Source organism: Streptomyces sp. NPDC023481, from assembly GCF_055560195.1.
On record NZ_JBVHJE010000020.1, the window covers coordinates 1 to 54148 of the forward strand.

59 protein-coding genes and 2 pseudogenes are annotated in these 54148 nt (G+C 69.6%); 17 read left to right on the plus strand and 44 right to left on the minus strand.

The features are described 5' to 3' along the window. Nucleotides 1-104: 104 nt before the first annotated feature. Nucleotides 105-901, minus strand: a protein-coding gene (locus ACZ3ZD_RS31425) for an IS5 family transposase (RefSeq protein ID WP_467405269.1) whose coding sequence is annotated in 2 segments (ribosomal slippage) — nucleotides 105-571 and nucleotides 571-901 — 798 coding nt in all. Because the reading frame shifts where the segments join, the coding sequence is not laid out codon by codon here. A gap of 517 nt (nucleotides 902-1418) precedes the next feature. On the opposite strand from ACZ3ZD_RS31425, the gene ACZ3ZD_RS31430 reads away from it, so the two are divergent. Then, the gene (locus ACZ3ZD_RS31430; RefSeq protein ID WP_467404788.1) at nucleotides 1419-2054 is read left to right on the plus strand and encodes a hypothetical protein; all 636 of its coding nucleotides are present in this window, start codon (nucleotides 1419-1421) and stop codon (nucleotides 2052-2054) included. Here ACZ3ZD_RS31430 and ACZ3ZD_RS31435 read toward each other — a convergent pair. Next, nucleotides 2033-2194 carry a hypothetical protein gene (locus ACZ3ZD_RS31435; RefSeq protein WP_467405292.1) on the minus strand — a complete coding sequence of 54 codons (162 nt, stop codon included), beginning with the start codon at nucleotides 2192-2194 and terminating at the stop codon, nucleotides 2033-2035. The two genes, ACZ3ZD_RS31430 and ACZ3ZD_RS31435, sit on opposite strands and share 22 nt — an antisense overlap. Nucleotides 2195-2206: 12 nt before the next feature. On the opposite strand from ACZ3ZD_RS31435, the pseudogene ACZ3ZD_RS31440 reads away from it, so the two are divergent. Further along, nucleotides 2207-2701 (plus strand): annotated as a pseudogene (locus tag ACZ3ZD_RS31440) (sugar nucleotide-binding protein); the annotation flags it as partial. A gap of 513 nt (nucleotides 2702-3214) precedes the next feature. On the opposite strand, the gene ACZ3ZD_RS31445 reads toward ACZ3ZD_RS31440, so the two are convergent. Beyond that, nucleotides 3215-4642 carry a VCBS repeat-containing protein gene (locus tag ACZ3ZD_RS31445; protein ID WP_467404791.1) on the minus strand — a complete coding sequence of 476 codons (1428 nt, stop codon included), beginning with the start codon at nucleotides 4640-4642 and terminating at the stop codon, nucleotides 3215-3217. Nucleotides 4643-5477: 835 nt separating this feature from the next. On the opposite strand from ACZ3ZD_RS31445, the gene ACZ3ZD_RS31450 reads away from it, so the two are divergent. After that, entirely contained in the window at nucleotides 5478-7478 is a 2001-nt protein-coding gene (locus tag ACZ3ZD_RS31450; protein ID WP_467404793.1) for a hypothetical protein, read from the plus strand. Between the two features lie 86 nt (nucleotides 7479-7564). Beyond that, nucleotides 7565-8209, plus strand: coding sequence for a DUF6461 domain-containing protein (locus tag ACZ3ZD_RS31455; protein ID WP_467404796.1), 645 nt, complete (start codon nucleotides 7565-7567; stop codon nucleotides 8207-8209). 558 nt (nucleotides 8210-8767) lie between these two features. On the opposite strand, the gene ACZ3ZD_RS31460 is transcribed toward ACZ3ZD_RS31455, so the two are convergent. From ACZ3ZD_RS31460 to ACZ3ZD_RS31495, 8 genes and pseudogenes are all read right to left on the minus strand, one after another. After that, nucleotides 8768-8896, minus strand: coding sequence for a hypothetical protein (locus ACZ3ZD_RS31460; protein WP_467404801.1), 129 nt, complete (start codon nucleotides 8894-8896; stop codon nucleotides 8768-8770). A 241-nt stretch (nucleotides 8897-9137) separates the two neighbouring features. Beyond that, nucleotides 9138-9305, minus strand: coding sequence for a hypothetical protein (locus ACZ3ZD_RS31465; RefSeq protein WP_467404804.1), 168 nt, complete (start codon nucleotides 9303-9305; stop codon nucleotides 9138-9140). Nucleotides 9306-9427: 122 nt separating this feature from the next. Beyond that, on the minus strand, nucleotides 9428-9721 hold the full coding sequence (locus ACZ3ZD_RS31470; protein WP_467404807.1) for a hypothetical protein: 294 nt from the start codon (nucleotides 9719-9721) through the stop codon (nucleotides 9428-9430). Nucleotides 9722-9785: 64 nt separating this feature from the next. Beyond that, nucleotides 9786-9980 (minus strand): hypothetical protein, encoded by a 195-nt coding sequence (locus ACZ3ZD_RS31475; RefSeq protein WP_467404811.1) that lies wholly within the window; start codon nucleotides 9978-9980, stop codon nucleotides 9786-9788. 392 nt (nucleotides 9981-10372) lie between these two features. Further along, nucleotides 10373-10918 carry an SMI1/KNR4 family protein gene (locus tag ACZ3ZD_RS31480; protein ID WP_467404813.1) on the minus strand — a complete coding sequence of 182 codons (546 nt, stop codon included), beginning with the start codon at nucleotides 10916-10918 and terminating at the stop codon, nucleotides 10373-10375. Then, entirely contained in the window at nucleotides 10918-15618 is a 4701-nt protein-coding gene (locus ACZ3ZD_RS31485) for an RHS repeat-associated core domain-containing protein (protein WP_467404814.1), read from the minus strand. Before ACZ3ZD_RS31485 ends, ACZ3ZD_RS31480 begins: the two co-directional genes overlap by 1 nt. Before the next feature lie 442 nt (nucleotides 15619-16060). Beyond that, nucleotides 16061-16219: pseudogene (locus ACZ3ZD_RS31490) on the minus strand (IS982 family transposase); the annotation flags it as partial. A 72-nt stretch (nucleotides 16220-16291) separates the two neighbouring features. Next, nucleotides 16292-17002 carry a type II toxin-antitoxin system prevent-host-death family antitoxin gene (locus tag ACZ3ZD_RS31495; RefSeq protein WP_467404817.1) on the minus strand — a complete coding sequence of 237 codons (711 nt, stop codon included), beginning with the start codon at nucleotides 17000-17002 and terminating at the stop codon, nucleotides 16292-16294. Nucleotides 17003-17038: 36 nt separating this feature from the next. Between ACZ3ZD_RS31495 and ACZ3ZD_RS31500 the strand changes: the two genes are divergently transcribed. Then, nucleotides 17039-17257: a hypothetical protein gene (locus ACZ3ZD_RS31500; protein WP_467404820.1), complete on the plus strand. Its 219-nt coding sequence runs from the start codon at nucleotides 17039-17041 to the stop codon at nucleotides 17255-17257. 616 nt (nucleotides 17258-17873) lie between these two features. On the opposite strand, the gene ACZ3ZD_RS31505 is transcribed toward ACZ3ZD_RS31500, so the two are convergent. The 19 genes from ACZ3ZD_RS31505 to ACZ3ZD_RS31595 form a co-directional block, all read right to left on the minus strand. Next, nucleotides 17874-18995, minus strand: a complete 1122-nt coding sequence (locus ACZ3ZD_RS31505) for a ParB/RepB/Spo0J family partition protein (protein WP_467404823.1) — start codon at nucleotides 18993-18995, stop codon at nucleotides 17874-17876. Continuing rightward, nucleotides 18992-20257: a ParA family protein gene (locus tag ACZ3ZD_RS31510; RefSeq protein ID WP_467404827.1), complete on the minus strand. Its 1266-nt coding sequence runs from the start codon at nucleotides 20255-20257 to the stop codon at nucleotides 18992-18994. The genes ACZ3ZD_RS31505 and ACZ3ZD_RS31510 overlap by 4 nt, the downstream gene beginning before the upstream one ends. Nucleotides 20258-21069: 812 nt before the next feature. After that, nucleotides 21070-21594, minus strand: a complete 525-nt coding sequence (locus ACZ3ZD_RS31515) for a hypothetical protein (protein WP_467404830.1) — start codon at nucleotides 21592-21594, stop codon at nucleotides 21070-21072. After that, a complete protein-coding gene (locus tag ACZ3ZD_RS31520) occupies nucleotides 21591-22277 on the minus strand; it encodes a hypothetical protein (RefSeq protein ID WP_467404834.1) in 687 nt (228 codons plus the stop codon). Before ACZ3ZD_RS31520 ends, ACZ3ZD_RS31515 begins: the two co-directional genes overlap by 4 nt. Next, a complete protein-coding gene (locus ACZ3ZD_RS31525; protein ID WP_467404837.1) occupies nucleotides 22274-22711 on the minus strand; it encodes a RapZ C-terminal domain-containing protein in 438 nt (145 codons plus the stop codon). The genes ACZ3ZD_RS31520 and ACZ3ZD_RS31525 overlap by 4 nt, the downstream gene beginning before the upstream one ends. 156 nt (nucleotides 22712-22867) lie before the next feature. Next, nucleotides 22868-23050 carry a hypothetical protein gene (locus tag ACZ3ZD_RS31530; RefSeq protein ID WP_467404839.1) on the minus strand — a complete coding sequence of 61 codons (183 nt, stop codon included), beginning with the start codon at nucleotides 23048-23050 and terminating at the stop codon, nucleotides 22868-22870. Next, nucleotides 23050-23535: a hypothetical protein gene (locus ACZ3ZD_RS31535; RefSeq protein ID WP_467404843.1), complete on the minus strand. Its 486-nt coding sequence runs from the start codon at nucleotides 23533-23535 to the stop codon at nucleotides 23050-23052. Before ACZ3ZD_RS31535 ends, ACZ3ZD_RS31530 begins: the two co-directional genes overlap by 1 nt. Next, a complete protein-coding gene (locus ACZ3ZD_RS31540; RefSeq protein WP_467404848.1) occupies nucleotides 23535-23738 on the minus strand; it encodes a hypothetical protein in 204 nt (67 codons plus the stop codon). Before ACZ3ZD_RS31540 ends, ACZ3ZD_RS31535 begins: the two co-directional genes overlap by 1 nt. Before the next feature lie 19 nt (nucleotides 23739-23757). Next, nucleotides 23758-24048, minus strand: a complete 291-nt coding sequence (locus tag ACZ3ZD_RS31545) for a hypothetical protein (protein WP_467404853.1) — start codon at nucleotides 24046-24048, stop codon at nucleotides 23758-23760. Further along, entirely contained in the window at nucleotides 24045-24488 is a 444-nt protein-coding gene (locus ACZ3ZD_RS31550) for an ASCH domain-containing protein (protein ID WP_467404856.1), read from the minus strand. Before ACZ3ZD_RS31550 ends, ACZ3ZD_RS31545 begins: the two co-directional genes overlap by 4 nt. Next, nucleotides 24485-25162 carry a GGDEF domain-containing protein gene (locus ACZ3ZD_RS31555; protein ID WP_467404861.1) on the minus strand — a complete coding sequence of 226 codons (678 nt, stop codon included), beginning with the start codon at nucleotides 25160-25162 and terminating at the stop codon, nucleotides 24485-24487. The genes ACZ3ZD_RS31550 and ACZ3ZD_RS31555 overlap by 4 nt, the downstream gene beginning before the upstream one ends. 92 nt (nucleotides 25163-25254) lie before the next feature. Then, the gene (locus ACZ3ZD_RS31560; protein WP_467404863.1) at nucleotides 25255-25557 is read right to left on the minus strand and encodes a hypothetical protein; all 303 of its coding nucleotides are present in this window, start codon (nucleotides 25555-25557) and stop codon (nucleotides 25255-25257) included. A 98-nt stretch (nucleotides 25558-25655) separates the two neighbouring features. After that, complete coding sequence (locus ACZ3ZD_RS31565; protein WP_467404866.1) at nucleotides 25656-26615, minus strand: AAA family ATPase; 960 nt, start codon at nucleotides 26613-26615, stop codon at nucleotides 25656-25658. Continuing rightward, on the minus strand, nucleotides 26612-26953 hold the full coding sequence (locus tag ACZ3ZD_RS31570) for a hypothetical protein (protein WP_388636513.1): 342 nt from the start codon (nucleotides 26951-26953) through the stop codon (nucleotides 26612-26614). The genes ACZ3ZD_RS31565 and ACZ3ZD_RS31570 overlap by 4 nt, the downstream gene beginning before the upstream one ends. After that, complete coding sequence (locus tag ACZ3ZD_RS31575) at nucleotides 26950-27528, minus strand: hypothetical protein (RefSeq protein WP_467404871.1); 579 nt, start codon at nucleotides 27526-27528, stop codon at nucleotides 26950-26952. Before ACZ3ZD_RS31575 ends, ACZ3ZD_RS31570 begins: the two co-directional genes overlap by 4 nt. 113 nt (nucleotides 27529-27641) lie before the next feature. After that, the gene (locus ACZ3ZD_RS31580) at nucleotides 27642-27920 is read right to left on the minus strand and encodes a hypothetical protein (protein WP_467405271.1); all 279 of its coding nucleotides are present in this window, start codon (nucleotides 27918-27920) and stop codon (nucleotides 27642-27644) included. Then, nucleotides 27917-28465, minus strand: a complete 549-nt coding sequence (locus ACZ3ZD_RS31585) for a hypothetical protein (protein ID WP_467404874.1) — start codon at nucleotides 28463-28465, stop codon at nucleotides 27917-27919. Before ACZ3ZD_RS31585 ends, ACZ3ZD_RS31580 begins: the two co-directional genes overlap by 4 nt. A gap of 30 nt (nucleotides 28466-28495) precedes the next feature. Beyond that, nucleotides 28496-28957 (minus strand): RRQRL motif-containing zinc-binding protein, encoded by a 462-nt coding sequence (locus tag ACZ3ZD_RS31590; protein ID WP_467404878.1) that lies wholly within the window; start codon nucleotides 28955-28957, stop codon nucleotides 28496-28498. Nucleotides 28958-29213: 256 nt separating this feature from the next. Further along, nucleotides 29214-30032, minus strand: coding sequence for a hypothetical protein (locus ACZ3ZD_RS31595; RefSeq protein WP_467404882.1), 819 nt, complete (start codon nucleotides 30030-30032; stop codon nucleotides 29214-29216). A 115-nt stretch (nucleotides 30033-30147) separates the two neighbouring features. Here ACZ3ZD_RS31595 and ACZ3ZD_RS31600 point away from each other — a divergent pair, with 115 nt between their 5' ends. Beyond that, the gene (locus tag ACZ3ZD_RS31600) at nucleotides 30148-30342 is read left to right on the plus strand and encodes a hypothetical protein (protein WP_355399424.1); all 195 of its coding nucleotides are present in this window, start codon (nucleotides 30148-30150) and stop codon (nucleotides 30340-30342) included. A gap of 85 nt (nucleotides 30343-30427) precedes the next feature. Here the strand turns inward: ACZ3ZD_RS31600 and ACZ3ZD_RS31605 are convergent, their stop codons facing one another. The 14 genes from ACZ3ZD_RS31605 to ACZ3ZD_RS31670 form a co-directional block, all read right to left on the minus strand. Continuing rightward, entirely contained in the window at nucleotides 30428-30931 is a 504-nt protein-coding gene (locus ACZ3ZD_RS31605; protein WP_393902320.1) for a hypothetical protein, read from the minus strand. A gap of 80 nt (nucleotides 30932-31011) precedes the next feature. Next, nucleotides 31012-31203 carry a hypothetical protein gene (locus tag ACZ3ZD_RS31610; RefSeq protein WP_362578214.1) on the minus strand — a complete coding sequence of 64 codons (192 nt, stop codon included), beginning with the start codon at nucleotides 31201-31203 and terminating at the stop codon, nucleotides 31012-31014. Nucleotides 31204-31285: 82 nt separating this feature from the next. Continuing rightward, nucleotides 31286-32725: an ATP-binding protein gene (locus ACZ3ZD_RS31615; protein WP_467404891.1), complete on the minus strand. Its 1440-nt coding sequence runs from the start codon at nucleotides 32723-32725 to the stop codon at nucleotides 31286-31288. Beyond that, the gene (locus ACZ3ZD_RS31620) at nucleotides 32722-33564 is read right to left on the minus strand and encodes a hypothetical protein (protein ID WP_467404894.1); all 843 of its coding nucleotides are present in this window, start codon (nucleotides 33562-33564) and stop codon (nucleotides 32722-32724) included. Before ACZ3ZD_RS31620 ends, ACZ3ZD_RS31615 begins: the two co-directional genes overlap by 4 nt. Nucleotides 33565-33651: 87 nt before the next feature. Then, complete coding sequence (locus ACZ3ZD_RS31625; protein WP_467404897.1) at nucleotides 33652-34086, minus strand: hypothetical protein; 435 nt, start codon at nucleotides 34084-34086, stop codon at nucleotides 33652-33654. 11 nt (nucleotides 34087-34097) lie between these two features. After that, complete coding sequence (locus ACZ3ZD_RS31630) at nucleotides 34098-36362, minus strand: hypothetical protein (protein WP_467404899.1); 2265 nt, start codon at nucleotides 36360-36362, stop codon at nucleotides 34098-34100. A gap of 134 nt (nucleotides 36363-36496) precedes the next feature. After that, nucleotides 36497-36697 (minus strand): hypothetical protein, encoded by a 201-nt coding sequence (locus ACZ3ZD_RS31635; protein ID WP_467404902.1) that lies wholly within the window; start codon nucleotides 36695-36697, stop codon nucleotides 36497-36499. Nucleotides 36698-36700: 3 nt separating this feature from the next. Beyond that, nucleotides 36701-37216 (minus strand): hypothetical protein, encoded by a 516-nt coding sequence (locus tag ACZ3ZD_RS31640; protein WP_393902326.1) that lies wholly within the window; start codon nucleotides 37214-37216, stop codon nucleotides 36701-36703. Nucleotides 37217-37459: 243 nt separating this feature from the next. Continuing rightward, on the minus strand, nucleotides 37460-39637 hold the full coding sequence (locus ACZ3ZD_RS31645) for a DUF2637 domain-containing protein (RefSeq protein ID WP_467404905.1): 2178 nt from the start codon (nucleotides 39635-39637) through the stop codon (nucleotides 37460-37462). Between the two features lie 150 nt (nucleotides 39638-39787). Then, nucleotides 39788-40357, minus strand: a complete 570-nt coding sequence (locus ACZ3ZD_RS31650; protein ID WP_467404907.1) for a DUF6197 family protein — start codon at nucleotides 40355-40357, stop codon at nucleotides 39788-39790. Between the two features lie 112 nt (nucleotides 40358-40469). Then, nucleotides 40470-40661, minus strand: a complete 192-nt coding sequence (locus ACZ3ZD_RS31655; RefSeq protein ID WP_467405273.1) for a DUF5999 family protein — start codon at nucleotides 40659-40661, stop codon at nucleotides 40470-40472. Nucleotides 40662-40853: 192 nt separating this feature from the next. Next, nucleotides 40854-41159, minus strand: a complete 306-nt coding sequence (locus ACZ3ZD_RS31660) for a WhiB family transcriptional regulator (protein ID WP_467404910.1) — start codon at nucleotides 41157-41159, stop codon at nucleotides 40854-40856. Nucleotides 41160-41416: 257 nt separating this feature from the next. Continuing rightward, entirely contained in the window at nucleotides 41417-41578 is a 162-nt protein-coding gene (locus ACZ3ZD_RS31665; RefSeq protein ID WP_467404912.1) for a hypothetical protein, read from the minus strand. A gap of 174 nt (nucleotides 41579-41752) precedes the next feature. Next, nucleotides 41753-42598, minus strand: coding sequence for a hypothetical protein (locus tag ACZ3ZD_RS31670; protein ID WP_467404915.1), 846 nt, complete (start codon nucleotides 42596-42598; stop codon nucleotides 41753-41755). 346 nt (nucleotides 42599-42944) lie between these two features. Here ACZ3ZD_RS31670 and ACZ3ZD_RS31675 point away from each other — a divergent pair, with 346 nt between their 5' ends. From ACZ3ZD_RS31675 to dnaB, 11 genes are all read left to right on the plus strand, one after another. Continuing rightward, complete coding sequence (locus tag ACZ3ZD_RS31675; protein WP_467404917.1) at nucleotides 42945-43703, plus strand: GntR family transcriptional regulator; 759 nt, start codon at nucleotides 42945-42947, stop codon at nucleotides 43701-43703. Next, entirely contained in the window at nucleotides 43700-44398 is a 699-nt protein-coding gene (locus tag ACZ3ZD_RS31680; protein WP_467404920.1) for a P-loop nucleotide/nucleoside kinase family protein, read from the plus strand. The genes ACZ3ZD_RS31675 and ACZ3ZD_RS31680 overlap by 4 nt, the downstream gene beginning before the upstream one ends. A 207-nt stretch (nucleotides 44399-44605) precedes the next feature. Then, nucleotides 44606-45775 (plus strand): helix-turn-helix domain-containing protein, encoded by a 1170-nt coding sequence (locus ACZ3ZD_RS31685; RefSeq protein WP_467404923.1) that lies wholly within the window; start codon nucleotides 44606-44608, stop codon nucleotides 45773-45775. Beyond that, on the plus strand, nucleotides 45772-46362 hold the full coding sequence (locus ACZ3ZD_RS31690; protein ID WP_467404926.1) for a cysteine hydrolase family protein: 591 nt from the start codon (nucleotides 45772-45774) through the stop codon (nucleotides 46360-46362). The genes ACZ3ZD_RS31685 and ACZ3ZD_RS31690 overlap by 4 nt, the downstream gene beginning before the upstream one ends. Next, nucleotides 46359-47267: an NAD(P)/FAD-dependent oxidoreductase gene (locus tag ACZ3ZD_RS31695; protein WP_467404928.1), complete on the plus strand. Its 909-nt coding sequence runs from the start codon at nucleotides 46359-46361 to the stop codon at nucleotides 47265-47267. Before ACZ3ZD_RS31690 ends, ACZ3ZD_RS31695 begins: the two co-directional genes overlap by 4 nt. A 100-nt stretch (nucleotides 47268-47367) precedes the next feature. Then, a complete protein-coding gene (locus ACZ3ZD_RS31700) occupies nucleotides 47368-47664 on the plus strand; it encodes a helix-turn-helix transcriptional regulator (protein ID WP_164444066.1) in 297 nt (98 codons plus the stop codon). Between the two features lie 785 nt (nucleotides 47665-48449). Next, a complete protein-coding gene (locus ACZ3ZD_RS31705; RefSeq protein WP_467404931.1) occupies nucleotides 48450-50864 on the plus strand; it encodes a hypothetical protein in 2415 nt (804 codons plus the stop codon). A gap of 194 nt (nucleotides 50865-51058) precedes the next feature. Continuing rightward, a complete protein-coding gene (locus tag ACZ3ZD_RS31710) occupies nucleotides 51059-51394 on the plus strand; it encodes a DUF6083 domain-containing protein (protein ID WP_467404934.1) in 336 nt (111 codons plus the stop codon). A 52-nt stretch (nucleotides 51395-51446) separates the two neighbouring features. After that, a complete protein-coding gene (locus tag ACZ3ZD_RS31715; RefSeq protein ID WP_467404937.1) occupies nucleotides 51447-52022 on the plus strand; it encodes a hypothetical protein in 576 nt (191 codons plus the stop codon). A gap of 173 nt (nucleotides 52023-52195) precedes the next feature. Beyond that, entirely contained in the window at nucleotides 52196-52591 is a 396-nt protein-coding gene (locus ACZ3ZD_RS31720; protein ID WP_467404939.1) for a DciA family protein, read from the plus strand. A gap of 104 nt (nucleotides 52592-52695) precedes the next feature. Continuing rightward, complete coding sequence (gene dnaB / locus ACZ3ZD_RS31725; RefSeq protein WP_467404942.1) at nucleotides 52696-54045, plus strand: replicative DNA helicase; 1350 nt, start codon at nucleotides 52696-52698, stop codon at nucleotides 54043-54045. Nucleotides 54046-54148 lie beyond the last annotated feature (103 nt).

The window sequence follows — 54148 nt, forward strand, 5'->3', positions numbered from 1 at the left end:
GCGATCTCCCACAGCCCGTCCGGAACAATCCAACTCCACGTACCCCGCCCCATGCCCTGACCAACGACCGCCTCACCACGTAGGACACGGTCTAACAGGTCATTTCATTTGGGGAGTCTGCGGTAGCAGATGAGGGCAGCTGCCAGCGCGGTGAAGGCCAGGAAGTGGTCGGGCTTGCGCTCGTAGCGGCGGTGCAGGCGCCGGCAGCCGGTGAGCCAGGCGATGGTGCGTTCGACGACCCAGCGGTGTCGGCCCAGGTGTGTGGAGTTCTCGATGCCGCGTCGGGCGATGCGAGGGATGATGCCGCGCGTGCGTAACCATCGCCACAGGTGGGAGTAGTCGTAGCCCTTGTCCGCGTGCAGCTTGGTCGGGCGTCGGCGTCGTGGTCCGCGGCGTGAGCGGATCGGCGGGATGCCTTGCACGAGGGCCGGCAGGGCTTGGCTGTCGTGGGTGTTGGCTGCGGATATCCCCAGAGAGATGGGCAGGCCGCGGCGATCGACGATGAGGTGGATTTTCGATCCGCTCTTGCCGCGGTCGGTCGGATTCGGTCCGGTCAGGGGCCCCCTTTGACCGCCCGGACGCTCACCGAGTCGATGGCGCACCGCGACCAGTCCAGCTCACCCTGGCTGCCAAGTTCGTCGAGGATCAGCCGATGCAGCTTGGCCCACACACGAGCCTTCGACCACTCGGTGAACCGGCGGAACGCGGTCACGCCCGACGGGCCGAAGCCGGGCGGAAGCTGATTCCACGTACAGCCTGACGTGGCGACGAACACGATCGCCGCCAGGACCTCCCGGTCACCGTGCCGTCTACGACCGCCACCCTGCGGACGTACCGGAGCCGGTGGCACCACCCGCTGAAACAGCTCCCACAATCCGTCCGGCACCATCCGCTCGACCAACTCGCTCGACACGCAAACAGCATGCCGCAAGATCACACCAAACGAAATGAGCCGTAATCTGCCGCTCTTTTCCGAGGCCGACGGGCTGAGCGGCGCGGGGGAGGGTCACGCCGCTATGCGGCGGCGGCACGCTCTAGCTGGGACATGCCCCGGCGCCACAACCTACAGCCGGTGCCCCGGCACGCGGGGCGATGCGCCTCGCCCTGCTCGTTGCCTTGGTACCCGTCGGCCGTGCTGCACTGCGGATGGTCCTGGCCCAGCACGCACAGGGACCACCCGGCCTCCTCCAGTTCCTCAGCGAATGCGGAGTCCCAGTTCGCCCGGCCGTAGACCTGGTGCAGTGTCACCCCCGCCTTCTCCGCCGCCTCCGCAACGGGCGTCTGCGCCGCGACCAGGACCAGCACATGCCTGCGCTGCTCGGTGGTGAACGCCTCCTCCGCCAGGGCCCGCCGGCGCTCCTGGCTCGCGGCGCCCGGCTCGGGACACGTGCTCGTGTGGTTGAGCTATACAGTTCGGCATGAGCATCCTCGACACCTCCATAGCCGCGGTCTCGGCAGTGTTTACCGGCGCTGCCGCCTACGGCGCATGGAAGGCCTCCCGCCAGGCGAACATGGCAGCCCGCTACGCGAACGAGACAGCGACCGTCGTCGCGCAGATCGAGCAGGAGCGCTGGCACAGGGAGCTGACGCCCCAGCTCCGGATCAAACTCCAGGCGGAGCCTCATGAGGTGCTGTACGTGCGCTTCGATGGTCCGGCCAAGCTCGGCGAACTCCACATCGAACTGCGCATTCAGGATGACTTCTTGGGCTCCCGGACACACCACATGGCCGGTCTGACTCCCGAGCAGCGTGCTGAAGCCGACGAAGTCACCTGGGGGCCGTACCGCTTCAGGCCCGGAGTCGATTACGCGGATGCACTGGGCCGGGCGGTCCCTCCGTTCCCCCTCCTCCCCGGCGGCCGCACTCGGATCGCTGTAGACCCCTCCCCGCGGCCCTCTTGGTACGAAGGCTCCGACGGCGAGCAAGGCTGGCGCGACCGCTACCGCACCTCTCCCATTCGCCTCTGGGCGACCTGCACCGTCCCAGATCACAGGCCCTGGACGCTCGCCTTCGCGGTGCCGCAGGACGGCAGCTACGCCCTCGGCGGCGCCTGACCCGAGACGCGCCTCTGGGTTTCCTCGATCTTGTTCAGCGAGTCGTAGGTGCAGATCACCGTCAGTGCCCGGATCTGATCCTCCCCCTCCCCCACCACCGACATCAGCCTGCCCAGCGCATAGGGGTTGGCGGTCGACATGACCCGGGCCGCCACTACGACGAGTCGTGTCTCCCTGATCCTGTCACCCCGTACGGGGCGGCGAAGGCGGCGGCGGAGACCGGGATCCTCCTCGTGCATCCGCAGGCCGTCGTCGCCCGCACGTCACTGATCATCGGCGACGGGGATTCCGCGCACGAGCGCATCGTGCATGAACTGGCCGCCGGTACCCGCGACGGCGCCCTGTTCACCGACGACATCCGCTGCCCAGTGCACGTCACCGACCTGGCCGCCGCCCTCCTGGAACTGGCCTCCGGCGACGCCGCCGGCGTCCACCACCTTGCGGGGTCCGACGCTGTGAGCCGTCACGAGCTCGGCGTTCTGATCGCCAGGCGGGACGGTCTGGACGTCTCCCGGCTGCCCACGAGCCTGCGGACCCACAGCACGCTTCCGGGCGCCCTCGACGTACACCTCGACAGCCGGGCCACCCAGCGGAGACTACGCAGCACGCTGCGCGGTGCCCACCAGTTCTGCACCACACCAGCGTGACCCCCCAGCCCGACACTGCGGTGCCGGTCGCGTTGTGGGGCAGGCGCCAGTCAACGGTGATCGCGGTAAGCGCGTCCGCGCGGGCGCCCCGCCGCTCTATCACAGCTGGGGGATGTCACCCAGTTTCGGCGCCCCTCTAACGGCGCACCCGCGCCCGGCTGGAGGTCAATGCCGATGCCGCCGCACGTGCCAGAGCCGCCGAGCAGGCCCGCCGGTCAGCCGCCGCGCATGCCGCGGCCGCTGAACAGCGTCTGCAGGAGGCCCTGCTGCAAGCACGGGAACGGCAGGCGAAGCAGGAACGCCTGACCGTGTTCCTCGCGCACGCCGGCATAGACGCCCGGGTGTGGCCCGCCTTCACGCAGCTGGTCCGCACGGCGGCCAGAGCCCCGCTCACGGCAACGGGCTGCTCGTCTACAGCAGCCCCAGCCCGGGCGCGCCCCGCTCGCGGGACTTGATCAAGCGGCATACGGCTGTGTCCGGGCAGGGGCCTCGACGGGGCGGGTCGCTGCTCGTTCAGATAACGCCGAGTAGTCCGTTGCCGCCAAGGAGGGTGCTGTCTTTCTGCGGGAAGCCGACGGACGGGGCGGTGATCACGTTGCTGCCCTTGGCGGTGGGGCCGTTGGTGCCGCCCGGGAGGACCCAGACGGCGCCGGTGGCGTTGTTCTCCTCCGCGGCGCTGATGAAGAGTTCCGGTTTGCCGTCCTTGTTGATGTCGCCGACTGCCACGGTGGTACCGAAGGAGTCCTCGGCCTCGTCAGCTCCTGGGATACCGGAGGTGTTCTGGGTGAAGGAGTAGGCGCCGCTGCCCAGGGCCCCGGTGCGGCGGCCGGGGATGACCGTCACCTGCCCGGCGTTCGTCTTGCCCGTGTCCTCCAGCGGCGAGCCGACCACGATGTCCGCGAGCCCGTCACGGTTGAGGTCGGCCACCGTGAGGGCGCCGCCGAATCTGTCCTCCTTCTCGCTCGCGCCAGGGACACCGGGGGTGTCCTGGGTGAGCTGCACCGGTTTCGCAGCCCGTGCGATGCCGTGTGCCGAGCCGTACCAGAGGAGTACCCGGCCGCCGCGCGCACCGTCGGCTCCACCGTGGTCCGGCTCGTCCGGGTCGCCGACCACGAGATCGGCGTAGCCGTCGCCGTTGACGTCCCCGCTGGCCGCGATCAGGCCGTTGCCCATCTGCTGCTCACCGCCCGAAACGGGGTCGATGTACACCGCGCCGCCGCTGAGGTCGCCCAGCCGGACGGTGACGGCCACCTCGTCCGGGGATCCCCCGTGGTCGAAGTCGCCCAGCGTGACGCTTCCCACGGAAGCGGTGTCCCGGTTCTCCACGGCTTGGCCGTAGGTGCGGCGGCGACTGAAAGGGCCCGTGAAAGCCATCGATCCCTCATACCCGGCGACGAGCACCTCGGTCTTCGTACCCGGGCCGGTGCTGGCCGCTGCCACGTCGAGGCCGTAGTACTTGCCGGCAGTGGTCGCCGGCAGGTCGCTACCGGATGTCAGCCCGGACTTGCTGCCCCACAGAACCGTCACCGTGCCGGCGTCCCTGCCCCGCGTGGTGTCCTCGTATGGTGCGGAGACCACCAAGTCCGCGTAACCGTCCCGGTTCAAGTCGGCCGTCGCGGTGGCGGCACCGAACCCGTCGTGCGACTCGGCCGTGCCCGGCACACCCGCCGTGTTCTGCGTGATGGTCGCCCGCCGGGACGTCGACAGCCCCGCCTTCGATCCGTAGAGAACGACCACGGCACCGGCTCCCGCCTTACCGGAGATGTTCGCCCCCGGCGCGGGCAGCACGGCGTCGCGGTAACCATCACCGTTGAAGTCACCAGGCACCGCACCGTGCACGGCCGCCGCAGGCGCGGCCGACAGCAGCGGAGCGCCCATGACGGCCGCAACCAGGAACGCCCCTGTCCGCCAACCTCCCTGCAGGAGACTTCTGTTCCTCATGAGCTGGATCCCCTCCCCCTCGACGCACCCGGCGTGCGCCACAGTCATGCATCGTAAGCGGCGCCTCCGAAAGACTCGCCCGCGAGGGCGTCGCACTCGACAGCGTGCGACTGCTACGCCAGGGATCTCCTTCCACACCAACGACCTGCAAGGCGCACCGCGCTCGACTGCGGCCTGCGCGCACCCTCGCCCCGGTCGCGATGTACGGGCTGGCCGGGCTGATGAGGGCCGTGCTCTGGCGCAGCCCGCGCCCAAGCCGTCGACATCAAGTCCGACGGCGAGGAGCTGGTCGAAGTCGGCGGATGTCGTCACCCCGGCCACCCACTACCGCCAGGGACTGCCTGACTGGCACCGCCCTGTCTACGACCGGTCCGCGCACGTGCCCTTGCCGCTCGGGCTGCTGCCTGTGGCGTCGCCCGTGGCGCTGGTCTGGAACTCTGTCGTCACAAACGGACCAACGAGACCCTCGCTTCACGCACGTGGTTACTTCGGACTTACTCGTCTAGGGCGTGAAGTGCTGGTCACAGCCATTCGTTGATGGCTGCGACCAGCACGGTTGCTTCGTATTGAACTTGGCGGAGCGGGATGGCCGCCCCTGTGTGAGTTCGTCGTGAAGATCCCCAAAGGTGCCAAATGCAGTATTTCGCGGCTGCCTTGTTGCGTCTGACCCCGGGGCAACTGGCCAAGGATGAGTTGACAATCGGTCAATGAGCCGTGAGGAGCAGGCTGAGCTCTGCCCTCACCGTAGGATCTTCAACTTGGGCGCGACTCGCACAAACGTTTGAAGAATCCCACGGGAAGGACACGAGCCCTCGTGCAAAGCTCCAGACAGTGGATGACCAGTCGCCGCTTAACCCGCGCCGCACTCGGTGCGGCGCTGCTAGCCATCGCCCCATTTGCCGCAACAACGAATGCCGCTGCCACCTCCCCCGCGACAACCGCGAGTCCGGGGATCACCGCACCGCCGTCGGCGACTCCGGCCGCAGGGCCCGAGGCCAAAGCCACCGTGGCTGGCGGCAGCCGACCCGTGTCGGGCAAGAACCTCCAGGCCAGCCCCCCGTCCACCAAGGACTCCGGGGGCGTTTGGCAGGTCAATCGCACAACTGTCACCCTGCGCAACACGGTGACGGATGCGGACGGCGACAAAGCTGACCTCTCCTTCCAGGTCTACACCACGGATGCCAGCGGCAACCCGAAGGACCAGGTCCAGCTCACCGATCCCGACACCGGAAAGCCCGCCGCCTACGGCGTACTGGTGTCCGACTTCGTGACGTCCGGCGGATGGGCGAACGTCACCCTCCGGTACGGCGACCTGAAGCCGAACACCACCTACGCCTTCCGCACCAGTGCCTACGACGGCAGCCTGTACGAGACCACCTGGTCTTCCTGGGCGAAGTTCCACACCCGCGGCCGAAGCGTGGACCTCAAGCTGCCCGAGCCGAACAAGGACGCCGCAGCTCTCAATCAGGACGACTACCAGGAGCCCCAAAAGATCCCTCAGCCGAGCATCGCTGCGGTGCCGCCGACTACACCGCCCACCGGACTTCGTGCCCCCTCCGACTGGAACTGCGGCAAGGTCAACGCGAGGACCGGGATCCAGCCGTGCTCGCGGATCGTGCCCCGCGTCAGCAAGAGGGCCCGCCAGTCTCTGCTCAAGCAGGCGACTTCGGGCCTGCCCCACCTGGTCGCCTGGTGCGAGACGTACACCGACTCGCACATCAAGCGCTATGAGGCGTGCATCTCGGGCTTCACCTACGAGTACGAAGGCATCGTCGTGAAGGACGGCAAGCCCACCGGGGAAGTCTTGAACGCCTCATGGGCCGTCGGCCAGGAGGTGAGGCTCTCTGGGAACTCGGGAACGTTCACGCAGCAGCTCATCCTCGTGCCCGTGGAAGTCGACCCGAAGTTCGTCTCTGTGACGCTCAACGTGGAGTTTGACTGCCTCATGGCCGAGGACTGCTCAAACGGCCCGCAGTCCTGGAACGGCGCCCTGGAGTGGACAGGCGCCAACCCGTTTTCACACAACGCGATCGGCAAGCTCGACCACACGTGGACGCCGACGGACAACATGGACCTGCTGGACCTGTCCACGAAGATCACGGCCTACTCCCCTGTGGCGAATCCCTCCGCCTCCCGGTGGCAAGCCGACGGCGCGCAGATCCGCTGCGAGACGATCGCCTCGGCGACACCGGGCTGCACCTTCTACAAGTACGTGCCGACGTGGGTGATGAACTTCGCGAAGGCTCCGCCGGCAGTCGCTCATGCGTGGCTGATCCAGTCCAAGCTGTCCAACCACCCCGGCAGCAGGGCCGCCAACAAGCCGATGTTCTTCCTTCCCTCCAAGGACAAGAACGCCCCTGGCCGCGACCCCGACGACAACCGCAAGGTGATCTGCCCCGACGGCTGGGCAGCAACCTACGGCAACCCGGACGCCACGACCGTTCCCGAGATCAGCACCGGCGACAAGGCGTCCTGCGATGAGTTCTCCTATGCCTCCACCTACAACTCCGGCGGCATGCCCGGCGGCGCGATCGGAGGCCTGAACGAGGTCGATACCGGCAACGACTGCGTGCAGTCGTACGCCACCCGCGTCAAGCAGGGGGAATGGCACCTGTACGACGACATCCGCACAGCAGCCCCCACCTGGAAGGAAGTCTGTGGCCGCTCGGCCATGTCGGGCTGGATCAACTCCACCTCGATGGGCGGAGCGTTCAGCTCGGGCTTCTCGGGCAAGTACCGGCTGCTGGACAAGGACCCGTACTGGGTGGACTTCCCCCAGTTCGCACACTGTGACGCATCCAAGGCGACGGTGACCTGCACCGTACCCAAGCCCTGACCGGCCGCTGACAACAGGTGGGGCACAGCATGGGATCTACGCTGTGCCCCACCACCCTGGCTCCGCCAACAGAGGGGAGAGTACCCGTGCCCGAGAGCCTTGCCTGGATCGCCGACGCCTGGGGCGGCACCAACCTCAGCGCCAGCGACCTCTACATCACGTGCGCCCGCGGCCTGCGTCCTGAGCAACTCGCCGAACGCATGGCCGACCACCAGCCCATCGTGATCGGCGCCGCCCTCACCGGCCGGGAAGCGTCCGCCCTCGTCGACTTCGCACAGACCTACTGCGTAGGCCGCCTGGGCCGAAGCGGCGACTGGTCGTTCATCGTGGAATCCGGCGGCAGCGAAGGCTGGGCCCTCGACTCGGCAGTCTCCCGGGACGGCACCGATGTGCTGATCTTCGACCCACGGCCGGACGACCCGCCCGCCTTCTTCAGGTACCTCGCCGATGGTGAACTGCAACTGCACTTCGAGCTCGGCGCCGGCTACTACCCCAGCGGCGCCCAATCCGACCTCCTGCGCCCAGCGCTGGAAGCCGCACGAGCCATCCCGGCGGAAGACTCCCTCGACGACCTGCTCGGCGCCGACGAGGAACTGACGCCCCTCGAGACCAAGCGCAAGACACTGGAGGTTATCGGTGAGCATTTCGGACTGTCCCTCCCCCGCCATGTGATCGAGAACGAGCCCCTTCCGTCCGTGATCACCCGCACCTCACCGCCCTCATCCTGGTGATCGCGACCTGGCCGCAGTCGTCGTCCGTCCGGACGGTTTCACGGCCTGGCCGACGTGGTGGCGCAGGCGCCGACGTCCACAGCCGGGCTGGTGGAACGCGCGAAGGCGTCTCACAGGTGGGAGCGGCGTTTTTTGGCGTTGCCATCCATCGGTAGCCGGCGAGCACCTTGAACTTCGGGGCCATCTGGTCGTGACTCTTTGGGAGGACGTGGCCAGGCCGCGGGCGGGGCTGTGGCCAGTGAAGCAAACCTGCATAAGACCCGTTCGTTGGCACGGGTGACGAGGCCCCCCTCCCGGTCGGCGGGCAACTTCCATGCGAAGTGCGCAAGCTGCGGGTGCTCCTGGGCGTCCTGCTCTTCCTCGTCCCACTCGGGGAAGTACCAGCCGGAGTCGTAGGTGTGCAGCAGTACGCGCCGTTTCGCTGGCTCAGCAGAGAGCGAGACTCCCGGAACGTCACTGTCTGTCACTCCATCAGGCCATGAGCAAATCTCGGCTGACGAAGATGCGACACCGGGCCTACCAGTCCCGAGGCCGGGGTGCGGCAGCTGATCACGGAGTTCATGGCACGAGAGTGTCGCCGCACCGCAGTGCCAACGTGCCCTTCATGCATCCGATCACCAGGAGCTGCTCGGCGGCCGTCACGGACAGCACCTCTGAGTTGATCCACAGGTGGTCGAGGTGCACCAAGGAGGCGGAATCCTCGGGCGGTGCACGTCACGCCGTATGACCATCTGTCCCGTCTCACATCTGCGCACCCGCCTCGCGTCGGCCGGGGACCGGCGGATCTGCTGCGCTCCCCTGCTTGACGGTCCTCCCTGCTGCGCCTCCAGAACCGTTGGGCCGGCTAACGCGGGCCAGGCTGCCCACGAGAGTCTGGGGGGCTAGGGCAAGCCTGATGACGGGTTGTCATCAGGCCTGTCTCATGTAATCAGCGTCTGCGGGTCCAGCCGGAGCCGATCCCTGCCACGTGCAGCGCCAGAGCAGTTAGCCCCAGCAGCATCACGTTGGTTGAAGTGAACACATCATTGGTGCTGAGGTCCGCTGCGTTGATCAAAAAGGACACGAAGAACAGCACCGCCGCGACTATGCCGAGCATGAAGCGAGCTCCTCTCGAAGGGGGTGAAGCCCGTATGCCCGGCCACCGCCATCGCAGACGTGGGAGCGCTCTGCAGCCGGTGCCGCTCGGTGCGAGCTGGTCGGCTTACCGGCGGCGGAGCCTCAGGCGTGAGCGTGACGAGGGCTAGCTGTCTTATTCGAGGCAGCGTGATGCGCGGGCCGGCCCGTCTCGGGGAGTTTCAGACGTCGCAGGGACAAGGCGGCGGTGACGAGGAGCCCGGTGAAGAAGGCCAGGAGAAGGACAGACACCCACATCTGCCGACTCCCCGGCGCCTGCCAGCTGGTCCAGGTGGCGCAGACCGCCCACAGCAGGGCGCCCCCGGCGTAGAAAGAGCGGACCCGGTGCAGTTGCCGCACGGCCCGCAGAAACATGATGCGTTCGGTCTTCGGTGCCATGCGCAGCCGTATACCCCAGGGCACCTTGTTCAGCGGCCCGGGTTTTCTGCTCCTGCGGTACCGCTCACTGTTGCTCTTGCTGCTCGGCGCGCCTTTCGAAGTCGCGCCGCACCGCTGCACCTTCGTCTTCGACCAGTCCCGCACCATCCGGGAAGTCCAGAACGGCGCCGCAGTGGTCGCGCAGTTTCCCGTCTTCGGCCGGCGTGCCGCACGCCTTGCAGAACCGGTTTCCTTCGCTGCCATCAGGATTCTGCGTCATGACTCTCCCCAGCAAGTTGGGCTGTTCGTTCGGGCACTGATGAGTGCCGAGTACCCACGGCAGGTGCAGCGGCGTTCGCAGCCTGTTGGCAGACGTCGCTCAGCAGCTCCGCAGGGGGCCCGTCCCTGGGCTGTACTCGCTGTACTGTCTGCGGCGAACGCTAGCCGCTCCGCCGGCGGCCGTTCGCGTGCTCGGCGAAGGCGTCGCGGCGACGCGCCGCCATCATCCCGGCAAAAGGTGGGGCCGCCTCTGCACGAGGCGACCCACCGCGGACAGCCCGGCCGATGGGCCGGCGTGGCAGCCTGTACTGCACGAGTCGGGTCGTACCGGCGATCTCCTTGCCGCCCGAATTGGCGCCGTGTGACACCGGGACAATCACCCTCTTGTGCCGTCTACTGGTTGGCGAAGATCTCTTCGTTGGTTTCGAAGAGGTGCTCGTCCAGGGGCATGTCGGGGAAGTACTCGGAATCGATCTCTCCCGTCATCAGCCCCAGCAAGAAAGAGGTGCAGGGGCCGGCGTGCCGCTCCCATTCGGGGCCGCGACCTTCGTTGATCATGATAGGCCAGTTCTCGGGTTTCTGGTCGGGGGTGGACAAGAAGTAGAGGACTTCACCGCCCTCGTCCTCATAAGCCCATGGGATGAGACGGGCTCCTTCCTGGTCCAGTCCGGCGGGGCGGGGCTCACCACGGTCCCACAGAAGCTTCAGGGACTCGCGGCACTGAGCGTCCATGGCGATCAGGTCGTAGCGCGGGCGCTGGCAACCGGGCTCCAGCAGCCAGACGTTCTCGTCGAACAGACCGCCACCGTAGGTGTCGACGAGTTCCTTGTAGTCCTGCGGCAGCTCAGTGCCCAGTTGCTCCTCCACGGCAGCCCAGTCCTTGGGGGCTACTGCGGGGGGCGGCAGCAGCTCGGTCAGGCGGGTGAGGGCGGGGTTCATTAGCGTTCCTCGGGTCGGGGTTCGTTCAGGATAGTGACCGTATTGGTCGGGGAACTGGAGCCCAGCGGAGTGAACTGGAATCCGCGGTTGCCGTGTGCCTCGATGGTGACGCCGACGGGGACGACATCGGTCGGGTCGTTGGTGCGGTAGATCGGCGTGACGTTGTACGTGATCGTCTCGCCTCGGTCGACGGCTGCGCGAACGTCGTTTTCGACTTGCCGCATGACCGGGCTGTTGGCGTAGGCGTGCATGGCGACGAAGTTGCGCGGGTCCCGGTTCGATCCGCCGAGCTGGGCGCCGAGCAGATGGCCTTTGTTCCACGCACCGCCCTTTATATAACCGGGTACGTTGACACGCGGCCGGGTTTTTCCGCCCATCATGTCGGGTTCGAGCGTGGCACGGACGCCGGTGGCGCGGTTGCCGGGGCCCAGCGGACCGTACTGGACACGGCCGCCCCAGGTGACCTCGTTCTCGTCGCACCTGGCAAGTCCGAGTGGGTCGAGTTCGGACTGCGGGTTGGTTACGTAGGCGACCGGGTTCGGGCCCGGTCCGAGACCGAGTGGGTCGGGACTGGTGTAGCGGGCGGTTTCGGGGTCGTAGTGCCGGAAGTAGTTGTAGTGCAGGCCGGTTTCGGGGTCAGCGTACTGTCCGGGGAAGCGCAGCGGGGTGTAGGCCGTGGCATTGGTGTTCCATGCGGTGGTGCCCCATGCCGTGGTCCTGGTGCGCCAGGCCACTGCGCTGTCATCGACGAGTTCGGTGGGTGAGCCTGCCAGGTCGGTGACGATGGCGAAGAACCGGGCGTCGACGTCTTCCTGGGAAAGGATCTTGCGCTCATACTGGGCCAGTGGTCGGTAGCCGTCGTATTCCCACGTCAGCACCGTTTTGGTGGACGTGTCCGCCTGCTCCGCCAGCCGGGTGCCGTCCCAGCTGAAGAGGGTTTCCTCGGCGATGGTGCCGTCCTGGCCCCGGCGGTACTTCGCAGTGCGGCGCCCGAGGGCGTCGTAGCGGTAGTGCCAGACGGTGCCGTCAGGGGTGGTGCAGGACGTGAGCCGGTTCTCCGCGTCCCAGGAGTACCGCCAGGTGTCGGGCTTGCGGGAGAGTCGCTTGCGGGTCCGCTCGACGAGGCGGCCCGCACGGTCGTAGCGGTAGGTGACACGTCCTGCGGACACCAGCCGGGTTCCGGAAACGACGCGGTCCCCGGCGGCCTCGGGGGCGCCGGCTCCCTGTCTCCAGATGGCGTGCGTCTGGTTGCCCGCAGGATCGTAGCGGTAGGTCTCGGTGGTGCCGCCTCGGGTGACGACCGACAGGGGACGGCCCAGGGGGTCAAGTTCGTAGCTGAGACTGCGGCCGGCGCCGCGATCGGTGACGGAGGTGAGATGGCCGTCAGGGCGATAGGAGAAGTCCCGCTCGTGCGCGGGCTGCCCACCCAAGCTCAGGGTCTGGCTGGTCAGGCGGCCCACCTCGTCCCAGGACGAGGCGAGGAGGGCCTGCTCGCCCCAGGTCCGCCGCGTCTCCCGGCCCAGCAGGTCGCGCTCGAAGGCCAGCCGGTGCACGTCGGCGACCGTCAGGCCGGTGCAGTTGCCGACCGCGTCCCAGGACGTCTCGGTGACCACACCGGTGGGGGTCGTGCGACGCGTGCGCCGTCCGAGCGCGTCGTAGCGGTACTGCATCGTACGTCCGTCGACCGTTTCAGCCACCATCCGCCCGACCGTGTCGTACGACAGCGCAACCCGGGAGGTGGCGGATACGGCCGAGGTGAGGCGTCCGGCCTGGTCGTAGGTGTATTCGGTGCGCGCTCCGTCGGCTTCCTTGGCGCGCAGATCGCCGGCCGCGTCGTACTCGAAGGCGAACGACGCTCCCGTGGGGGTGTGCCGTGCCGTGAGCTGGCCGGCGGCGTCGTAGGTGCTCGATGTGGTGCGGCCGTCGAAGTCCGTCTCCGCAACCAGGGCGCCGCGCTCGTCGTAGCGGTAGGTCCAGGTGAGCCCGGCGGTGTCGGTGACGGTGGTCAGCCGCATCTCGGTGTCGTGAGCGAAGGTGTAGACGGCGCCGTCCGGTGTGGTGCGGGTGCGCAGCAGGTCGAAGGGACCGTAGGTGAATTCGCTGCGCCCACCCGCCTGGTCCGTGTAAGCGAGGCAGTTGTGCTCGCCGTCCCAGCTCCAGCTCTCGCGGGTGCCGTCGGCTGCGATTCTCTCCACCAGACGGTGCTCCGCGTCCCAGCGCAGGCTGGTCGTGGCGCCGAGCGGGTCGGTGAGCAGTATGGGGCGGCCGAACGCATCCCGTTGGCAGGTGGTGCGGGCACCGCGGCTGTCCTCGACGGCGACCAGCAGTCCTGCTGGGTCCGCTTCGATCTGCACCCTCGCGCCGAGCGCGTCGGTCAGGGTCGCTGGCGCGCCCGTCGGATGGTGCGTGAAGCGGGTGACCGCGCCGTCGGGCCCGGTGATGCTGATGCGGTTGCCCCGCTCGTCGAACTCCTGCTGTATTCGCGTGCCGTCCGGTCCGGTCCATTGGATGGGCAGGTGGAGGTCGTTGTACGTAGTGTGGCGGACCGTGCCGTCGGGCGTGATGGTGGCCACCAAGTCGCCCGCGCCGTCCCACTCCCACTGTGTAGTGCGCCCCAATGCGTCGGTACGGGAGCGCAGGCGGTCGCGCCGGTTCCATTCCTGGGTGACCGTCGCACCGAGTGGGTCGGTCACCGAGATGATCTGGCCGTACCGGTTGGCGCGGTAGATGGTGGCGTGGCCCAGGGAGTCGGTGTAGGTGGCGGCGGTGACGCCGTTGTTGTCCGCGCCGGTATACGCGATGGTGGAGTTGAGGATGCCGTCGGTACCTCGGGTGGCGATCACCCGACCCTGCTCGTCGTACTCGTAGGCGAACGTCGTGCCGTTGGAATCGCGCCACCCGGTGACGCGGTGCGCTTCGTCGTAGGTCAGGTACAGCGGTGCATCGACCGCGTTGCGTACCTCGGTCAGGTCCCCGCCTGTCTCGTCGTAGCCGAAGGCGCGTAGTACCACCGGGTCGCTTTCAGCGGCAGCGTGGAGCGCTGTGACACGTATTCGGTCACCGACGGTGCGGGTTGTCACCTGGAGCCGGTATCCGCCGGAGTGAGTGACTGCGTGCGGGGCATCGTCCTCACCGCGGTCGATGCCGATGGCGTTGTGGTTGCGGTCCCTTATCTCTGTCAGCCACCAGGTGCCGCCGTCCGTGGCGGCCGGTTCGAAGTGGCGGGTCAGCCCTGTGTAGGGGTCTTCCACGGTCAGGACGTAAGAGGTTCCGCGCGTGACATACGTCAGGGGCAGCGGGACGCCGGCGACGGGAAGGACGCGGTCGCCGGGGAGGTCCGGGCGGCGAGGATAGACCAGGATCGAGCCGTCTTCGCGGTACCACCAGACACCGCCTGCGTCCGGATGCTCAGCCAGCCGTTCGTCCAAGGTAGAGGCCCAGGACGGGCCGAAGAAGCGCCCCGCGTCGTAGCCGCTGAGATGAGTACGGCGCAGGCTTAGCGGCAGTACACCCGGCAGGTCCACATCGGTGTAGGCCAGCATCATCTGGCCGCTCGCCATATCGATCGGGTCCCCGCACCACTCCCTGCTGTTCAGGGCGTGTGACTGCTTGAAGAGCTTCGCGTCATCGATCTTCAGACCGTGGTCGGGTGCACGGCCGGAAGCGGGGGTGCCACCGTGGCCGTGCGAGCCGCCGCCGCCCTTGTTGACCTGGATGCTGTCGGCCTTGGTGCCGACGTTGATGTCGTTGTGCTTGTGCAGACGAGAGGTGGCCTTGACCCGGTCCGGGACGGTTTCCGTGATGTGCTTGGTGATCTTCTTGAGGGCCTTCTCGGAGCCCTCGAGCGCGCCGTGGAGCACACTGTCGAAGGTCTTTGTGAACGGGTCACGGCCCTTGCTGTGGCCGAACACGCTCTTGGCTCGGCCCAGGGGGTTGGACGAGGCGAGATGCAGCTCGTTTCCGTGACGGGAGACCTTTCCGGCGCCGTCCTCGAACTCGGCGTGATCGATGCGGATCCGCTTCTGCGGGCCACCGCTCCCGCCGGAACCGCCGGCCGAGGCGAGCTGCATTCCTCCGTGTCCGCCCCTGCCTCCGTGCCCTGCGCTTCCGGCGTCGCTCTGCATGGAGAACGCGCCCTCGGCCAAGTCGAGGACCATGTCCTCGACCATCGCCTCCAGCTTGGCGTTGACCGGTTCGCTGACCTTCGCGATCACCTCGTCGACGATCCGGTCCACCGCCTCGTCGATGATCCGCTTGACGGCTTGCCGCATCGCTGTGATCTCGGCCGCGCCCAGAACTGCGGACAGGCCGCCGGTCACCCAGGCGAGACCGATGGACAGGCCCACCGATCCGGCCATGACGGCGAGTTCGGCCTCGGCCTTGGTTTTCATCCCGAAGATGACGTCCGCGAGCACATCGCAGGCATCAGCGAACAACCGAGCAAGTTCGGGGAGTTTTTCCAGGTGACTTGCCTTCACCTGGTTCCAGTGCTTCTCGAACGCATCGACCGCCCAGCCCTCCGATGAGGACAGGATCCGTGAGACCGCCGCGTGCGCGTCTCCGCTGTGTCCTTCGAACGTATCCGCGAACTCCCTCATGGCGTCGGCCATGTCACGGTAGTCGTCCTCGTCGACGTTCGGGAAGTTGATCCCGATGAAGTCCAGGACTTCGTCCAGCCAGCCCGGGATCGTGTAACCCATCCCCGTTGTCCTCCCCGTTACTCTGCATCTGCACGCGACAGCTGGCTTCTGCGGTCGCGGTCGAAAACCCTAGTAGGTGGCGCCGACACCCACCGAGGCACCTGCCGACAGCGGCCGGCACAACGGGAAGGACCGCCTCTGAGCGCCGCGCCCGACGTGTTCGCACCGCGACCCGGCGTGGCGCCCGTGGGCACGGCCGGACGCGGTAGGCGGCTACGACCGGGCCGCACTCGCCTCACCGCGGATTCGCTCCGGTACGGGAGCTGAAAGAGCGCGCGCGTCAGGTGGCCGCCGCCAAGGACGCTGCCTGACGGCTTGTACGGCGCTGTGAGCGCCTATCTCCCCATCCGGCACCGGGACAACTTACCGGCGAGGGGCGATCGGCGCCCACAGGCGCACTCAGGACGGCGTACGGCCTAGACGAGTAAGTCCGAAGGCTTGGTCAGTGGTCGTAGGCGATCAGTGATCGGGGGATCGTCCGGCCTGTGTTGCGGTTGTGCCAGATGGCCGCGGTCATGGCCAGGATGCGCTGTCCGACGCGGGCGAGGACACCGGCCGGGGTTCTCGCTCCGTGGCGTTCGAGGTCGAGTTGGCCCTGGAGTTAGCGCAGTCAACGGACCCCTGCTTGCATAACAACTGGCGAGCCTTGCGGACATGGTCCCTCTCGCGACAATCAGTGGTCCGTGGCGAGCTGAAGCCGGCCGTCGCGGATGTCGGGGCGGTTGCGGGGCCTTACCGAAAATTCCGGAGCGTGACCGTCGGCCGGCTCGTACATTTCCACTTTCTCCCCTCCTGTCTCCGCGTCCGGGACACGCCTGCGGTGCATCCATCCTGTCGGCCCGCCGGCGCTAAGGAGCTCGCCGCACGCGGCACACAACACGTCGTCGGGGCGGAGGGTTTCGGCAAGCAGCTCGGCTCCGTGCCCCGCGGCGATTCCAGGCAGCTCCCAGGAGGACGACTGCAGCAGTTCCTTCACGGTGTCGAGGTCTCGGTCCGAGGTGGCGGCAAGAGCCTGGCCGAGGACGCCAATGATGGCGCTGCTCTCCCGGAGGACCGTAGTGAAGTGTGAGTGCGCGGCCTCCAACGCGGCCCGTGTCCAGTCCGCCTCGGCGTCGGGCTGCTCCGCGTGGTGCGCAGGCCGTGCCCCCGGAGAGCCGAGACGGCCGCCGGCCGCCGTGGGCGTTGGGCGTAGGACGGATACCCGCTCGTCGGCGGACCGGTTCGGCTGCACCTGCTCGGCCAGCGCGGCCGGGACCACGGCAGCAACGCGCGCGCCGTTTCGGGTGATGTACGTGATGTCACTGGAGTCTTTGGCTCGGTCTACGACCTCGGCCAGATTGTCGCGGACCTTACGGATGGGAGCTTCGTACTCGACCAATGTCATGTACCAAAGGTACCAACGTCGCGTACCAAAGGTACCGTGTACGGCACCGCCCCCACAGCGGAGCCGGCACTCAAGGGCTTTGGCCTCGTCGAGCGGTTCCAGGTCTTCGTGCTGGACAACTGCGATGAGTGCAGTCTCCAGCAATGTGTCGGCGTCGTGGGCAAGCGCGTCATCGACGTGGACGGGAACCTCGTCAAGACCAGCGAACTTGGCGCCGGCAAGGCGACGGTTGCCGTCGACGACGTACTCGGCTGACGCGAAGTCCTGTGCGTGGTCGGGATGCGCTGCCAGGAATGCTTCGCGTGTGACGATGGCGAGAGGCAGGATGATCCCGTTGCTGGCGAGGCTATCTGCTATCTCCTCTAGTGCGGCGAGGGTGACGCGGGGGTTGAGGGGTCTGGTGCCAGCTGGTCGACAGCAACCCGGACTGAACTGTGGGTGGCGGCTGCGGCCGGGGTCCCTGTGGTCTGTCCAGCAAAGGCAGCGAAGCTCGCGGCGCGGCTACTCATTGGCTGGGCAACAGCAGCGGGGCCAGGGCTCGCTCAAGGGCAGCGTGCCGGGGCCCGCGGAACATGGTTAGGCCGGAGTCGAGCAGGAAGGCGTCGAAGGCCGCAGGGAGAATCTGCAGCCGGTCTCCAAGCGCGTCTCCTATAGGCGACGGTGAGTTCGGTGAGGGGGTGCGCGCCTGCTCCCCGGACGTCCGGCGGGAGCACACGGTCGTTCAGGCAGCGGCGTGTCGCGCTTCTACAGGCCGCCGTTCGCACCCTGCATGGCTGAGGGCCAGCTCTAGGGGGAGGAGCTGGCCCTCAGCCATGCAAATTATGCGCCTTACCGGAGAGTCGAGCTGATGCCGATTGGCTGCAGGTGTGGTTCAACCGACCTGCATAGTCTGGCTGTCCTTGTGCTGAATGAGCAGGGACAGCATCTTGTCGAACTCTGCCGGCGGCATCCTGTTGATCAGGAAGTATGCAGCATCCGCGCCATTGTCATAGGGGAACTTCTTGGGCTGAGGGCCTCGCGTACCAGCCGTCGCATCGGTAGCTGCGGCCTGGGGAGGAACAGAAGGCGCGACCTCTGCTGCTTCGCTGTCATGCGTCCCCTCCCCTACAGTCATCGGCTTGGATGCGGGCAGGTCGGTGACGGATGACTCCTGCGGTGCCGAGGCAGGTTCAGCACGCCGCTTGTGGCTGATTACGTCGTAATCACCAGCGCGGGGAAGCTCTGCACTGACTTGTTCCCCGACTGTCTGCTCGTGCTGAGTGCTGGCCGCGCGGAACCTCTCTTGCTCCTTGCGAGCCCGCTCCGCCTTCAGCCCCTCCAAGGCTGCTTCCTGCTCGTCGGCTGGCTTGTTGCCGACTGCACGCAGAAGGTCGATTGGCTCTACGCCGATGCGAGCCTGCAGCTCTGGAGTCAGGTTGAGCAGGGCAAGGCGTTGAGAGACCCAGCCCTGCGAGCGGTGGAGGCGTTTGGCGAGCGCGCGCTGGCTGCCGTGGATGGCCAGTAGCCGTTGCAGGGCGCGGGCTTCGTCGATCTCCTCGAGGTCTTGCCGGTGGATGTTGGCGACGAGGGCGGACTCGAGGAGTTCCTCGGAGGTGGCTCCCTGGTCGTCGCTGACCATGACCTTGATGGTGGCGAGTCCGGCTTCGCGGGCTGCGGCGAGTCGGCTGCTGCCGTCGACTACGACGTGGGTGGTGTCCGGCTCGAGGGCTGATTCCTGGGTGGGGTTGGCCTTGAGGTAGGCATCACGGTTCATGACCGTGATCGCCTGCTTCTGCCCGTGGGTCTTCAAGCTGCCCGCGAGGTCAGTCAGGTCCCCGAGAGCGGAGCGCGGGTTATCTGGATTGAGGCTGATGCGGTTGACGGAAAGTTCCGTGGGGTCTGCTACGCCTTCAGTAGGAACTCCCGTGGCGGCTGCCACAGCCTGACGGCGCGCGCTGACCTGGCGCACTCCCCCACCGAAGCGGCCACTGCCCAGCTGATCGGCCTTGCTCACAACACCTCCCTGGCCAGAGCTCGCATGCCGACAGCCTGCTGCGATTTAGGTGCGTAGGACAGCAGAGGCTTCTTCACTCGGACGGCTTCCTTCTGTTCCTTCAGGTCGCCGATGAGGCCGACGACTCGCGGATCCTTTATGTCAACCCAGCCCTGAAGCGACGAGGTGGCGATGTAACCGCGGCGGGAGTCGTAGAGGTTCACGACGATGCCGAGGTAGTCAATGTCGACCTGGAGGTCGCCGCGGAGGTCGTCGATCTGGGTGGTGAGGAGCTCGTAGGCGTCTGCGGAGCTGTCCTCGGCCTGCACGACGATCAGGGCACCGGACTGGCCGGGCTTTTCACCGTCACGGCGCCGGCCGTAGTAGGCGGCAGCGTCCATGCTGAGGCCGAGGCTGGGCGGGCAGTCGACGATGATTACGTCGTAATCGGCTTCCAGCGGCGCGAGAGCTCGTTCGAGGGCGGCTTCCCGGGCGCGTACTGCAGACAGGCGTACGTCCAGGAGGAAGGCGTCGTTGCAGGCCGGCAGGAGATGAAGCCTGCCGTCGAAGCTGTCGTCGTCCACGGAGACGATGAGGTCGCGGAGTTCGCCCTTGGGGTCACCTGCCATGTGGTTGGTGAGGCTGTCCCCGTTCATCGGTAGGGGGGAGGCACCCAACTGGTTGGTGAGGTGGCACTGCGGGTCGAAGTCGACGAGCAGCACCTTCAGGCCGGGCCCGGGCAGGTTCTCGATTTCCAGCGGGTCGTCTGCCGGCGCATCACCGCCGTCCTGAGTCTCACTCTGCCTCAGTGCCTTGGTGAGCGCTTTGGCCACACGTACGGGGTGCAACGCGTTGGAGTCCTCGGCCAGCGCTTCACCGAGACCCGCAGTGATCGCCGTTTTGCCCACACCGCCCTTCTGGTTGCAGACGATGATGCGACGGGTGATCTCCGGCCGCTCCACGTCCGGTGCGGGATGGGCGTCGAGCCAGAGCTGGACGGACTGGGCAAGGCCCTGGATGAGAGAGACACGGCGGTCCGCTGCGACCTGCCGGAACTCTTCCCACTGTCCGGAAGGCAGGAACGTGGAGAACGAGTCGGCGCCGGCGGTGTCGACGGCTGCGGCGGTGGAGGCCAGGCTGCACCAGTCCCTGATGCCCTGTTCCACAGCAGCCTGGATCTCGACGCCGCGTTGGGCGGCTCTGATTTTGAGGTTCTGCCGGAGCCATCCCGGCAGCTTGGAGACGACCTTCTCGCGGTCGCTGGAAGAGACTGGCGAACTCATGAGGACACCATACTAACGTTCTTGATCCTTTGGATGGTCGACACGTTAGTTAGGAATCATTGGTGGTGTCTGCTCATCCACCTGGGTGATTACGGCGTAATCACCCGCGGCTGCCTGTCCGCTCCCGCCGCTTCTCTACTGGAACCCACGTCCTATCCGGGTCTGGGGCAGCCGGCTGCGGATCGACCAGGACGCACTGGCTTGGTTGCAACAACGGCTTACAGTCCGAGCAGTCACTGCCTGCCCTCGGTCGGCAGCAAACCCTCGATCACAACACGAGACCGTCGTGTGCCGTCTGCGCCGCTCAACGCTAACGCGGAAGCAGGTTCGCGCAACGGGCCGTCACCACTTCGACAGCAGACACCGCCAACCCCTATTGGTCGTGTCCTCATCAGCTCGGTTCACTGAGTGGCCACCACGTCGGGGCACTTCCCTAGGAAGTGGCCGACGGTGATTACGCCGTAATCGCCGCCCGTTGACCGCGTCCACCGGCGTGCCTTGCCCGACCTGCAGCAGACTGAAGGGGCCCGCGGCGCCAGGTGGCCGGAACGCAACAAGGCACTCCGTCCCGCGCCGTCCCCACTCGAAACGCATTGCCTGCTGGAGCACAGGGCCCTTTGTACGCAGCCCCGGCGAGGTACCTCTGCGAAACGAGAAGCCTGGCCGTCCCGAGGACAACATCCTGGCTGGCATGGCTCTTCGACGGGGGCGCCTGGTCCCACCGCAGGCGGTTGGGTCTCGCCCGTTCCTGGCTCTGAAACGCAAGAAGGCCCGGCTCCCCCACATCTGCGGGGGAGCCGGGCCTTCGGCTGTCAGGCTGCCCAGGTCGCGGGCGCGCCTGCGTCGGGGTCAGGGATGCCGGCTGCGGTCGCCGGCGCGGCCGGGTGCCGAAGTGCGGTGACCGGGATGGCGCCGGGTTCGGTGGCGGGTGCCCAGACCATGCGCCAGGTGTCGTCCCACTCGCATCCGCAGCCGTGTTCCGGGTGCGGGTGTCGTAAGAAGACGCCGTGGGTGTGGACTGCGCGCGGGATGCGGGGGATGAGGACCGAGGGATCGTCACCGGGGTAGAGATACAAGTTCCGCCAGCCGTGGATCCGGGCCATGTACGCAGCGGCGGCCTCGATGACGGTGGCCCACCCCTGATGCCCGAGCACGAGGAACGCGACCGGGTAGAGGTGGTCGTCGGTCGGGTCGTCGATCCCGGTGACGTGCAGGCCGGAGTGAGCGAGGAAGCCGTTCTCCACCGCGTCCTCGCCAGGCGTCCAGAGCTGTTCGACGGGGTGCATGGTGCCGTCGTCGCCTTCGCTGGTCTCGATCTCGTACCGAGCCGAGGTCACGCACTCACCCCCGCGACGGCGGCGTCCAGGAGCGCCACGGCGTCGGCCTCGTACGGGTCGGCGACCAGTTGGTGGTCGCTGACGTCGAACGACGCGTAGCGCACCGAGACCCGGCAGCCGGGGACGAGGGTGGTCTCCCGCCCGTCCAGCGCGGCGGTAATCCGGTCATTATCCTGCTGGGCGTGCCGGGTCTGGGTGTACGGGCCGAGGCGCAGCAGGGTGTAGCCGTCGCGGCTGTCGTCGCGCTTGTGGGCCTCGATGTAGAGGGCGTAGTGGGCGGGTTCCATGCCGACGTCGTCGGGCAGGGGCAGGCCGGCGGCGGCGTAGGTGAGCATCGCGTAGCCGGGCTGCCAGAAGCCGACGATCGACGTCGTGTTGCAGCGCAGCCAGTCGCGGTCGGTGTAACCCAGCTGGCGGCCGCATTGGTAGGCGCCCGCGTGCGGGGCGTCGGGGTGGACCAGGGCGACGGCGATCATGTCGGGGCCATGGTCGTCGCCGGGCCGGGTGTGCGCGCGTTCCACGAACGGCCCGACACGAACGGCGATGTCCCGAGCGCTGCCGGGCGTCCAAGGCTCGGGGTTGCGCAGGGCGGTGAGCATCGTGCGGAACTGGTCGACGACGGCCTGGTCCTCGGGCGTGAGGGCGCCGGGGCCGTGGCCGCAGCGGCGGAAGCGACGGATCATCGGGCGGTCTCCTGCTCTGTGTTGGCGGTACGGGGGCCGGCGGGCGTCTTGAGGACGCGCGGCAGATGGACGTGCAGGTGCTCGACTACGACCTCACGGCCGCGGCCGCGGAGTTCTCGGGCAAGGAGTTCGGTAAGACCGCTGGCCCTGTGCCTGCCGCCCGCGCAACCGATGGCGATGCGGCTGGGGCCGGCGGGCAGATCGGCATAGTCGGCGAGGTTGGCGAGTAACTCGCGGGCGCTGGGGGTTGCGAGGACGACTCCCTGGACCCGGGGGTCACGGCCGTCGAGATCGAGGATGTCCCGGGCGGCGGCGGGATCGCGGAGCCGGTCGCGGACGTCTTCGATCCGGTCGGCGGCGGGCGGGACGGGGGAGCCGCCCGGGCCAGTGGGCAGGTGCAGGTAGCCGAACGAGGTCAGACGGATCGGGTGCACGGGTGAGCCTCCTGCTCGGTGGCGAGGGACGGGAACACACGGAGCGCCGCGCCCGGCCGGGAAAGGCGGGGCGCAGCGCTCCGGCGCGGCGCTTCGGGGCGGCGCTTCGGGGCGGTGCTTCGGGGCGGTGCTACTGAGTGGTGCTACTGAGTGGTGCTACTGGGTGGTGGTGTCGGTGACCACGAGGAACTGGTCGGTGCTCAGGTCCATGACGACCTGGGCGTTGGTGCCCTGGGCGCGTTGGGCGGCGGCGTACTCTTCGGCCGGCCAGGAGCCGCGGGGACCTCCGGCGGGGAACCGCTCCAGCACCGTGCGGGTCTGCGTGCTGGGGGTGGCCATCAGGCGTCACCGCCGTTCACGCGCTCGTGGATGTCGATGAGGGTGGCGATGGCGTCGGGATTGTCCGCCTCGCCGACCCACTGCCCGAGCGCGGTGAAGACGGGCACCTTCTCGCGGTCGGCGTCGAAGATGACGCAGTAGTCGCCGTACCGGTCCATCACCATGTCCCGCAGGACCGGGATGAGTCCGGTGTCGAGGACCTCCAGGGCGTCGACGGTGAGCCGGGCGGGCTCGCCGGGTGCCGGCGGCTGGACCAGGGTGCCGGTGACGCGCAGCAGGTCGCCGGGCTGGACGCCGTTCAGCAGCTCGTGCGTGATCCGGGGGTCGCCGCTGGTGCAGGTGACGATCGTGTCGGGGGCGTCGTCGGGGAGCGCGTCGATGTCGGCGGGCGGGACGATCAGGTCGAAGGTGGTGGTCCCGATGCGCGGGCCGGGGACGGGGATCGTGTCGACCCAGCCGTCGACGGCGTAGTTCTTGGTGTCCATCAGCTGGCCTCCGCCAGGGTCTCGGTGGGGCGAGGGGAGCGGGGTCGGGTGGTGCGCTGTGCGATGTCCAGCAGCTCGCGGTGGCGCCGCTGCTGTTCGGGGGTGAGCGGGCGGGCCGTTGCGCCGTGGCGGTGCCAGTGCGGGGAGGCCGGCGGCTCGGGGTAGGCGAGGGCGTGGTCGACGTCGCGTTCGGTGCTGCTCATGAGGTCCTCCCGGTGGAGGTCAGGCGTGGTCGCCTTGGCCCTTGGAGTTGGGCTTCGGCGCGAGGTCGGAGGCGAACCGCCCGAGGCGGGCCTCAACGGGGTGGGCGGTGATCCAGCCCTCCGCGCATGCCTTGTGCACGGGCTCGCCGGAGTGGGAGCGCATGGGCGTGGGCTGGCCGCACAGCGTGCAGGGGAGGTTCTGCCAGCGGTCGAAGTGCTGGCCGTCGCGCCAGACGAGAAGTTCGCCGGGAGCCGGGATCAGGCCCGGCTCGAACGGCGGCTTCTCCTTCTTGCGTCCCGTGCGGGTCACGGACGGAAGTCGGGCAGCTGCTGGAACACGCGGTCCAGCAGGTCCTCGGTCGGCTTCCAGGGCCCGAGCTGCCCGGCGGCGGGGACCGGCAGCGGCAGCTCCTGGACGTCCTGGAGGACCAGGTGCCAGGTACCGGCCTGTGCCCATGGCGTGCAGGGCTCGGAGCCCTCGGGGTCCTGGTGGCAGTCGACCAGGCGGCCCACGCCGATCACGGCTCCGGTGGTCAGCTCCCGGCCGCGGATCGTGCGGGCGATCAGCGGGACGCGCAGGGCGGGCCGGTCGATCCGCTGGCCCGCGTGCAGGAGCATCCAGCCGCGCCAGCTCCAGGGCTTGGGGCGATTCTCAATGCCCTTGGCGCCGGTCAGGATGCAGGTGGCGTGCGGCTGCTGGACGCTGATGCCGCGGATCCAGTCGCCCTGCGGGAGGGTCGCATTGCTCATGCTGCCCGCCCCCATACGGCCGTTCCCGGGCGCCCGGCACGGCGGCCGTTGATGGACGGCACCGTGGTGTGCGCGGGCGAGGCGACGGCGGCGCGCCCCGAGTGCTTGCCGTCGTACAGGGCGGCGTCGGCGGCCCGCTGCAACGCGGACAGGTCGCGGGTGCCGAGGACGTCGGAGGTCGCAGCGCCGACCGAGGCGGCGACGTCGACGGTGCGGCCGTCGTCCAGGACGACCGGGGTGTGCAGCATCCGGACCAGCTGCTCCAGGCGGCGCGCGCGGCCGTCGGCGGGCAGGTCCAGGACCACGGCGAACTCATCGCCTCCGAGCCTGCCCACAGCAGCGCGCGGGCCCGCCCAGGCGGTGAGCCTGGCGCCGAACGCGGCGAGCACGGCGTCCCCGGCCGGATGTCCCATCGTGTCGTTCACGGCCTTGAAGTGGTCGGCGTCGACCATGACCACGGCCACGCTGTCGCCGTGGCGGGTAAGGATGCGGCGGGCGCGTGAGGTGTAGGCGTCGCGGCGCAGCAGCCCGGTCAGCGGGTCCTTCCGCGTGGCGGCGAGCCGCTTGTGGAGCGCGATGGCGTGCACCGCCCAGCCGGTCAACGGCACGGCGGCGGTGGTCATAAGGAGTGTGCGCGAGCCGATCCGGCCCCGGTGGTGCAGGACGGAGTCCATACTGAGGATCTCCCTCTCGTCTCGTACGGGTTGGGTGGGCCCGGGGCAGGCGAACTGGTTTGGACGCCTTGAGCGCCTGTCCCGGGGCAGAGCTACAGCTCGAAGGGGCTGGAGTTGAGCCAGCTGTAAGGGCTCCTCCAGGGGCCGGCCTTCGCAGCGGGCCAGTCGAGCTCCCAGCCGGGCCGGTATCCGCAGGCGCCCCAGCCGTCCGGGCGCCCGTGGGGAATCTCAAGTCCGGCCTCCGCCGCGGCGCGTGCCGCGTCGTAGACCTCGTGCGCGGCCTTCATGGCGGCGCTACGGCTGTCGGCCTGGCCGGTGAAGATGTGCACGCCTTCCAGGCCGGGGGTCTCGGTGCTCCGTATGGGGACGTCGACCTCGAAGTAGGGCAGGGTCATGACGTCCATCTCCTCTCGTGATCGCGGCGGTTGAGGGACCACCGCGACCGCCCCGGCCCCAGGCGGTGAGCCGGGGCCGGGGCAGCACGGAGAGTCCGTCAGCCTCGGATCGCTTCGAGGGCCTGCTCCTCGAGGTCGGCGCGGCCTTCGGGGTCGTCGTCCTGGTCGTCGGCGTTGTTCGGGCCGTGGACGGTGCAGACGATGTCCTCGTCGTCGTCCAGGTCGTCGTTCAGCGCGCGGAACAGACAGGTGACGCTGTAGGCGGGCACCCACGCGTAGCCGTCGCATTCGTCGTCGTGCGGGCACGGCACCCTCACGTCGAACCCGACGTCACCCTCGCCGTCCACGTCGGTGCGCAGGGCGAGGGTGAGGTACTGCTGACCGAGGCGGATCTCCGCGACGCGGTCGCCGCCGGCGACGTTCGAGCCGGGCTTCCACTGCCACAGCGGCAGGATCTCCTCGCCGAACACCCGGGATACGAGGTTCAGGTCACCGAGGCCGTCGCCGCCGTCCAGCCCGAGGTCGGCTTGCCGGGCCTCGCTCAGGCGCTCCAGGAACGGCAGCAGCCGGTAGAGGCTGTCGGAGAAGACGATTTCGGCGAAGCCTTCCGCCTTGAGGGTCCGGTGCGAAGCGACCATGTCCTGGCGCTGCTTGATGACCGTGGCCTCGGGGACCGTGCGGTTGGCCGGCCGCGGGCCCTGCCGCTCGATACAGACGCTGCCAGGGGTGGCGACCATGACCGCGATGGGCAGCATGCTGTGCCGCTTGGCAGCGGCGACCAGCGGCTCCCTGGCTGCCTGGGTCACGTTGGTCGCGTCGACGACCGTGAACAGGCGGCGACGCATCCTCGCCTCCAGGAGCAGGTGCAGGGCGGCGACGGCGTCGCCGGTCGCGTCCTGGGCGCCCGCGTCGTCGCTGACCGTCTCGCGCAGCGCGTCCAGGGACAGGACCTGCGAGGCGGGCCAGGTGCGGGCGATCGTGGACTTCCCGGCGCCGGACGGGCCGATGAGGACCACCAGGCTGTGCTCGGGCATCTGCGGGTAGATCAGCTCGGTCATGCGGATTCTCCTTGCGGGTCAAGGGCGCAGGCAGCCCAGATGAGGCGCTGCCCGGCGTGGTCGGTGAGCAGGTCGGCGGCTTCGTGCAGCGGGCAGGAGGCGTCGCCGTCGCGGTCGGGCTCGATCTGCTCAGCTCGCTTCGCAGCAGCGGTGAGCAGCTGCGCGACGCAGGCCATGAACCCGCCGGGCGGGTCGGTGTCCTCGATGAGCTCACGCAGGATCGCGGCGAGCTCCTCCTGGTCGACGTCGTCGGCGCTGAGGTCGTCCTCGATCTGCTGGAGAGCCAGCGAGGCGATCCCGACCGATGCGCGGACGCGTTCCAGGCGGGTCCGGCTCACCGGCGGGCGCGGGGGCGGGTGGAGAGCCAGGTGGTGACGGCGGCGGCCGCGATGCCGATGGAGCGGTGCAGGGCCGCGTCCAGCTCCATCCACGCGCTGCCCGGCCCGGTGAGCTCCTTGGTGACCGCGCCTTCGTCGTCGAGGCGGACCGCCTGGCAGTGCTCGATGTAGCCGGTCTTCTTGGTCTTCTTCGCCAGCCACAGCAGTAAGGCCCCACGGTCGATCGCGGCGTGCGTTCCGGCGTTGAGGGCCGCGCCGGCGAGCAGCGCGGTGGGCGTGACGCGGTAGCCGAACGCCCGGGTGATCGCGACGGTCGTCCCGAGCTGCACGGCGGTGTACGAGGCGACGTGGCAGGCCACCGCACGGCGCCCGAGAGCGCTGGTGGTCATGGTTAGGCGGGCGGAGTCCGGCGTGGCGGGGGAGCCGTCAGCGTGGACCAGGTCCTCGCCGTACAGGCGCTTGCGCATCGACGTTTTCGAGCCCTGCACCCAGTGGTCGCACAGGGGATGCAGCTCGCCGAAGGTGGCCAGCAGAGTGCCGAAGATGGCCAGACGTTCGGTGGTGAGACGGGGCATGCTGGAGGTCTCCTGATCTCGAAAAGGGTGAGGGAGCGGGGTGGTCGGCCCTTTGCCGATGCGCGGCCACCCGGCGGTCCCGACCCCGGCCGGTGTGGCCGGGGTCGGGTCGTTCAGAACGGGGGTTCGTCCGGCCAGGCCGGGACGGGCAGGAGCCGGATGCGCAGCTCGCGCCGGTCCGACCAGCAGCCGCACGCCTCCATCTCCGGGTTCGCGCCGCCGACCCACCAGCCGCCCGCGCCCCGGCAGTCGGGGCAGGAGCGGCGGGGCCGCGGCGTCAGCTCGATGCGGTGCCGGTCGGCGTACAGCCGCCAGCGGCCGGCCTTGAGCGTGAGGACAGCCGCGCCGACGGCGGCCGCCAGGAGCACGGCGGTGCGGGCGCGCACGGTCAGGTCCGTGCCGGGTGCGGCTGGACCAGGAAGCGGGTGCCCGTGCCGCTGACGCAGGGCTCCGCGGTGACGAAGTGCGGCTCGCTCTGGGCGAGCCGGCGCATCGTCTCCTTGATGAAGTCGGCGGGGCGCTGGAGGGCGAAACGGTCCGCGTGGAAGTCACTCAGGCTGACGGCGTGGGCGCGGCTGCCGTGCTGGCGCAGGCTCCAGAGCCGGTCGCGCACAATCGTCGCGGCCTCGGTGTCGTCGGGCGCGGCCGGGACGCCGCGGTTCATCGCGCGGCAGCTGGCGGCGTGGGCGTTGGCCGCCTTGGCGGCGTCCTGCTCGGACATCGGGTTGTGCGCGACGGTCTTCGAGGCGCGGAAGGTGCAGCCGAGACAGACGGCGGCGTAGCGCGAGGTGCCTCGGTCGCCGTCGGCCGTGTAGACGAGGACGATCGCTCCTTCCCGTTCCCCGAGGGTGTTGCGGTAGCGCTGGACGACGGTCGTGCCCGGCGGCGTCCAGGTCGCGGGGTCCTGCACGCCGGGGCGGCGGGTGAACAGGCTCATGGGTGACTTCTCCTTCGGGGGACTCGTTGATCAGGCGGCCAGCCGGTGGACGACCGGGGCCGTGGACGGCAAGTAGGTGTCGGGGCTGGGCTCGTAGCCCCTGGCGCAGGGGTCGCAGACGCCCTGGGTGCGCAGCGGGAGGCAGAAGTAGTACCTCCGGCGGCACTGGGGGCACGTGGACCTCGCGGCCATCGCCCGGTCCAGCGCCTCTTCCTGCGCGAGCGTCGGCACCCGCTTCGGTCGGGCGAACTCCACGCTGTAGAGCCAGGCCCGGGTGGGATGGATGCACGACTGGTCGGGCCGGTAGGCGCACGCCTTGCAGCGCAGCACCGCGACCGGGCCGTGCCCGCCGGGGCTCAGTCCTCGCTCGCGTAACTGCCGCCGGGTGACCAAACCCTCTGGACAAGCGCGTCGGTCGAACTCCGGCAGCGTCGCGTCGCTGCGCGGCACCCGTTTCACCTCGCGGCGGCGCTTCTTCCTCGGGCGCGGCATCACCTGCTCCAGGCGCCGGGCAGCCGGTCGGGGCGGTGCGGGTAGCGGGGGCCGGGGCGCTGCGGGCGGGGCCGGCCGATCCGTCGGCGCGGGCGGGGGATGAGCACGGTGTGTCCTCCAACAGGGTTGAGGGCGGGCAGTGCTGCGCCCCGTCGGCGGAGGGTCCGCTGGCGGGGCGTGGGGTGTGGCGGGCGGCCGGGCGGCCTGTCCGGTCCTCGCCCGCGCGGGGCGGGCGAGAGCCAGGCAGGGCGACGGGTCAGCGCTTCTGGAGCGGGTGCACGTTGTCCGGGGTGTCGTCGGCGGCCGGGGCGGCCGGGGCCGGGAGGTGGATGTGGGGCTCGATCTGGTGACCGGCGTTGTGGATGTGGGTGAAGAACGCCGGGCGCAGGGTCAGGCCGCGCAGTGCGAACGCGGAGGCGACGGTCCAGGCGAGGACGGCGAGCCCGGTGGCGATGGCGCGGCCGTCGGCGGGAGCTGCGCTGTAGACCATGGCGATGCTGGCCGCGCCCCACGCAGTCCAGGTCAGGCGGGCGCCGCTGCTGCGGAAGAACCCGCCAACCAGGCCGAAGAGTCCGACCAGTTGCCAAACGGTGTAGACGGTGGAGGCGCTGATCGGCAGCGATGCTGAGTGGGCCGCGATGTACGAGCGGATCGGCTGGTCGACCACGGCGAAGACGCCGGTGGAGGTGTCGGCGCCGACCTGGACGCGCGGCACGGCGGTCAGCAGGCGGTGCAGCGTGTCGGCCAGGACGTCGGTCGCGCCGTCCAGGAGGATGAGGACCGCGCAGATCCCGGCGAGTCCGAGCGCCGTCTTCACCCAGTTCGCCATGCCGTGCCAGCCGAGTTCGGGGGCGCGGCGCAGGTCCTCCCAGCGGTCGTGCAGGAAGCCGCCTTCGTCCCAGGCGTCGTCCCACCACTCGCGCAGGGCCTCCAGCCGCGGCTCCTTCTCTTCGAGGTCTTCGAGCGAGGGCACGGGCGGGGCCTCGGGGAAGTCGAGGGCCTGGCCGTCGTCGGCGGGCGGGGACTCCTGGCGCTGGCCGGGGATGTGCGGGGTGCGGTCGGTGTGGTCAGCCACGGTCGGCATCTCCTTCGAGGGCGGTGACGCTGCGTACGGGATGGGAATGTCTCTGTCGCCGGGGCCTGGTGGTGCGACAGGCTGGGGCGAGGCCAGGGAGCAGCAAGGGGGCGCGATGGCAGTCGAGTTCGATTCGGTGATCGCCGACGGGGTGATCTATCCGGCGTTCACGGACGACGACGGCGTGCTGTGGATCGACGACGAAGACGACTTCGAGGTGGTCGTCGACCACGCGGTCGTCGACGGCGTGATCTATGAGGCGGAGGTCGATGAGTACGGCCGCCTGCTGATCTACCTGGACGACGACTGATCGCGCGGGCTGCCCGGGGCGGCCTGCGCCGCACTCGACTCCCGGCCGTGCGGGCGGGGTTCGAGTACGACGCAGGGTGCCGGGATCAGCTGTGGATGTCGTTGCGGGTGCGGGCGAAGAACATGCCGCGCGTGGTGCTGTGGTTGTTGATCTCGGTCTTCTGTGTGACCGGGCCCTCGTAGATGTTCTTGGTGACGGCGGAGCGGGCGCGGCTGATCGCGCCGCCGATCGCGGTGGCGGCCATGGCGAGGCCGGCGAACGGCAGGGTGACCATCAGGACGCCGGTCAGGGTGACCGAGGCGAGGCCCTGCAGAACCAGCCAGGCGCCGCAGCCGATGCCGGTGACCCCCGCTCCGACGCCGATGGAGGCGACGGCGATCCCGGCCGCCCAGGCGGGCACGATCCGGCGGTCGTCCTGATGGACGGGCGGGGTGTTGCCGTAGGCGGGCACGGGGGAGTCGTCGCGGAACGACGTCGGGAAGTGGCGTACCGGCGGCTCGGGCCGGAAGTTCTCTTCGATGATCCGCTTGGCTTCGGCGGCGGCCTCGGAGTCGGACATCGGGCGGCCGTCGGTGGAGTGGAAGTCCATCGTGCTGTCTCCGTTCGGTACGGGCGCGCCCTCCCTGCCGTGGTGGCGGGGAGGGCGCGAGGGGTGGGGAGCGGGGCGGGTTATCCGAGGCTGCTGATCCATCCGGCGACGCTGCTGATTCCGCTGTTGATGGCGGGCGCGACGCCGGTGGAGGCGAGGGTGAAGCCGAACAGGACGGCGGCGAGCGCGGGCCACAGCCGCAGGTAGCCGGTGCGCAGCAGGACGACGACGATGATTCCGGCGAAGACGACCAGGGAGACGGTCAGCGCCACAGCGGTGAACTCCTTCGGGAAGGCCGGCGGCCGGGTGGGGCCAGCGCAAGGCCGGGCCGGCCGGGCGGCGGGGGGAGGTGGGTCAGTTCCTGATCGCGGTAAGGGTGTTGCGGACGCTGCCGAGCTTGACCTCGCGGCCGCCGTCGGCGTTGACCAGCTGAAGGATCTGGAGCGCGTCCAGCGGGTCGTCGTGTGCGTCCAGGACGGCCTGGATGCGGTCGCGCAGCGTGCGGGCGCGGGACTTGGGCGGCGAGGCCGGGACCGGGGAGGCGGCCGTCTTGGCGCCGCCGCCCTTCTTCTTCCCCCCGCCGCCTTCGCCATCCTCGTCTTCCTCGGGCTCGGGGAAGACGGCCCGGTACGCCTCCATGCCGTCCAGGCGCTGGCAGTAGGCGTCCCTGATGAGGTCCCAGGCGGCTTCCTCGATCTCGGGCGGGGCGCCGGGGCCGTACAGGTCCAGGATCATCGGGTCCAGGCCCTCGGTGGGGACCGGGGAGCCGATGTTCCAGAACCGCATCTTGGACGTCGGGTAACGGCCGTTGACGTTGTACGCGGTGCCCTGGGTGCCGGGCCGGTCGTCGTCGGTGTGTTCCTCGTCGAACTGCGAGACGAGGTCGACTTCGCCCGCGTACTTCGGGATCGGGGCGAGGACCTGACCGGCGGGCAGCAGGCCGTCGGTCACCAGCTGCTTCATCATCGAGCTGGTCCAGCGGAGCAGGATGACCTCACCCTCCTTGAGCATCGCCCGGAGCGTGTCCGAGCCGCCCATCTCCTCGAGGTGGCCGGCCTGCGCGAACAGGCCGATGCCCACCCCGAGGGAGCGGCCGGTGCGGCCGATGTCCTTGATGTAGAACGTCGCTTCGTCCCGGTAGGGCGCGCCCTTCTCCAGGAGGCGGTTGGCCTCGTCCACGATCTGGTAGATCAGCGGGTCGGGCCTGTCGCGAAGGAACTTGGAGCGTCCCAGGCGGGCGTAGCGCTCCTGGCGGTCCATCATGGTCAGCCACGTCGTGCGCAGCTGCGCCATCGTGCCTTCCTGCGTGGTGACCCGCCAGGCGACGTTGCCGTCCGCGCCGGGCCCGGTCTGCCCGTACGCCTCGGGGGCGGACTGGCCGCCCTTGAGGTCGGCGTACAGCACAGCGATCCCGGAGCGCTTCATCGCGGCGAGGATGATCTGCCCGGCGGTGGACTTGCCCGCGCCGGTGGTGCCGAACAGCAGCAGGCGCTGCGCGGAGCCGGACTGCGGGTCGTACAGGCGCAGCAGGGAGGGCCGGCCGTTGTGGTAGCGGCCGATCCACACGCGCCCGCGTTCGTCCATGACCAGCATCTGCGGGTCGGCGAGGATGACGCGGGCGAGCGGGTCATTGGGGTAGATGGTGACCAGCGCCTTGTCGCCCATGACGCTGGTCTCCACCGCGAGCCGGTTGACGTCCTTGATGCGCAGGGCGTTGGCGAGCTTCATCGGGTGGTACGTGATGATGTCGCCGGCCTCCACCGCTTCCACGGTCAGCTCGTAGATCTTGCTCATGCGGGGAGCTCCTTGGTCTCCTCGTCGGGGATGTCGACGGTGCGGATCGCGGTGATGACGGTGGAGGGCATGCCCTTGGGGGCGATGAGCTTCTCCCAGGCCGTGTAGATGTCCAGGGCCTCTTCGGGGGCCTGGCCGACGGTGAGGCGCCGGACCCCGGCGCCCTGCTTGGGCACGGGGGTGATGGCGATGTCGTCCTCGGGCCAGTTGATGGCCGCGGACAGCTCCAGCAGGTCGATCTTCGGGACCGGCTTGCCGGGGAGGGTGGAGCGGATGACGGCGGTCATCGACTCCTCACCGGTGCGTTCGATCTGCTCCAGCACGGTGTTCGGGGCGGCGCCGCCCTCGATGGCGACGTGCTGTGCCCAGTAGGCGGCCATCGGGTGCTGCGGCCCGGCCTGGTCGGTGTCGGCGGCCAGGAGCACTTGGGTCTGCTCGATGGCCTCGGGGGTCAGCGACTTCTCGCGGCCGACCAGGACGCGGGCCAGGCGGGCCGGGCGCACGTACAGCACCAGGGCGGTCCAGCCCGCGTCGGCGAGCAGCTGCCAGTACCAGTCGATGCCGGGGACGATGCGCTGCGCGGTGAGCAGCGCGGCCATGGACACCGACGGGGACAGGTACAGGCCCATGGCGGTGTTGCCCGCGGCGTTGCGCGGCAGGGTCAGCGACCACAGGGCGCCCCATCCGCCGCAGCCGAGGGCGGCCAGCACGGAGGGGCCGTAGAAGTCGTGGGTGAAGGTTCCGGTGGCGAGCGCGCCGGTGCCGGCCACGGTGGCAACGCGGCCGAAGGCGTTGCGGGCCAGGGCGAAGCGGCCGCGCAGGGGTCCGAGGCGGATCATCGGTGGGCTCTCCTTCGAGGCATGAGGAAGGGCGGCGAACCCGCAGTGGGTTCGCCGCCCTTCGTGGTGAGAGGGGGTGAGGGTGGATCAGCGGTTGCTGTAGAAGGTGCGGTCGGCCATCTCGATGCCGTCGGGCATGTTGTTGGCGGCGTCCGCGACCGCGCCGTAGTCGGCGATGTGCGCGTCGGCGGTCTCGTGGAACAGCGAGGACATCTCCTCGCACTCCACCGCCATGGCCTCCGCTTCCTCCTTGCAGGACCGCATCACGGTCGCCGCCTCGCGGTGCTCGTTGACGGTGGACTGGTCGACGGCCTTGGCCGCGGCGAGGTCGGCGAGCTTGTCGACCGAGTCCGCGCAGTCCTCCACGTACTTGAACGTGGAGCGGACCTGGTTGGACAGGCCCGCCATGGTGGCGCTGGCGGCGGTCAGCTGCGCGACGACGATGCCGAAGCGGACCGCGCCGACGATGACCGAGCCGGTCTTCTGGAGGGCGCCGCCGATGACGGGAACGAGGTCAGACACGGTGGGTTCTCCTATTCGACGTGGTAGTCGCGCTCAGCGGGGGCGGCGTGTCCGGCATCGCGGACCGCGTCGGCGAGCGGCTTGTGGCGGCGCTCCGCGTTCTCGCCGGCGGTGCGGATGGCCTCGGAGGCGGCGGGCAGCTTCTCCGCCAGGGCCTCCGCCTTCGCCTTCACGCTGACGGCCTTCTCCGCCAGGATCAGCACCCAGCCCTCCAGGACGCCGGGCACCTTGAGGTCGACGATCTTCGCGTGGAGGGCCTCCAGCCGCGTCATCATCTTGTCGCAGCCCTCAGCAGCGGCGTTGGCCTCGTCGACGCCCGCCATGATCTCCTCCGCCATGTCGGCGTCGGAGTCGATGACGTCGTAGATCGTCAGGTCGCTGTCCGCGTACTGGGTGTTCGGTGCCTTCGCCGGGACGGGCACGACGCTCACTCCGGTTCCTCCTGTTCGTGATGCGGGAATGGCTCCGGCCGGGATGCGGGCCGCGCGGCGGTTCTCCTTGCGGCGGGCGGTCCAGCCCTCACCGCCGACCTGTTCGACGGTGATCGTCGTTCCCTCCGCGTAGCCCCAGCCCGGGGGCGGGCCGAACCCTCCGCCGGGTGCTGTGCCCGGCCCCGGTCCCGGCGTGGGGCCGGAGCTGGTGGAGCTGGACGGGTCGGGAGCCGGGCGGCCGGAGCGGCGGGCGCTCGCCCGCTCCCACCAGCCGCGGCGGGAACGGCGCTTGTCCGCCTTCGGCTTGGGGACCGCACCGGCCGGACCGGTCGGCTTCGGCCCGGCCGTGCCCGGTCCGGGCTTGCGCGGCTTCTTGGTGAGCTTGACCTTCTTGCGGAGGTTCACCTTCGGAGCCGTGCCGCCGGTGCCGGCCGCGCCGGGAGTACCCGGCTTCGGCTTCTTCGTGAGGCTGACCTTCGGCGTCGCCGCACCGCCCGCGCCGGGAGTACCCGGCTTGGGCTTCTTGGTCAGGCTGACCTTCGGCGTCGTCGGCGTCGTCCCGGCCGCGGCGGGCTTCTTGCCCTTCGTGCCTTTCTTCTTGGGCACCGTGGTCAGGACCGGCGGGGACAGCCGCTTGCGGCGCTTCTTCAGCCGCCGCGCCGACTCCTTCGCGATGGCCGCCGGCAGCGTGACCCGGCCCTTGCCCTTGCGCTTCGGTCCCGGGCCGCCGCTGCCCGACTTCCCCGCCCCCTTCTTGCCCTTGCGGACCGTGGTCAGGACGGGCGGGGACAGCCGCTTGCGGCGCTTCTTCAGCCGCCGCGCCGATTCCTTCGCCACCGCCTCCGGCAGCGTGACCCGGCCCTTGCCGCCCGAACCTGTCCCGGAGGTACCGGACTTCGTCCCGGTCGTGCCGGACTTCGAGCCGGAGGTGCCGGTGGTGCCGGACTTCGAGCCGGGGCCGCGGCCCGACTTCGACCCGGAGGACGGTGTGGTGCCGCCGCCCGAGCCGGACTTGCTGGTGCCGAGGGTGCCGGTGCTGTTCTTCGGCTTGGGGCCGTTGCGAATCCGGTCGGCGGCCCGGTCGCGTACGGCTCCGGAGAGGCTGCCGGAGTTGTTCTTCGTGCCGGTTGTCGGGGTCTTTCGGCCCCCGCTCCCGGTGTTTCCGCCGCCCTTTGTCCCGGAGGACTCCAGGGCTCCCCTGCGGCCTCCGCCGCCGCCTCCGCGCCCGCCGGTGCCCAGCGACGGTGTACGGCCGCCAGAGCCGCCTCCAGGCGTCTTGCTGGGCGTCTTAGTCCCGGAGCCACCCGGGGGCTTGGTGCCTCCGGAGGAGCGGAACGTGTTGGGCGTGGAATTCTTTCCGGAGTTTGTCCGGCCGCTTCCACCGCCCGATGTGCGGGTGCTCCGGCCGAATTCCGGACCGGCCTGCAAGCGGCTTTTCTGACGGGCCGCTTCAACGCCGATCGATGCTTTATCGGCCGCCACTCGCTGCTGATCTGCGATTGCCCGGTGGTGTTCGTGGCGGGCTTTCAGATAAGCAGCGGCATTCCATGCTCCGCGCATTGCGGCGACGGTAATACCGGCCATCATCACCACCGACATGGCGGCGATTCCCTGCCCTTCCGGGCGGTCCGGCATTCCGGGGTCCGCGTGTGCGGTGGTCGTACTCCCGCCGCCGACGTCGGAATTACCCGCCACCAGTAGGGAGGGCGGGGGTGCCAGTTCGGGCAGGTCGCTCAGGGACGGGGCGGCGGCCCCGGGCGGCGGCGCGCCGCTGCCCACCGGCCCCGGGATCGTCAGCCCGCCGGGGAAGCCGAGGACGGTCCCCCCAGCGTCGTCGTCGGCCATCGGCCGTCTCCTTTGGATCAGTCACTCAGGGTCACGAACCCGGGGGGCCTCACGCGCGCGTATAGGCGCGCGTGTTGGGCCCCCCGGATTCACGGAGTGAAGCGGTGATGATGAGCAGTGATGAGCGCGGAGCGTTACGAGCCGGACCGCCGACCCTGCTGCTCCGTCGTCCAGCGCTGGAGCAGCAGGACCAGGTCGGCCCACGCCTTGTCGTCGTCGCCGGCCAGGAGGCGGGCCAGGTCCCACAGCGCGGTCGCCCGCGCCTTGTTCGTCGTGGTCTCCGCCAGGCGCTTGTCCCAGCGGGCGACCTGACCCTTGGAAAGCGGAGCAGCCACTTATCAGGCCCTCTTTTCCAGGAAGTCCAGGAAGGTGTGGTCGCCGCCGTCCGTACCGGTCTTCTTCGCGACTCCCTTCCCGTCGCCGGTCGGCTCGTTGAGGGCCTGCGAGAGGCCGTTGAGCTGTCCGGCGGTGCTGACCGCGCGGGCGGTGTTCAGGCCCTTCTTGTGCGCCTTCTCCAGCTCCTTCTTCTCCGCCTTCTTCTCACGCTTCTTGGGCAGCTCGACATAGCGCCGCTGGAATTCGGCGTCGAGCTTTCCGGCGTGATTTACGGCGTCCCGAAGGTCGCTTTCGAGCTGCGCCAGCGGACGCGATGCGAGAAAGGCCCGGATGCGGGCCTCGAAGGGCTTGTCCCCGTCGAACTTGATGTTCTCCAGGTCGGCCCGGTACTCGCGGAGCAGCGCCCTGACCTCGTCGGCCATCTGCCGCAGCCGCTCGCGCTGCTGGGCGCCGTACAGGGCGGTGCCGCCGGGCTTCATCAGGTGGTCCGAGGTCCACCGGTTGTTGTTCTCGGGCATGGCAGAAGACCTCCAGGTCTCGGGGGTGGGGAGGGGAAGGGGTTCATGGGTCCGTGTCCCCGAGGCGTGCGTGCGGGGCCGGGATCGTGCTCGGTTCGGGCTGATCGGCCGCGCCCCGCTCGGGGCGGGCGCGGGCGAGCGGCCTGCCGGCCGTGGCCGTCACCGGCCCGCGCTCACGCTGGGGAGCGTGGCGCGGGCCGGGGGCGACCATGAGCGGCAGGTGCTGTGCGGGGGTGCGGGCGCTCAGGTGTTGGCGGGCGCGCTCGCCTTGGCGCTCACCGGGGCGCTCGCTTCGACCTGAGCGCGCAGGCGCTGCGCGGTCGGGCGGGAGACCGGCTCATCGGACAGGCCCGCGTCGGTGAGCGCGTCGCGGATCTCGGTCCACTGCGGGCGGCGCCCGAGCTCTGTGTAGAGCAGACGGATACGAGCGTGGCGGCGCTCGGTGAGCGCGTCACTCTCGCTGCGCGTGAGCGCGCCGTCCGCTCGGTGAGCGTCCGTCTCCTCCGTGGGGCGCTCACCCTTGTGAGCGCCGGAGGTGAGCGCCGGGCGCTCGCGCTCGCCGCGAACCTCGCCCGAGGTGAGCGCGCTCATGTCGGGGTGAGCGTGCTCGGTCTCCTCCGCTCGGTCGACGGTGAGCGTGTCCTCGGGGGTGAGTGTGTCGGCGAGCGTGGCGGGCGCGCTGCCGAGCTTGAGCGTCATCCGCTTCTCCAGCGGAGCCTTCCACCGCCACAGCAGACCGTGCTCCTCGCGCAGTCGCGCTCGCAGCCAGGTCTCCTGCTGGAGCCGGGTGAGCGCGTCCTCGTAGGAGGTGATCTCCCACAGGATCATCCGGCGGCGAAGCCGGGCGGTGGGGATCGGGGCGAGGATCCAGCGCGAGCGCCGCACCGTCTCCATGCGCTTCTTGCCGGTGACCGCGCCGATCCGCGTGGCGTACACGTGGGAGGCGATCTCCGAGAAGACGACCCACAGCAGGGTGAGGGCCGCGTGACCGAGACGCCCCGAGGTGCTGTCCGAGGCGTTCCAGTTGAGGTACACGGTCACTGCCGTCAGCGCCCTGGGCACCCAGCGGATCCAGCGCAGCTCCATGCCCATGCGGATCAGGACCAGGTTGGCGCCGGTGAACGCCGGGATGGCGACGTCGATGCCGACCGGCAGCAGCCACGGCCACTCCCAGCCCCACCCGGCCGCCTTGGTCTCCAGCGCGGTGTAGGAGGACAGCAGACCGAGGGTGGAGACGACGGCGGCCGCCAGGACGATCCCGACGACCAGGACCAGCTCCTGCCCGGACAGCGGCGGGACACCGCCGGCGGGCCGGGCGTCGTTGCGGGTCTTGCGCCGCTTGGCGCGGGACTCGGTCCGGATCTCCCGGCGCCGGGTCCGCTGCACGGTGCGCTGCGTCGCCGCCTCGAGGACCCGCTCCGCCTCCTCCAGGGCGCGTTCGGCGGCGGCCTGGTCGGCCGTGGCCTTGGCCTCCGCCTGCCGTGCCGCCGTCGCGTCCGTCTCCGCCTGCTCGCGCAGCCGGGTGACGTCCTTGTCGGTGGCTGCCCGCAGCTCCTCAGCGGAGGAACGGGCGTCGGCCAGGGCGCGTTCGGCGTCCTGGCGAAGGCCGGCCGCGGCCTTCTCTGCTCCGGCCCGGATCTGCGCGGCCTGGCCGTCCGCGCTCTCGCGCATCCGGTCCGCCTCGCTCCGCGCCCGCTGAAGGACCTGGTCGGCGTCGGTGGCGGCGCGGCTGCGGGTCTCCGCCGCGGTGCGCTCCGCCGCCGCGAGCAGCTCGGTGCGCTTGGTCTCCGCGTCGGCGAGGACCTGCGCGGCCTCCGCCTGGACGGTGTCGGCCTTCGCGGCCGCCGTGGTGGTGACCTCCTGCGCCTGGTCGCGGGCGTCGGCGAGCAGCTGCTCGGCAGCCACGCGGGCGTCGGCGAGGACCTGGTCGGCCTCGTCGGCCGCCGTCGCCGTGACAGTGTCGGCCTCGCTGCGCGCGTCGGCGAGCAGCTGCTTGGCCTTCGCGTCGGCGTCGGCCAGAACCTGGTCGGCGTCGGCGGCCGCGCTGGTCACGGCCTCCGTGCGGACCCGGTCGGCGTCGGCCTGCGCGTCGGCAAGGAGGCGGGCGTGCTCCGCGGTGGCGGCCTCGGTGATCGAGGCGGCATCGGAGCGCGCGCCGTCCAGCAGCTCGGTGAGGGCGTTCTCCGCGTCGGCGAGGATCCGCGCGGCGTCGTCGGCGGCCTGGTCCCGGAGGTCGGCGGCGCGGTCGGCGGCGTCGGCCAGGACCGGGTCGGCCTCCGGGAAAACCAGCGGCACCGTCACCTCGGGCGCGGCGGCCTGGGCGGGGATGGCGGCCGGCGTCGCCGGTGCCTTGGCACGCCCGTTGCGGGGCTTCGGATTCGCCGCGGGGCGCCGGCGGCGGGTGGCGGGCTTGGTGGCCACGGAAAGTCCTCTCTCTTCCGGGCGCCTCCGAGAAGGGGCACCGTGGATCTGCGACGGTGGGTAAGGTCGTGACCAGGCCCTCCGAGGCCCCGGCAGCTCTAATGCCGGGGACTCGGAGGGCCGTCGTCTTGATGCGGTCAGCGCCGGGGATCAGGCAGCCGCCGCGTCCTGGCCGGGCCCGTAGGTGCGGGCAAACCGGGCGCCCGCGGTCAGCAGGGCAGTGATGTCCGCGTGAGTGCGGTGCTGCCGCTCCGACCACGGCGTGGCGCGGGCGGTGCAGGACCCGGTGTGGGCCTGGATCACCCGGTCCAGGACGAAGCCCGCCACGTAGTCGGTGTCCTTGTCGCCGTGGGTACCGTCCTCGCCGACGTGACGCAGCGCCGTGGACAGGGTCCGCTGCGGGTCGGTGCCGCTCTCGTCGCGGACGAAGCGGATCAGCGCCCGGAGCATCGCCTTGACCGTCATGGAGTCGTCGGCGGCGAGGTCCGCGCCGGCCGACCAGTCCTTGCCGTGGTTGTAGGCGCGGATCCAGCCGTCCTTGTCGAGCAGGGCGATGGTGGCCTCCAGGTGGCGGGCCACGGCCTCGCCGGAGGACTCCTCGCCGGACGGGCCGATCCACAGCGGCTGGTAGGAGTCGGCGGCGAGTTCGGCCGCCTTGCTCAGCGTCACGTCGGAGAACACCGCAGCAGTGGCGGCGGGGGTGATGGTCGTCTCAGTCATGCGAGCCTCATTCCAGGGTTCGTTGGGTGGGTCCGGGCTGTCCGGCTCCCCGTCACCGCCCGACCCGGCCGCCACGGTGGCGGGCGGTCGATGCGGGCGGATCAGGCAGCCGTCAGACCAGGGCGAGGACGGGGCGGTGCGGGGCGACGATCCGGCCGTCGGGGAGCAGCTCGCCGGTGTCCTCGAAGAGCACGACGGCGTTGCACAGCAGGCTCCAGCCCTGCTCCGGGTGGGCCGCCACGACGTGCGCGGCCTCTCGGTCCGGGCTGGCGGCCGACGGGCACTTCGGGGTGTGCGTGCACAGCGAGTCCGGCAGCGGTCGAGTGCCGGTGATGGTCGGGATGGTGCGGTTCATGAGCTCTCCCGGAGAGGAAGGGATCCCGAGGCTTTCCCGGGCTGGAGACGTGCGAAAGGCTGGCCGCCCGTCGTGCGGGCGGGCAGGCAGTGGCAGTGCTGTGGGGCGGGCCAGAACTTGCCCGCCGATCCCGTCCAGCGGTCAGGCGCCGGCGCGCTTGCGGGCGGCGCGGCGCTTCATCCGCCGCCGCTCGTCCTCGTCGGTGCCGCCCCACACGCCGTGCTCCTGGCCGCTCTCCAGCGCCCACTGCAGGCAGCGCTCCATGACCGGGCAGCGGCGGCACACGGCCTTCGCCTCCTCGATCTGCAGCAGCGCCGGACCGGTGTTGCCGATCGGGAAGAACAGCTCGGGGTCTTCGTCCTTGCACACCGAGTGGGCCCGCCAGTCGGTGTTGACCGGCAGGTCGGCGGAGGGCGCGTAGGTCGTGCGTACGATGGAGCGGTTCATCAGGGCCTCCCAGAAGGTCCGTACGGAACAGCCCCAGGGGCGCAATCCCTGGGGCTGTTCGCATGTCTGCGGCCAGACGGCCGGAGCGGGGGGTGAGCTCCCGGCGCTCTCCGCCGGCCCCACCCGGTAAGGGGCGGGGACGACGGGCAATGCCGAAGGATCCGGTCAGCGGCGGTTGTTCTCCGACCGCTTGTTCTGCTCAGCGTTCTTACGCGAGAGCTCATCGCGCTCCGCGTCGGTCAGGCTGAGGACGGCGTTCACCGGACCGTCGCCATCTCGGAGAGGGTGCGGCGGGCGCGGCGGCCGGCCTTCGCGGCCCGCGCGTCGCCGTCGGCCACCAGGTGGCGGACCAACCGGTGGAGAGCGACGGTCTTCTCGCGGTCCGGGCCGTTCGCCGGGGCGGGGATGGTGCGTGTCATGCTGTGCTGCATCAGGTCTTCCAGTTCAGGTCCTGGACAGCCCCACGGGCCGCAATCCCAAGGGCTATCGCGATCACTCCCCAAATGGGGAGCTGACTGCTGTACGAGCAGCCACGGCCCCGGCCGTCCCGATCGCTCGGGATGGCCGGGGCCGTGGTTGTTCGTCGTGCAGTCCTACCGGGTGAGCTGTTCTTCCTGCGTCGCCAGGAGAGTGATCGCGCTCATCAGGTCGGCGCGCTCCCAGTCGGTGAGCTGCGGGGCGTCGGCCCTGCGCGGGTTGAGCGTCTGGATCAGCGCGGCCAAGGTGTCGCGGACGCGCCGGAGGTCGGCGTCGGCGACCGACTCCGAGACGTTCTGCCACTGCTGCTCGTGCAGCAGGCGCAGGCCCCACGCGCGGCGGTCGTTCCAGTCCTCGCGGTCCATCTGTGCTTTGCGGCGGGCGGGGGCGAGACGCTTGGTGTGCGCGGCGAGCTGGGCGAGGCGGCGGCCGTCCGTGCACCGGGAGGTGAGGTCGGCGGCGCGCAGGATGTTGCCCTTGTCGTCCTTGATGGAGCAGGTGGAGCAGCCGCGGACGTGGGCTTCGTCCAGCTCGCGGGCCGTCTTGTCGTCGACGGTGCCGCCGACGATCTGCATGACGGCGGGGGTCGAACCGGTCTTCAGCTTGCGGATCACTCGGGTGGGGCGTCGGCTGGCGGTCTGGGTGAGGCCCTCTTCCAGCCTCCGGAACCACTGGTCGACGGTGAGGTTGATGGTGACCAGGCGGTGGCTGCCGGGGCAGCGGATCGGGTCTTCGGTGCCGGCCTTCTCCGTGTGGTGGGGGACCAGCTTGGGCCGTGCGCTGTGCGGCGCGTTGATCGGCACCCAGGTCCGGCAGGTGGGGCAGACCAGCGCGGAGACGGTGAGGTCGACTTCGTGCGGCTTGAGGCTTGAGACGACCAGCGGGGGGAGCGTGCTGATGGCGCGGGACCGGGCCCGGCGCGGACGCTTCTGAGCGATGAGATCACGGGTTCGCGTAGGCATGAGGGCTCCTTCTACGAAGTGGCAGGAGTGCATCGCAGGTGCTCTCTCCGCCCTCCAGGCCGCACGGCGAACCGGCGTCCTGAAGGACAGACAACGCATCAGCGCTGCGGGGTGGTACTCGCTGCAGACCATGGGCGGAGGAGTTAGAGGTGCCTCGGGCTCCGGCCACCGAAGTGGCTAGGGCTTTGGACTCCGGCCACCGAAGTGGCGATCTGCTGCGATGGTGCTCACTCGGTGCTCCCGGAGGATCATCGACGTCTTACATACATCAGGTTACATCAGGTACCCTCACGTGTCAAGCGGTATAGTGAGGCACCCAGAGTGAATTTGAAGGAGGCGAAGGCACATGGCAGGGCCGCCCCGAGCCGACAATCGGCCGCCGTACGCGCGCATCGCGGGCCACTACCGCGACCTGATCAGCTCTGGGGAGCTCTCGCCGGGCGACCTCCTGCCCAGCATCAAGACGCTGGCGACCGAGTGGGAGGTCAGCACAGCTACCGCGGACCGAGCCATGCGGCTGTTGCGTGAAGAGAAGCTCGTACAGGGCATCCCTGGCGTCGGCACCGAGGTGATGGAACGCCCCATCTCGCTGTCCTCCGGGGCTGAGCGCCACGACCGCAGCAGCAAGACGCAGTCGTCGTGGGGCGTCGGCGAGAAGTCGTCCGGCCACACCGCCGGCATAGTCGAGGCTCCCGAAGACGTCGCTGACGTGCTGGGCATTTCGCCTGGTGACGACGTGATTCGCCGTAGCCGTGTCTACCGGGACGGTCATGGCATCGTCTCCCACTCCACGTCATGGATCCCAGCGGAGTTCGCCCAGGCCGTACCCGAGTTGGCGCGGAGCGAGCGGCTCAAAGGCGGGTTGTCACTCGACTTGATCGCTCGGGCCACCGGGCGGCACGTCGTGAAACGCGTGGATGAAGAATCGGCTCGCATCGCAACGTCACGCGACCTCGAGCTCCTGGAGCTGGAAGCCGACACCGTCGCGGCGATCCTTGTGCTGACCGCACGCTTCCTGGACGCCGACGGCGAGCTGCTGGAGTACGGCGTGGACTTGGGCGCCCCCGGCCGCACCCGTCGCACGACGACAGAGGTGCAGCGGTGAGCACGTACGACACCGCCGTACTGGACGACACGCTCGTCTCCTGCCTCGAAGCCCGCCTCAGCCAGCTCCTTAAAGCCGAGCACATCGACACCCTCACGCTGGAAGGACGATTCGAGATCACGCGCATCGCCGCCGCTTTGTCCGGCCGACCGGGCCCCGCGCCTCGCGCGATCCTCATGTCCGGGCTGCAGGGCTCCGGCAAGACGACCCTCGCCCGCGCCCTGGAGGCGGCCGGCTTCCGGCGCCTGTGCCCCGATGAGGAGATGTTCCGCCGCTACGGCCACTACGGCAGGGACTTCCCTCGCGGCGAGTTCAGGGTCCGGGAGGCACCCGTCCTCAAGGACATCGCCCTTGAGCTCCAGGAGCTCCTGGCGGCCGGGCACGAGGTCGTGGTCGACCACGGCTTCTGGACCCCGGAAGAGCGGGCCCAGTGGGCAGCGACCGTGATGGAGGCTGGCGGCGAGCCTGTCCTCATCTACTTGCCCGTGCCGCATGAGGTGCGCTGGGACCGAATCCGGAAGCGCAACGAGCAGTCGCTGGTCGACGCGAACAGCATCGAGTTCAGCGAGGAGGATCTGCTCAGGCATGCGGGCCGTTTCTCCCCGCCGACCGACGATGAGCCGCACATCGTTTACAACGGGCAACCGGACAGCGTGCTGGCCGACATACAGCTCAGCAGGCATTTCGATGCCTGACGGCACGCAGAACTCGATGCGGGCGCGGCACTGGGTTGTGCCCGGGATCGCCATGGTTCCTCCGGCCGGAGTTGCGGGTGTGGATCAACAAGAAACAGCATCCGCACCAGGGGCCTTGAGCGAGATGTCCGACCGTGGAAGTGGTGTAGCAACAGCGTGGCAATAGGGCCGTTGATACCTGGAAGGTGACCGCGAAGGGGGTGTGTAGTGATCGCTGTGGACAGGTGGACAGGTGAGGAGGCGCTGCTGTTGCGGTCGGTGATGCGAGCGTCTGTGCGCGAGTTCGCCGGTCGCCTCGGCATCAGCCCCCGGACCGTCTCGAACTGGCAGCGGAACAAGTCGAGCGTCTGTCGTCCCCAGATGGCGCAGATCCTGGACACGGCGCTCCTCCAGTGCACCCCGGCTGAGCAGGAGGCGTTCAGCCTCCGTCTGGCAGCGCTGCGTGGAACGTCAGCTCCCATCAAGGCGGAGTCGGCAGCGCGTCCGGCACCGTGCACGGTCGTCTCCCACAAGTTCTTGCCGGTGTACCTCGGTGAGTGCAGTACGCCCCTCTACGCTGCGGGTTCGCCAAGCGAGCCGGGGCCAGGCGGTTTGGAGCAGCGGGTCCTGCCGGCTGACCACCACTCCGCGCAGTCGTCGACGGTGCACATATACGCCTGCGGTGTCGCGGTGGTGCATCTCGAGGAGCACCACCGTCTCGAGTCACTGACCGAGTTGGCTCTGTGGCGTTACCGCACGTACCTGAAGGAACCGGGCTGGGTGGGGGAGTGGATGGCTCACCTGCTGACCCGCCACGGCGACGGCAAGGATCAGCCTGCCCAGTCGCTCATTCCGCAGTACGTGCTGTCGGCCTACGAGCTCCGCACACATTCCTGGTCAAGTGCCGGCCTGGATACGGCTCTCCAGCTGCTCGCGACGCCATCAGTGCTGGTCAACCGGCAGAATCCGGCAGATGTGGTGCCGCTCGGGCCGGGGGTAGAGGAAGCCAAGTTCCGTGACGGCTGGGCTCACCCCGAGGCCGTGACGTTCGACGGTGGAGTCTCCCGCGGCGTCGTCGGCTGGTCGGGGGTCGCCTATCACCCGCAGCAGGACGAGCGGGCTCTGACCATGAGCCAGATCGTGGCCCTTGAGCTCGACGTGCAGGCCCTCTGGGCTCTCTCGTCGCACATCCTGCACACGATCGAAGACGGCCAGGACCCGGTGATGCCGACGGCCTACGGCTGGCGCTTTCTGCGCAGTGCCTACTTCCGGCTCACTACCGCGCGCCCCACTGAGACCGCTCAACACCGTGTGATGCGCGAGGCCATCCTGGCCACCAGCGAACTTCCTGATCGGCTGCGCGCCGCCCAGGACGCTCTCCGAGACAGCAATCCGTGACGGCCATGTGGAAGGCGGAGTGGGTGGACCCTCGATCGACAGCGCTGCTGGTCATTGATGTGCAGCAGGGCTTTGTCAACCAGCACAGCCGCGGAGTCATCCCAGCGGTTGTGCGGCTGGTGGAGGGCTGGCAAGCAGCCGGCGCTCCAGTGGTGCTGTCGCGGTTCCACAACGAGCCCGGGTCACCGTACGAGACGATCACGGGATGGACGCGCTTGCGTACTCCCGAAGAACAAGCCCTCGTTGCTGACCTGGTCCCCTTCGCTGCCAGCGCCGCCGCGATCATCGACAAGCCCCAGGCGTCAGTGTTCACCCCCGAGGGCGCCCGGACCATCCGCGAGGCGGGTTGGACCGATCTGGTGCTGTGCGGCATCGACACCGACGCGTGCGTATACGACTCCGCTGTTGCGGCCTACCAGGCCGGATACCGGCCGTGGATCGTCACCGACGCTTGTGCCTCCACCGGCGGAGCCCGCTACCACGACGCCGCGCTCCTGCTCGCCTCCCGAAACATCGGCGCTGAGCAACTGGTCACGAGCGAGGTTGTCTTGTCCCGAATCAGTGGAACGCAGGGAGCCCGCGCATGAGCACACCGCATGAGACAGATGTGCTGGTAGTCGGCGCGGGGCCGTCAGGCGTGGCGGCCGCGGTCATGGCGGCCAGCCTGAACCTTCGAACGGTCGTCGTGGAAGCCGGTGCAGTAGGCGGCAAGCTGCATGTCATCGGGGCGCTGGAGAACGTCCCTGGCAACTGGTCGGCCGGCCCCCAGCTTGCTGAAGCCCTTGTCGCCGACCTGGAACGCCTACAGCAGGCTGACCGATGCTCCGTCATCCAGGGCCGTGCGGTGAGCGTCACCGGCTACGACAACCGGGCGGAGCTCGTACTCGAGGACGGTCGCGCACTGAGCGCACAGCTGATCGTGGTCGCCACCGGCGTGGCTCCCCTGACTCCGCCCGATGCCGACTGGATCAGCGCTCCTGCACGTTTGTCCGTTCCTCCGCTGTGGCGCACCACGCCGGCAGACCTAGCAGGCCGGACCTACGTTCTCGGAGGGGACCGTCCCCTCGGAACGTGGCTCCGCACCCATCCGCACTCCTCAACGACCTTGCATGTCCTTTGTCCGCCGGCGGATGACTACAAGATCGCCGAAGTCGCGGGGGACGAGCGCGTGCGCGTCGTCCCTGTCTCTCACGTCGCCCTGTCGCCGATGGCCTACGGAGACGAGTGGAGCTTGCAGGTCAAGGACCGGCAGGGGGAGCGCAAGTCCTACGTCGCCAAGACCGTGTTGAACAACCTCGGCAACACACCAGCCGGTCTGGACGGTCTCACCTCGAGCGAGGACGGCTACTGCCCTCCCGGTAAACAGCACCGTCGGATCCAGGTCGCCGGCGACTTGAGGTCAGCCCAGTTCCAACGCGTCACGACGGCGCAGGGCTCTGGAGCGGAAGCTGTGCTCGCGTCCTACTACGCATCGGTCGTGAAGCCATGCTGAGGCCCGATGCCCACCGCCACATCGGCGTATCGATGCGTGCTCGCAACATCGATCCTGTGGTGTATCTTTCAGGGATTCGGTGATCATGAGAGGTTGGGGCATGTCCGACGCGGATCCCATGCAGCGGGTCAACGCTCTCCTCGACGACGTCCTGCCGTCGCCGCGCGTGCGGCAGCAGCTGCGCCTCGCCGCGGGGCTCACTCAGCAGGAAGTCGCGGACGCCGTAGGCGTGAAACGTTTGGCCGTAGCCCGCTGGGAGCTAGGTCAGACCCACCCCCGGCGGCCCCATCGCGCGGTCTACATCCACTTGCTCAAAGGGCTCGCGGAGCGTTTTCCCGACGTCGCTGAGCTGGATGCAGGCAGCACGACGCCGGCCTCCGGAAGGGGGTCGGGATGACCTAGCGGCCATCGGCCGCGCGCGCGAATGAGGTGGACTGCAATCCACTGTGGCCCCGCGCGGCCCGTCTCGCCGACCGTCAGGTCGGCCGCCCAGTCCCCGGTTGGCGCCGGTTCTGGGCTCCAGCTCATCGAGCTGGGTCTTCATTCCTTCGCAACACCCCGCCTTGGCAGGCGGTTCGTTCCACCCGGTCCGCTTTGGCAAGCGGGCCACCCCGGCTCTCCAGGAGCCCCTTTGGCAGGGGGCCTCTGTTGAGCCACCAGCGTTACCCCGGGTTCCGGCGGCTTTGGCAGGCCGTTCGGTGTTCGGGGCTCCGCCCGTACAGAGCGCTCGACTGTGGTCGGGTCCCTTGGCAGGGGCCTGGTCGCGGTCGGGGCGATCCATATGAAGGTTGGTGTCCCCGCCATAGTGCACGAGATCGGTGTCTTCTGTCAGCTCGACCGTGCCCGATTCACACCGGTTCGAGCCCCCCGCGCTTCCCGCGTGACGGGATTCGCACGCCCTGTTTGCCCTGTTCAGGGCATTAGTCACGAAGATTCTTCGGGGTGGAGTGTCACACCGCCCCCGGTCCCCGACGCCTTTTCCGAGAGGGGGACCCCCGTCCTCCTGGCGGCGCCGGTCGCCGCGGTGCTGCGGGCCCCCGTCCCGTGGGGCGGGACGCGATCCGAAGTTGTTGCCCGCCGGGCGGGAGGGGCCAGGGGTCTCGCCACTGCTCGGAATCTATCCACAGGCAACCTGCGCAAGGCTGCCGAGATGATCTCTTTCTCGTGCATCCGGGTGGGCCGGTGAGCGCCGTGGCGGCGTCGGCCGCTGCGTTCGCGCGCCCGCGTACGGAGTTGCCCGTCCTGGCCGGGCCGGTCCCGGCGCGGGTGGCGGGTCATCCGCTGTCGCTCGGTCGGGACGCTCGCGCCCGTCTGGGTGGCGCGGTGCGCATGCTGCTGGACCTGGCCGGCCTGGACGGTGCGTCGGACGCGGTGCGTCTGGCGGTGCTGGTGCTGGCGTCGCGGACGCCGTCGGAGACCGGTGTGGTGGAGATCCGCACCCAGGAGTTGGGCCGGTGGCTCGGGCTGTCCGCGTCGTACACGGCCTCCAACGTGGTGCCGGGGCTGCGCCGCTCGGGCGTGGTCTCGGTGAAGACGGCGGAGGGCGACTACGGGCAGGACGACGGCCTGGAGTGCAAGGTGTTGCCGCTGTGGGCGGCGCAGGACGTCGTCGGGCACCCGCTGAACCTCGCGAAGAAGGAGTACGCGACGCTGCTGCGCCTGCTGGAGGCCGTCATGGCTCCGGGCTGGTCGCACCGGGATGGCCAGGTCACCCCGACCGGGCTGATCGGTACGCGTACCGGTCGGGGCGCGGCGACAGACCGTCTGGCGCTGCTGCTGCTGGTACTGGAGGCGCGGGAGACCGGGCGGGTGCGGCAGTGCGGCGGCACGGTGGACACCAAGCGCGGCCGCGCGGCGGCGACGGTAGCCCGGCTGCTCGGGTGCACGGCGTCGGCGGGGGAGCGGGTGCTGGAGCGCCTGGAGGACCGGGAGCTGGTGCTGCGGGTCCGGCTCAAGACGGGCTCCGGGCTGGCGAACCGGTCGCGGCTGATGGTGCCGGCGGTCGCCGCCGCGCACGGCCGTACGGTCAGCGACGACGTCCAGGAGGACCGTGTGGAGGCCCTGGGCCCCGAGTTTTCAGACCCCGACGCTGCGGCAGGGCCTGGTGAGGCGCCGGAGCTGGGGAAGGAATCGCAGGTCAGCGGCGTGCCGGTGATGGATGTGGCGGATATTCCAGAGCCCGACGTTGCGGCAGCCCTTCACACTGACCACCCTCACCTGGTTACTCCCGTCTCTTCCCCCGCTCTCTCTGGTGGCTTTTCCGGCGAAGGCCGTGGGAGTGAAGGCCGTCGGCCGGAGCGCGCGTGCGCGGGCGAGGACCAGGCCGTCAACGGCGAGGACGCCGCTGCCGGTTCGGCGTCGCCGGTGGTTGAGGGCGGCCCGCTTCGCGGGGAACAGCCGAAGAAGTCCCCGGTCGATGAGCGGGGTGGGCAGCGTGCTGCCGGGGCTGGGGCCGGTGGTCGGCCGAAGGCCGTGGGCTGGGACAAGACGCAGCAGCGGCGGAGGGGGGGCCTTCCGGCTCGTCCTGCTCTGCAGGTGGCGTTGGGGCCGGTCGCGGGGCTGTGGGCGCAGCTTTCGGGCTGGCAGCAGGACCAGGTCCAGGCAGCCGCGGAGGTGGAGATCAAGCGGCTGGAGGGCCTGCTGGAGCATCCGGGCGGCGGGCCGCGGCTGCTGGCCGACCGGCTCACCGACCGGCTGGAGGAGACCGGCGGCGAGGCCCTGGTCGAGCGCCCGTTCCCGTGGCTGATGCGGCGTGGCCTGGTACAGCGCCAGGCGTGCACGGACCGGCGCTGCGACGACGGGATCAGGCTGGACACCCGCGGCGACTGCCCGGCCTGTGCCACGATCGTCGCCGACCGTCGAGCACATCGTGCTCGGCTGCGAGTCGTCATCGACAGCGAGCTCGCCGATGCCGATGTCGTACGCCGGCGTGCCGCCTACGAGGCCCGGCTGCGGGAGCACACCGACTTGGAAGCCAGCCGGACCGAGGCCCGGCACGCGCGTGCCGTGATCGAGGTCGCCCAGCGGCGGGCCGCCGCGGACCGCCGGCGTCTGGCGGAGGCGAGCGCCGAGCTGGCCCGCAGGTCGGCTCCGTGCGCGGAGTGCGGGCTGCCCGACGCGGCCGGCCTCTGCCCCCAGTGCACGTACCGGCAGCGCATCGACCTGCTGGTGCAGGAAGCGGTCGACCTTGCCGTCGTAGTCCGCGCCGACCTGGACGACGTCGAGTCGGTGGCCGCGTTGAGCGAGCGGTGCGAGGCTGACACCCGCAGGCTTCTGGACGAACTAAACCGGCGCACCGGGCAGCCGGTGGTCACCGACGCTGCCTTCACGGCGCGGCAGGCCGCCGAGCGGATCCGTGATGAGCGTCGGGCCAGCGCCTACCGACGTCTCCTCGCAAGCGAGGAAGCCGAGACGGAGGCCGGCGCGGTCTACGACAGCGTGCTGCGCCGGCGCCCTCGTGGACACCCGGCCGCGGAAAGGGCCGCCGAGGAGGCCCGCCATCGCACCGCCGAGTACCTGCTGAGGCAAAAGCTTGGGCAGCTGCGGGTACTTCGGGCCAGGGCGACGGCGGGTCGCGGCCCGCAGCGGTCCGCATGAAGGAGGTGATGACTTCAACTCCCGCCGCTACCCTGGACGTTGCCGCCGGTCGGGCGGCCTTCACACACCGGAGGTTGACGGTCGTGAGCGTTCTTCCCCAGCAAGGGCTGGCAGATGCGTTCGTTCCGTCCTGGGGACACAGGCTGACCGTGCCGTGCCCGGCCTGCAACCTCCCCACGCACCGTCACCGGACCATGGACTACGACGGAGTGAACATCTACCGTCCCAACGCCGGAGCCGCCCCCGTGTCCGCGATCGGGGATGAGGAACCCGAGCAGGAAGTGGCGTGGATCGCCTTGATGCCGGGCGACTACCCGGCCCGCCACTTCGCGGACAACGAGGTCTACCACCTCGCCGGCGGAATCGCCTGGCCGGGCCCTCATCACCGCGACTACGGCACGGCCAAGGTCGCCCACGACGCCTGCTGCCCAGGCCTGCACCGCACCCGCCCCACAACCAGCCAGGGCGCAGACGAACTATGGCGGGCGATGCAGATCCGGCTGGCCCGGGGCCCACGAACAGGCCGCTGACCGCATCCGAGCCCCGCTCGGCGACCAGGAGACCGGACCACAGGAGAGACGTGTGAACCACGCCCAGCTCATCGCACTGGGGCGAGCCTTGCGCGTAGCCGGAGAACACGGCCAGCGCCTCACCGCCGATACGGAAGGCGAGGCCGTCCTCAACACAGAGGAGCTTCGTCAGGATCTCGAGCGGGCCCTGCACCTGCTCGACGAAACGATCACCACCCCGAAAGCGATCACGCGGTGCCCTGAACACCCCAGCGGCCCCGTGGACCCGGACGCGGCCGACCTGTGCCTGCTGTGCGAGACCCGTCGCCGGGCAGGGCGCCGGGCCGCCCCCCGGATGCGCTCGGCAGAATCCGACGAGCCGGACGCGGCCGCGCGTGTGCAGTCCCGGTACCGGCTGCGCGCCGACGAGCCCGAACCGCAGAAGCGCTGGATCCCCGAGATGTGGAACGGCCAGGCCTGGCAGGCCTGCGGGACGCCGCGGCGCAGTGAACCGGAGGCGCAGCAGTACCTTGCACAGCTGCGGCAGGCCCCGAACCCCGCCACGGCCTACCGGCTGGTGTACGCGTTCACCGACCACGACATCGTCCGGGTGTGGGGCAGCCCGGCGCTTCGCCAGGCCGAACTTTGAATGATCAGCATCGCCCAGGCACCGAGGCATACATCGATCTGGCTTTGACGAGCCTGCGCCGGGCCCGCGAGGACGCTCGGCGAGGCCGCTTCACCGAGCGTGCCCCCGCCACCCGCCGCCCGCGAGTGCGAAGGCGGACCGCGCCGGTCGCCCTCGGGCAAGTCCTCCAAGGCATGTTCACCATGTTCGAGACCTCGCCGCTGCCAGCCTGGTACTCGGTGGCCGGCCCCCTGGCCAAGCACGTCGTGCCCACCGCCTTCGACTCCGAGACCGGGACGCTCACCCTGGCGGGAGCCTCGGCGGCCTGGCTGACCAGCTCACGGCTCTTGGCCGACCTTCTGGTGCAACGGCTCAATGACGTGCTCGGTGCGGGCACGGTGCGCCACATCCGTCTGGTGAAGCGGGAGGACCCACCCACGCTCCTTCCACCGCCACCGCTGCCGGACAGCCCGCGCGCCCAACAGCCGGAAGTGACAACTATGCCGCCCGATCCCGCCGTCGAGGCGGCCTTGATCCGTCAGGCACTCCAACTTCCGCGCGAGGCCCGTGGGTTCACCCCTCGTGCGTGAACGGGACGAACTCCTGATCACGCAACCAGGCCGCGGCTACGCTGAGCTGTTGCCGCGTACTGCGGTCGACGGAGCCTGGGAATCCACACGGGGGAGGGGTACACGTGGCCAACGACGACAACGACGGCGCCGCCCTGCATCATCCGCACGATCTTGAAGCGGAGAAGGCGGTGCTGAGGGCGATGCTGCTGTCCAAGGACGCCATTGCCGACATCGTCGGCGCCCTCCACGGGCACGACTTCTACCGGCCCGCCCACGATCTGATCTATTCGACGATCCTCGACCTGTACGGGCGGGGAGAAACCACCGACCCGCTCGCCGTAGCCGCCCGGCTGACACAACAGGGCAACCTCGAAAAGGCCGGCGGCTCCGCCTACATCACCGCTCTCGTCAACGGGTCGTCCTCCGCCCGGAGCTGGCAGATCAACGCCGAGCGCGTACAGAACGCCGCTATGCTGCGCCGCACCAAGATCGCGGCGATCCACATCGAAAACCTGGCCTCCGACGCCGACCCGGACACCGTCGACCGCATCGCCGACCAGGCACAGGCAGAGATCTTCGCCGCCACCACCCGGCGCCCCCTGCTCCCGCCGGCCAGCCCGCTCGGCGACGTCATGGAGGGCACCCTCGACTGGATCGAGGCGATCGGCGGCCGCGACGCAACTCTGCCCGGCGTGCCCACCGGGTTCACCGACCTGGACTCCCTTACCGGCGGACTCCACCCCGGCCAGCTCATCGTCATCGCCGCCCGCCCCGCCATGGGCAAGTCCACCCTCGCCCTCGACTTCGTCCGCAGCGCCAGCATCAAACACAACCTGCCCAGCGCAGTGTTCTCCCTCGAAGCCGACCGCAACGAGATCGGCATGCGCCTGCTCTCCGCCGAAGCCCGCGTCGCGCTGCACCACATGCGCTCCGGAACCATGACCGACGAGGACTGGACTCGCCTTGCCCGGCGGATGCCCGACGTCAGCGCCGCCCCGATCTACATCCAGGACGGCGCCTACTCCAACGTCCACGACCTGCGCGCCCACTGCCGCTACCTGCAGGCCCGAGCCGGCGTCCAGCTCATCGTCGTCGACGCCGTTCACCTGCTCACCTACGGCACCAGGCCGCTCGGCTCCCGCTACGAAGAAATCTCCGAGATCGCCCGCTGCCTAAAACTCCTGGCCAAGGAACTCCGTCTGCCGATCGTCGCGATCTCCACCCTCAACCGCAGCCCCGAACAGCGCATCGACAAGAAGCCGATGATCAACGACCTTCGGGACTCCGGCGCCCTCGAGGACAACGCCGATCTTGTGATCCTCCTGCATCGCGAGGACGCCTACGAGAAGGACTCGCCTCGGGCAGGCGAAGCAGACTTCATCGTCGCCAAGCACCGTCATGGACCCACCGCGACCATCACGGTCGCCTTCCAGGGCCATTACTCCCGTTTCGTGGACATGGCCCAGACCTGATCCGCCGGTGTAGGGCCTCAAATTCGTGTCGGAATCTCACGGTCGGTGTCGGATGGAAGTCGGATCCGACACGAAGCTGAGAATCGCAGACCGCCGCCATCAT

What these genes read in the sequence shown, in the direction of transcription:
- ACZ3ZD_RS31520 (WP_467404834.1), bottom strand. Translation starts at nt 22,277, where the DNA reads ATGATCCGTCGCTTCCGCCGCTGCGGCCACGGCCCCGGCGCCCTCACG.
- ACZ3ZD_RS31605 (WP_393902320.1), bottom strand. Translation starts at nt 30,931, where the DNA reads ATGGACTTCCACTCCACCGACGGCCGCCCGATGTCCGACTCCGAGGCC.
- ACZ3ZD_RS31470 (WP_467404807.1), bottom strand. Translation starts at nt 9,721, where the DNA reads ATGGCACCGAAGACCGAACGCATCATGTTTCTGCGGGCCGTGCGGCAA.
- ACZ3ZD_RS31620 (WP_467404894.1), bottom strand. Translation starts at nt 33,564, where the DNA reads ATGATCCGCCTCGGACCCCTGCGCGGCCGCTTCGCCCTGGCCCGCAAC.
- ACZ3ZD_RS31600 (WP_355399424.1), top strand. Translation starts at nt 30,148, where the DNA reads ATGGCAGTCGAGTTCGATTCGGTGATCGCCGACGGGGTGATCTATCCG.
- ACZ3ZD_RS31435 (WP_467405292.1), bottom strand. Translation starts at nt 2,194, where the DNA reads ATGTCGACCGCCAACCCCTATGCGCTGGGCAGGCTGATGTCGGTGGTG.
- ACZ3ZD_RS31640 (WP_393902326.1), bottom strand. Translation starts at nt 37,216, where the DNA reads ATGCCCGAGAACAACAACCGGTGGACCTCGGACCACCTGATGAAGCCC.
- ACZ3ZD_RS31615 (WP_467404891.1), bottom strand. Translation starts at nt 32,725, where the DNA reads ATGAGCAAGATCTACGAGCTGACCGTGGAAGCGGTGGAGGCCGGCGAC.
- ACZ3ZD_RS31430 (WP_467404788.1), top strand. Translation starts at nt 1,419, where the DNA reads ATGAGCATCCTCGACACCTCCATAGCCGCGGTCTCGGCAGTGTTTACC.
- ACZ3ZD_RS31565 (WP_467404866.1), bottom strand. Translation starts at nt 26,615, where the DNA reads ATGACCGAGCTGATCTACCCGCAGATGCCCGAGCACAGCCTGGTGGTC.
- ACZ3ZD_RS31465 (WP_467404804.1), bottom strand. Translation starts at nt 9,305, where the DNA reads ATGCTCGGCATAGTCGCGGCGGTGCTGTTCTTCGTGTCCTTTTTGATC.
- ACZ3ZD_RS31585 (WP_467404874.1), bottom strand. Translation starts at nt 28,465, where the DNA reads ATGAGCCTGTTCACCCGCCGCCCCGGCGTGCAGGACCCCGCGACCTGG.
- ACZ3ZD_RS31720 (WP_467404939.1), top strand. Translation starts at nt 52,196, where the DNA reads ATGTTCACCATGTTCGAGACCTCGCCGCTGCCAGCCTGGTACTCGGTG.
- ACZ3ZD_RS31530 (WP_467404839.1), bottom strand. Translation starts at nt 23,050, where the DNA reads ATGGCCACCCCCAGCACGCAGACCCGCACGGTGCTGGAGCGGTTCCCC.
- ACZ3ZD_RS31710 (WP_467404934.1), top strand. Translation starts at nt 51,059, where the DNA reads ATGGACTACGACGGAGTGAACATCTACCGTCCCAACGCCGGAGCCGCC.
- ACZ3ZD_RS31560 (WP_467404863.1), bottom strand. Translation starts at nt 25,557, where the DNA reads ATGACCCTGCCCTACTTCGAGGTCGACGTCCCCATACGGAGCACCGAG.
- ACZ3ZD_RS31695 (WP_467404928.1), top strand. Translation starts at nt 46,359, where the DNA reads ATGAGCACACCGCATGAGACAGATGTGCTGGTAGTCGGCGCGGGGCCG.
- ACZ3ZD_RS31630 (WP_467404899.1), bottom strand. Translation starts at nt 36,362, where the DNA reads ATGGCCGACGACGACGCTGGGGGGACCGTCCTCGGCTTCCCCGGCGGG.
- ACZ3ZD_RS31475 (WP_467404811.1), bottom strand. Translation starts at nt 9,980, where the DNA reads ATGACGCAGAATCCTGATGGCAGCGAAGGAAACCGGTTCTGCAAGGCG.
- ACZ3ZD_RS31555 (WP_467404861.1), bottom strand. Translation starts at nt 25,162, where the DNA reads ATGGACTCCGTCCTGCACCACCGGGGCCGGATCGGCTCGCGCACACTC.
- ACZ3ZD_RS31450 (WP_467404793.1), top strand. Translation starts at nt 5,478, where the DNA reads ATGACCAGTCGCCGCTTAACCCGCGCCGCACTCGGTGCGGCGCTGCTA.
- ACZ3ZD_RS31660 (WP_467404910.1), bottom strand. Translation starts at nt 41,159, where the DNA reads ATGAACCGCTCCATCGTACGCACGACCTACGCGCCCTCCGCCGACCTG.
- ACZ3ZD_RS31700 (WP_164444066.1), top strand. Translation starts at nt 47,368, where the DNA reads ATGTCCGACGCGGATCCCATGCAGCGGGTCAACGCTCTCCTCGACGAC.
- ACZ3ZD_RS31495 (WP_467404817.1), bottom strand. Translation starts at nt 17,002, where the DNA reads ATGACATTGGTCGAGTACGAAGCTCCCATCCGTAAGGTCCGCGACAAT.
- ACZ3ZD_RS31650 (WP_467404907.1), bottom strand. Translation starts at nt 40,357, where the DNA reads ATGACTGAGACGACCATCACCCCCGCCGCCACTGCTGCGGTGTTCTCC.
- ACZ3ZD_RS31665 (WP_467404912.1), bottom strand. Translation starts at nt 41,578, where the DNA reads ATGACACGCACCATCCCCGCCCCGGCGAACGGCCCGGACCGCGAGAAG.
- ACZ3ZD_RS31480 (WP_467404813.1), bottom strand. Translation starts at nt 10,918, where the DNA reads ATGAACCCCGCCCTCACCCGCCTGACCGAGCTGCTGCCGCCCCCCGCA.
- ACZ3ZD_RS31445 (WP_467404791.1), bottom strand. Translation starts at nt 4,642, where the DNA reads ATGAGGAACAGAAGTCTCCTGCAGGGAGGTTGGCGGACAGGGGCGTTC.
- ACZ3ZD_RS31670 (WP_467404915.1), bottom strand. Translation starts at nt 42,598, where the DNA reads ATGCCTACGCGAACCCGTGATCTCATCGCTCAGAAGCGTCCGCGCCGG.
- ACZ3ZD_RS31575 (WP_467404871.1), bottom strand. Translation starts at nt 27,528, where the DNA reads ATGCCCCGTCTCACCACCGAACGTCTGGCCATCTTCGGCACTCTGCTG.
- ACZ3ZD_RS31675 (WP_467404917.1), top strand. Translation starts at nt 42,945, where the DNA reads ATGGCAGGGCCGCCCCGAGCCGACAATCGGCCGCCGTACGCGCGCATC.
- ACZ3ZD_RS31590 (WP_467404878.1), bottom strand. Translation starts at nt 28,957, where the DNA reads ATGCCGCGCCCGAGGAAGAAGCGCCGCCGCGAGGTGAAACGGGTGCCG.
- ACZ3ZD_RS31510 (WP_467404827.1), bottom strand. Translation starts at nt 20,257, where the DNA reads ATGAGTTCGCCAGTCTCTTCCAGCGACCGCGAGAAGGTCGTCTCCAAG.
- ACZ3ZD_RS31540 (WP_467404848.1), bottom strand. Translation starts at nt 23,738, where the DNA reads ATGAGCAGCACCGAACGCGACGTCGACCACGCCCTCGCCTACCCCGAG.
- ACZ3ZD_RS31535 (WP_467404843.1), bottom strand. Translation starts at nt 23,535, where the DNA reads ATGGACACCAAGAACTACGCCGTCGACGGCTGGGTCGACACGATCCCC.
- ACZ3ZD_RS31550 (WP_467404856.1), bottom strand. Translation starts at nt 24,488, where the DNA reads ATGAGCAATGCGACCCTCCCGCAGGGCGACTGGATCCGCGGCATCAGC.
- ACZ3ZD_RS31485 (WP_467404814.1), bottom strand. Translation starts at nt 15,618, where the DNA reads ATGGGTTACACGATCCCGGGCTGGCTGGACGAAGTCCTGGACTTCATC.